This is a genomic window from Flammeovirga sp. OC4, assembly GCF_000812565.1.
Classification (GTDB): domain Bacteria; phylum Bacteroidota; class Bacteroidia; order Cytophagales; family Flammeovirgaceae; genus Flammeovirga.
On record NZ_JTAM01000040.1, the window covers coordinates 1 to 46,903 of the forward strand.

A 46,903-nucleotide genomic window follows, 5' to 3' on the forward strand; every position below is an offset into this window, starting at 1 on the left:
TTCATTCCTTGGGCCTATTGAAAGGATAACTCGATCAAAACTTCATCGTTTTGAGATGCTCAAACAGCAAAATCATTTTTAACGGCTCACTCCATGAAATTCTTAACGCTTTTCCCTTCAATGCCGAGGCAGATACTACTAAATGATTATCAGATTACATGTCAAAAGACAAAGGTTTAATAATTATCTTCTAAAATGCAGTGCTGTAGGGTCGTTGCATTGCAACGTCCTCACGAACCACAATACAATACCATTTATCCTCCATAAAAGTAATATTTATAGTAAAATCTCTTGATTTCTAAAAAACACGAGATAAAAACAAGGAGGTTTGGAAGTATAATCTTGATGCCTTCTTGAAGACAAAAAATAAAAAAACAGGACACCCAAACTCGGATGCCCTGTAATCTTTATTAGATTGATTTATTTTTCTTATTCAGCTGCAGGAACTTCGTATTCATAGAATTTAAAGTTATCAAACTCTACTTCAGTTTGTCCGCCAGCACCACTGATGATTTGTAAGTGAAGTTTAGCACTTGGCCAATCAGCAGGTGGTTGTTTGTCTGTTAAGATTTGTACTTTTTGCCAAACACCTTCATTTTCAGGTTTTAAAGCATTTGTACAGCAAACGCCCATCCACTCTTTATAGTTGTCAGCCCATCCGTCACTAGGCATTACTCTCCAACTCATTTGGAAACCGTTTCCACCTGGATTGCTCTTCACTTTCACCCAGAATTCAAAAGCATATGTTTTATCCTTGCTCAATGAAATGAAACCTTGATCCATACCCATTTGAGCGTTTGTACCCTCATCCATCACGATGTTTAATACCTTCGTACCTGATTGAGCACCTGAAGAAAGAACGTTTACATTAGCAAAACCTTTTTGGTTCCAAGGGCTTGCGAAAGGACTTATTGTACCATCTTCAAAATCAGGGTTGACTGTCAATAAGTTTTCGATGTAAACTTTCACATCTTGATCTGTAAAGGTCTCTAATTTCACGAAGTCAGAAGATTGTACAGTACCTACAGATGCATCATAAGAAACAACTGCACTTTGAGAGTTGTAGATATCGTCTGCTAATACAATTTCTACAATACTAGCATCATTTTTATTCAATTGTACTGCACTGATTGTTGCTGCTGCACCATCTACTTTTACAGTGAAGGCAGGGATTTGACTAGCATCAATCGCATCCATTTCTCTAGAGAATTGTAACTGTACTGTACCTCCGTTGCTACTTTCTTCAGCACCTGTCATCACCACTGGTAGGGTAGAAGGGATAACTTCGATATAATCAGGGATAATCAACGTATCTGCACGACCAAAAGGCTCTACTCTTGAAGAAACTAATCCAACTGAGAATTTACCTAGCTTTTTGTATTGGATATCAACAGTTTTTGTTTCTAATGTTTCCTCTTGACCATCAATTAACCACTCGTAAGTATCAGGGCTTCCTGAAGAGGTATCTGTCATCGTTACAATTGAACCTGCTTCGATTACATATCTACCGTTTTCTTCAGTGTAATTACCTTCAATGTTTGTAACAGCAATATCAGTAGTAATCGTATCAAGTACTGTCACTAAGAAAGTAGAGTCCTCCATATAGATTCCAGTAGAATCTTCGAATTCCCACTCGATTTTTAAAGGAATCTCACCTACTTCCATGAATTTTACAAAAGCGGTTTCTTCTTTTAAAACAGAGTCATCGTTATTGATAAAATAAGAAGGGAAAGGAACAGTCCATTTTCTGTCTAAAAACCCTTTTGAACCGTCAGCAATTGAGATTTGTTGGTTGATCTCAACAGTGATTTGATTGGCATAGGGAGAAAATATGGCAATATCTTGGAAGTCTCCATAAGGAACAACTTCATCTTTCTGACAGGATGTGAGAGCAATTACCAATGCCATCACTCCAAGTGATATATTTTTTAGAATTTTCATGTTCTAATTCTTTAATTAGTTGTTGATGTTAGGATTAGTAAGTGCTTCATCCACTGGAATAGGGAAGTAGTCATGTGCTAAAGGAGTATAAGCCGCAGCACCTTCTACATATTCTCTTAAAGGGACAATATCAACATCCTCATCTGTGATGTATCTAAGGTTCTTCTCTTGGATTGTAAATTCTAACTTCGCTAATCGGTCGTACTGCTCTTTTACTTTGCCCCAACGTCTTAAATCAACCCAACGTGTATCATGACCTTCAAACATTAATTCTTTAGGTCTCTCATCCCACATAATGTGCTCCATTAATGACTTAGCTGTGTAGTTTACAGGGTCAATTTGCATTACACCTGATCTCGCTCTGATTTGGTTTACTAAGTTTGCCGCTTCATTTACTGCACCATCACCATTCAACTCTAAAATACACTCAGCATACAATAAGTAAATGTCTGCTAAACGAATGATTCTCTCATTAATACCTGAACTGTAAACATCACCTAAACCATCATTTATATTTTGGTGATTTTGGAACTTTCTTAAGTAAGAAGCCTCGTTGTTGTTGAAACCTGCTTTTTCTACTTCTTGTTGGTAGTATGTTGTACCATCGTCAGCTAGTGCAATAGAAGCTTCACATCTTAAAGAATATACTCTATCGTCGTTTCTGCTGTCATCAGGATCCATAGGATCTTCTTTTAGTTGCATTGTCATCCAGTAAGAAGGCATTACAACTCTCCATCCACCTGCACCACCTGGTGCTAATGTTCTTGCTCTAGTAGTACCTTCAGACCCTGTAGGACCATCTTGTGCACCAGCTGCAGCAGAACCTGCTTTTTGAGTAGCAGAGAATACTACTTCGAAGATTGATTCTGAATTGAACTCGTGTTCTGTATCAAAGTTCCATGAAATTTCAGGAGTCAATTGATACAAGTCCGTTCTATCGATGAGTTTTTTGTATTCAACTCTTGCTTGCTCATAGTTATGTTCGTTGATGTAAACATGACCTAAGAAACCTGTTGCAGCACCCCAAGTAGCACGACCTAAATTGTTGTCGTCCCATTCTTCAGGAAGGTTCTCCTGAGCGTGTACTAAATCTTCCATAAGGAAAGCCAACACGTCTTCTTTAGGAGCAAGTGGCTTAGCGAAGTCTTCTTTTGAGGCAGGCACTGTTTTGTGAAGGATAACACTACCATGATTGTAAGTAGAGTATAACCAGTAGTAACAAACACCACGTACAAAACGTGCTTCTGCAATAAATAGTGCTTTTTCTTCTTCATCCATTTCAATGCCAGGTACTTTTTCAATGACCTGATTGGCACGAAGAATAGCAGTATACAAATCTGCCCACTTTTCTTTTACAACGTTTGTGTTATCGTTAAATGATAACTTTTGAAGTGATTGAGCACCCGCATTCCAGTTATTTGGTCTACCTGTATCAGATCTTACCGGTGTGTTAACAGCAGAAGTACCACCTGTAACACCATGACCTTGTAAACCACTGTATGTTGCCATTAATCCTTTGAAAGCATCCTCTCTATTTTGCCAGAAAGAATCTTCTGTAATTGTATTTACATTTTCTACATCGAAATAGTCTGTGCAGCTTGATAATGCAGCTGACAAAGCAAGTCCAACGAATATTTTAGATATAAATTTCATGATTGTAAGTAAGTTTAGAATTCAAGAGATAAACCACCTCTGTATACTGCTGAGATCGGATAGTTAGCTCTATCAACACCTCTTAAGAAGATACTTTGTGATCCTACTTCTGGATCGAAACCTGAGTAATCTGTGAAAGTGAATGGGTTTTGAGCACTTACATAGAATCTTAAGTTGTTCATCTTCATTCTTGATACTACCGCTTTTGGCAATGTGTATCCTAATGAGATATTTTGAATTCTTAAGTATGAACCATCTTCAATAAAGTAATCTGAGAATGTACGAGTGTTATAGTGCTCGATTTGATCTCTTGGCATTGGAATATTTGAAGTAGGGTTACTTGGTGACCAAGCATTTACTAACTCAGCATTTCTCTTTGTTAAGTAAGAGTAAGCTCTTGCACCGTTGTATACTTTCGCGCCCATTGAAGCGAATAATTGTACACCTAAATCAAAACCTTTGTAAGCAACATTTAAGTTAAGACCTGCTTCCCACTCAGGAGTACCAGAACCCATGTACTGACGATCCTCTTGGTCAAGTAGACCGTCACCGTTTGTATCGATATATTTTAAGTCACCCAATTGAGCAGAAGGAATCATTTCTTGGTAGGCAGCTAACTCTTCAGCTGTTTGGATTGTTCCGTCTGTAGGAATCAAGAAGAATGCACCCGCTGTGTAACCTGGTCTTAAGAAGGTTGTAGGCTCACTATCTCTACCAATGATTGGCTTACCACCTGAGATTGATTCAACTGATGGAGCAAGTGAAATAACTTTGTTGATGTTTCTTGTAAATGTACCGTTTACTGAGAATTTTACATCACCAAAACGATCATTATAGCCTAAAGCAATTTCAATACCTTCGTTCGATAAGTTACCCACGTTTTGCCATACTCTGTCATAACTGTTGGTAGAAGTTGCACCAGTTGATGGAGGAATCTGAACCGCTAACAACATGTCTCTTTTATCATTCTTATAAACATCTACTGATAAAGTGATACGACCTTCTAAGAACTCACTATCTATACCAATGTTTTGAGATACGTTTGTTTCCCAACGAATAGCTCTGTCTACGAACGTTGGAGCGATAGCACCAAATTGTAAGTTGTCACTTCCTTCTCTACCTAAAGCGTAATCTACTTGTGGAGTTACGATCGATTGGTAAGGTAAGTCAGCCATTAAGTTGTTTAGACCTTGACCTGCTTTATCACTACCCGTTTCACCATAACCATATCTAATTTTTAAAGCAGATACGTAAGGTTTAACAGGTTCCCAGAATTTCTCTTCCGATACATTCCAACCTGCAGATACTGAAGGGAACACCCCCCATCTGTTAGACTCATGGAATCTTGAAGAACCATCACGTCTTACCGAAGCACTGAATAAGTAACGGTTGTCGTAGGCATACTGAACACGACCTAACATACCGATATTCTTATTTTCAGAGTATCTTTCATCCGCTGCAATAAGTTCGTTGGCAGCACCAATTGATTGAGTATCATTACTAGGGAAGTCTCTCGCTTGTACGAAGTGTCTGCTACCTATTGAAGTTTCAAAAGTAACACCACCTACGAAACCTACTTTGTGCTTACCAAATTTTCTATTGTAAGTGGCAGTATACTCTTGGATTGTACGTTGGTATTTGTAATCTGTATATCTCAATTGAGCAACAGGATTTGAAGCATTTACTAGTAATAGTCCGTCTTCATCACGAATAGAGTAAGATGGTTCAAATAATTTCTGATTATTATAAGAAACTGATCCACCAATGTTTGCATTCAATTTGAATCCTTTGAATAATTCATAGTTGATACGTGCATTACCATTGTAACCACTGATCGCTTGTTCGTTTACTTGGTTTAATTTACCGATAAAACGACCCATGTTTTCAGGGTTAGCACCTGGTACAACTACGTCTGTTTCACCAGAATTTACACCACGTAAGATTGGAGCTTGCTTGATTGCGTCATATTGTAAACCCCAAGGTTCTTTGTTGGCCATACTGTTGTTCAAGCCCATGTTTACTTGGAACTGAAGCTTACCTTTCTTGTAAGTAGTGTTTGCTCTTACAGTTTGACGAGCATAATCTGAACCCACTAAAACACCTTGCTGATCAAAGATAGTACCTGTAATGTTGTATGTTAAGTTACTCGAACCACCTGAGATTCTTAAACTGTGGTTTTGCATTGGAGCCATATCATTTTGAAGCTCGTTCATCCAGTCCGTGTCATAATACAGACCATTTTTGTTTTGCTCCAAAGGATTAAACTTACCCGTTTCTTTCAATAAGTTCGATAACTTGTTGATGTAAAGGTGCTCGTTTGTGTTGGCTAGGTTGACACCTGAAGTAATTTTCTGAACACCGTAGTACGAATCGATGTTTACTTTCATTTGTCCCGCTTTACCTCTTTTTGTTGTAATCAAAATTACACCTGCAGAGGCTCTTGAACCGTAAATGGCAGCAGATGCACCATCTTTTAGTACTTCTAATGATTCAATCTCTTGAGGAGAAATGTTAGGGTTAGAAGTATACGTTACTCCATCCACTACATATAGCGGTTCAGAACCACCATCTTGGAAAGAGGTCACACCACGAATGGTAATCGTAGAGTTAGCACCCGGAGAACCACCAGCAGATCTAACACTCACACCGGCCATTTGACCTTGAAGTGCTGTACCGATATCTGATGTTGCTAAACGGTCAAGGTCTTCTGCCTTTACTTGAGCAATTGAACCCGTTACTTCACGTTTAGATTGTTCACCATAACCAATTACTACTACTTCCTCTAATGCTTCAGTATCATAAAGCATTGTGATGTTAAATGTAGTTCTGTCACCTACACTCAGTGTTTGAGTAGCGTAGCCAATAGAAGTGATTTCTAGAACACTTTCTTTGCTAGGGACTTTTAATTCAAACTTACCATTAAAGTCAGTTACTGTACCAATAGTAGTTCCTTTTACGATAACGTAAGCTCCAATTAGGGGAGCTTGCTCTTCATCAATCACGGCACCTTTAACAATGAGGTCTTGTGCAAAAATTTGGATTGAAGAGAGTAATACTAGCAGAAACGTTCCGCCTAAGTATTTGAATAGATTTGCTTTTGTATAATAACAATTCATAATCTCTACATACTAAGATTTAAAAATTCAATTCATTTATCATTGACAGTTCAAATCTAGATTGTTAATTTTTCATAAGTGTTAAAAAAACCATTGTAAAATCGGGGGTAAAAAATATTGTTAACCCTCTGTATTTGTATTTAAACCGCGATTTAAATTATACACCCCCTATACGTTTAAATGTTTTATCAGTGTGTTGGTATTGAGTGCAAAATGAGAAGTATTAAAGTGAAAAATCGAACGATGATAAAAGAGTGAAGAGTGTAGTTTTAACCATAATTCCGAATTTTATACTTTCACTTTCCTTTTTTGTTTATAAAAATTAAGTTAAAACTTAATAAACGGAGAGGTGAAAAATAATTTATTTTATCCCTTACGGTTTACGGGTAGACACGATTGGTCTACCCATAGCAACTTCGTGTAATAAAGTCTTAAACAATATCTTCCAAAATGTCAGATGTTTCCCCCTCAGTTGAGTTTTCTTTTAAATAGGCTGAAGGTGGAATACCAAATTCTTTCTTGAAGCAATTTCTAAAATACTTTAGGTCATTAAAGCCTACTTCATAAGTGACATCACTGACACTGTATCGTCCTAATTTTAACATTTGGGCTGCTCGTTTTAGACGAATATTTCGGATAAATCCTTTAGCGGTCTGTCCAGTAAGGGCTTTTAACTTTTGATTCAGTCGAATGGGCGTTGCACCATATTCGGAGGCTAACATATCTACTGTAAATTCAGAATCAGAAAGGTTTTCTTCTACGATATTGACTAGTTTCTTCAAGAATTTCTCATCAATGGAAGTATAAGTGATCTCACTTGGTTTTACATCCACTTTTGTTCTGAATTTCTTCTGCTGATTTTTTCTATTTTCAATTAAAGAGTGCATTCTAGCTAGTAAAACATCAGAATTGAAAGGTTTAGTGACATAAGCATCTACACCATATTCATATCCTTTTAACTTACTCTTTTCAGAATTTTTTGCTGTCAAAAGAATAATAGGAAGGTGACAAAGTTGGTCATCATCACGAATACTCTTTGCCAGTTCGTAACCGTCCATAATTGGCATCATAATGTCAGAAACCACAAGGTTAGGCATTATTTCCTTGGCAATTTGTAATCCTTTTTGACCATCTTCAGCGAGATACACATCATAGTCATCTTTCAAAATGCCTTTGAGTAATTCACGGATTGAATAGTTATCATCGACTACTAACACTTTGGCTTTGGCAGAAACTTCCAATTCATCCTCTTCTTGCTGTTGTTGCTCTAAAACAAGAGATTCATGTACTAAAGGAGTTACAGTGATTTCATCAATTTCTTCACCCTCGTAATCTTCTTTATGTAATGGAAATTCAAGATAGAAAGTAGTGCCTTTGTTCAGTTCACTTTCTACTTTAATGGTACCATGATGTAAGTCTACTAAGCTTTTGGTGAAGGCTAAACCAATACCTGTACCTCTATTTTTTGCCTTTTTAAGATTACTTACCTGATAAAAACGGTTGAAAAGGTAATCCAATTTTTCTTCAGAAATACCGATGCCAGTATCCTGTAGCTTGATTTTTACTTTATTTTCATCTTGTGTCAGTGAAAGGTTAATTTCACCATCGTAAGTAAATTTAAAAGCATTCGAAAGTAAATTATATAAGATCTTTTCAAGCTTATCCGTATCCATATAGCCATGAATATTGTTGGAGGTTACTTCATAAGTGAAGCTAATGTTCTGGTGTTCAGCAAACTCTTTGAAAGAGTGATGCACCTGATCAAGGAACGTAGACCAATTGCCCTTAGAGAGCTGCAATTTCATTTGTCCTTGTTCAACTTTTCTAAAATCTAATAGTTGATTGACCAAACGCATAAGATGTTGAACGTTTTTGAAAATCATCTGATAGCTATTTTCTCTTTCACTTGATGAAAGCTTGTTTCCTTTTTTGATGAGTTGTTCGATCGGTGTGTGGATCAAAGTCAGTGGTGTACGCAACTCATGAGAGATATTGGTGAAGAACTGTAACTTCAGTTGGCTTAAGTCCTCTAATTTTTCACGTTCAAACTTCTCCATTTCCAGCTGACTTTTCTTTCTCGCCGTGATAATTGTATAGCGAGAGAAGAAGAAAGTGATGGATAATATAAATAGAACATAAAAGATTTTAGCCCACCAACTCCACCAAAGTGGCGGAAGCACTTTCACTTTTAATGTAATTGGATTAGGGTTCCATACATTATCTCCATTTGATGCTTTTACATATAAAGTGTAATCTCCCGGAGAAAGGTTGGTGTATTTTGCCTCTCTTTGTTCCACATCAGCCACCACCCAATCTTTATCAAAACCTTCCAACTTATATTTGTAATGATTGTTTTCTGAAGCACCATAATGCAGAGAAGCAAACTTTACAGAGAAGCTATTGTGACTGTATTGTAATTCAATTTCTTCTGTGGTTTGAAGAGAAGAAGAAAGTATTTCATGTCCTTCAAACTTATCATAAGTATTGATTTTTTTGTTTAAAATTTTCAATTCAGTGAACATTAAATTCGCGATGGTATTATCATCAATGATTTCATGCGGTTTGAAAATATTGATACCATTCACTCCCCCGAAGAGTAATTCACCGTTCTTTAATTTAACAGCGGCTAACTCACTGAATTCATCATCTTGAAGACCATCTGAAACGTCGAGGTTTTTGATCGCACGAGATTCGAGGTTGATTTTACTTAAACCTTTGTTGGTCCCTACCCATAGATTTCCATATTCGTCTTCTAAAATTGATTTAATCACATTGCTTGGAAGACCTTCTCTATTGGTGATTCTTTCAAATTGCACATTTTTCAATGGCATTTTGTCGGGATGGAACACGTTCAATCCACCACCCATTGTACCAATCCAAATTTCACCATTGGAAGCTTCAAAAATTGGTAATATATAATTGTAGCTTAAACTTTTGGGATGTTCCGCCTTATTTTGGATGACTTGAAATTGAGGTTTTTCTTTTGATTTTTCTTCTTTTGAAAGAAAAGCAACCCCTTGATTAGTGCCAATCCACAAATTTCCTTTACTGTCTAGTGTTAAACTACGGATAACGTCAATAATATCATCATCCTTGTCTAGGATTTGAGGAAAAGACCATTGCATTTTACCATTTTCTTGAACGCCTTTGATTAATCCCCCGCCATAGGTTGCCATCCATAAGATAGAGTCACCATCATTGACCAGGTCAAAAGTGGCATTGCCATGACCGATAGGGTGGAAGAGACTTTTCAGTAATTTTTCTTCAAGTTGAGTGGCTTCATCAATTTTGATGGCTAATGTTTTATAAGGGTAGCCGATCCCAAAAATCATCATGTCTTTGAAATATTCAATGGCATAAACCACATTCTGAGCTTTTTTATTAGGGGCAATGTTGATCGTTTTTACCTGATGATCTTCAATCAAGTTGATACCACCACCTTCAGTACCAATCCAAAGTCTTCCTTTCTTATCTTCAAAAACAGATCTAATCTTATTGTATTTGAGGTCTGTTGAGTTATCTCCCTTTTTAAGATGTCTGAATTTTTTTCTTCTTGGATTAAACTTATTGATACCGCCACCATTTGTACCAATCCAAATTACACCAAGTTGGTCAGCATAAAGTGACGTAATGATATTGGCCGTGAAAAACTCATTGTTGTCACTGTTAAAAAAATCTACTGTTGTAAGCTTTTCACCAATAGCATCCCATTTCATACGGTACAGCCCATCTCCAGCGCCTGCCCATATTATTCCTTCTTCGTCATTATAAATATGTTCTGCTTTGATGTCAGAGATTTTTTTGAATTCTCCCTCGCTATCACCTATTCCTTTGACTTTCAGTTGGTAGATGCCGTCGAAATAGGAGATCAGTAAACAGTTTTTACCTTCTGTAACCGAAAAAACACTGTTATCAAATCCTTTATGAAACTTCTTGAAGATGCTAAACTCGCTCTTTTCTTTTGGGTTAATTAAGAGTTGCATTCCTTTTTTACTTCCTACCCATAAATTCCCTCTTTGGTCTACAAATAAGCGTGTGATGTAATTAGAAAGAATACTTTCGTGATTGTGTGGGTTATGATAGTATTTATTGACTTTAATTTTATCTCGCGTAACGTACTTACTTTCGATCTTGTTGAGCCCTTTGGTATTGCCAAACCATAAGTTACCATCATGATCTTTCACCATTGTAGAGATATTATTATCCGTCAATAGCTTAGGGCTTTTTTTGGTGTTCGCAAAAAAGGTAAATTTTTCAGTTGTAAGATTAAAACGGAACAATCCCGCATCAGCGGACCCAATCCATAAGTTACCGTGATCATCTTGAATTACGGTTGTAATAAGGTTAGAGGGCAGCGTGTGCGTGTCCATTCTGTAGTTCTTAAACTCATACCCATCAAAGCGACTTAGACCGTCATTGGTGCCGATCCATATCATGCCATTTTCGTCTTGAAAAACGCAATTAATGTCATTTTGGGAGAGCCCTTGTTTTGTAGTGTAATGTGCAAATACTGGAGTTTCATCAAAAGCTTTTGACGGAACAACAACAAATAGCAGCAAACAAGTCAGTGGCAAAATATACGTTAGAAATCGTAGATATTTTGCAGTTTTTGATAGTAAATTCATTTCAAAGTAATAATAAATCATCTAATTCTTCTGAAGTCCAAAAAATACTTATACAAAGTAAGTAAATCCCCCTTCGGTACCAATACCGAGAGGGAAAAGAATAAATATACACCCCGTATAGACTAAAATATTTTCCTTCAAATCTTCATTTCATCGATGTGAGGGATGTTTTGACTAAAAGAGAGGTCATTCAGGAGAGGGAAACACTAAAAATTCATATTTACAAAAAACACCCTCTTTAAACTTACCTAATATCTAAGGTATGAATTTAACTAATCGTAATAATTATTCATAAAAATGGTGCAAATATATCTATTCTCAAATTATGGCCCCTCTATTTGAAATGATAATTTCCATACTGTCTGAGCATTCAATTATAAATTTGAAACAATGATAAAGCACGCTTTTATCTAAACAAGACAAACAGTTTTGAGAGAAAGGTAATATCAGTTTTATAATAATCTGACATTATACAATAAGGTAGGCTTATATAATGATTACTTAAGAAAAAATTAGATAGTATGAGAAATGTAGTAATGTTAATTGTTGCTGCTTTCCTTGGGGCTTGCTCCGTACAAAAGGAAAATGCAGCAGCAAGTAAAAATGTTTTTGAACCAAACTGGGAATCCCTGCAACAGTATGAGGTGCCCGATTGGTTTCATGATGCCAAATTAGGTATCTTCATTCACTGGGGAGCGTATTCAGTGCCAGAATATGGATCAGAATGGTATCCTCGTTTGATGTATATGGACAGTGTGGAGTGGAGCCCTAAGGGTGAGGCGAAAAAAATTGGTGCTACATCCATGAACAAGTATCATGTAGAACACTTCGGGACATTGGACAAGTTTGGTTATAAGGATTTTATCCCAATGTTTAAAGGAGAACACTTCGACGCCAAAGAATGGGTGGACCTTTTCCAACAGTCAGGAGCGAAATATATTGTACCTGTAGCTGAACACCACGATGGTTTTGCAATGTACAATTCAAAGCATACGCGTTGGAACTCAGTAGACATGGGACCAAAGAAAGATATTTTAGGAGAGTTGACAAAAGAGGCGAGAAGCAGAAACATGAAAATTGGTGCTTCTTCGCATTATGCCTTCAACTGGAACTACTTCACTTACAAGGAAGGTTTTGATACAATGGACCCTCAATACAGTGATTTATACAGCAGACCACACGATCATTATGCACCAGCAGATCAGGAATTCTTGACACATTGGTGGAACAGAACAAAAGATATTATTGATAGCTATCAGCCGGATATCTTATGGTTTGATTTTTATATAGACCGTGAGGAATTTATGCCTTACCACCCGAAACTAGCAGCTTACTATTATAATAAAGGGAAGGAGTGGAATAAAGACGTAGTACTTCAAACGAAAAATTTCAAAATGGTAACATTCCCAGAAGGAACTCATGTTTTGGATATCGAAAGAGGTAAAATGGCAGACATCAACCCTAAAGTTTGGCAAACAGATACTTCTATTGGTAAGAACTCTTGGGGTTATGTAAAGAACTGGATTTCAAAAGATGCGAATACATTGATTGATGATTTAGTAGATATTGTAAGTAAAAATGGTTGCTTATTGTTGAATGTAGGTCCAAAAGCAGATGGTACTATTCCAGAAGATCAAAAAGCAATCTTATTAGAGATCGGTCAGTGGTTATCGGTGAACGGAAAAGCAATCTATGGTTCAAGACCTTGGAAAATCTATGGTGACGGCCCTACAAAAGTAGCAACTGGTCATCATACAGAATATAAAAATGAAGACTTAACAGCTGATGATTTTCGTTTCACTACTAACGAAGGTAAATTATATGCTATCTCAATGGCATGGGCTTCGAACGGAAAAGTGAAGATTCCGGTATTGAACAAAGAGTCAGAATATGTTACTTCAGGGATTAAGAAAATCAAATTATTAGGAAATGATGGTGCGCTTGATTTTACCCAAGATGAAGAAGCATTAGAAATAATGCTTCCATCTCAAAAACCTTGTGAACATGCATTTGTTTTTGAGATTGAATTCGAGGACAAAAGTCAAATCGCTTTGAAATAGATATTTTAATAAAATAATACGAAAGCTGTTCTTCTTTGAGGGACAGCTTTTTTTGATGGAATTATTTCACATACCAAGCCCAAACCATCAACAAAGGATGAATTGGGAACAACCTTAGCCAAGCCACCCACATCGGGGTACACAAACTAGACGTCCCGACACATGCTCCCTGTTGTATAAAAAACACATGTGAGGGAATAAACGCAACCAACATCAAAATAATAAGGAGGACTGCAATTCTTCTATACCTCGGAAGAATGACACCTATGGCTAATAGTACTTCGGCAACACCACTGACCCAATTGATCATTTCAGGTTTGGGTAGATAGGTAGGGATCAGTGGAAGGTAAAATTGCGGATGTACAAAATGATTGATTCCAGCAATCAGATAAAAAATGATAAGAAGCCACCTTAAGGCTATTTTTACACGTTGATGTTTAAAAAGATGCATTATTGATTTCAATTTGAATCCGTCCGACATAGCATTTTATATTCAGCATACTAACTTGCAATCAGTAAAAAAGTTTTTTAATGAGGTAATGCTCTATTTCCTCCCTTCCATCAATTCTTGTTTTGTAATACATTAAAATGTAAATTGAAACTGTCTTTCAACAATCTAACAGCAAACTATTTTTTGAAAGAAAGTTGGAAGTTTTACTAATGGATATATGCAATGGTGTTGATTCATGAAATTTAAGGGGTATACGTTATTGTTTATTTTTAATGTTACCTGCAATTAGAAGATGAAGAAAATTTATACAACTATAATCATAATAGGAATCATTGCCGAAGTAGTTCTTTTACTCTTTTTTGACAAGAAAATTGCTGCTTATGGTCCTGTAATATTTTGGGGCATTGCGCTGTTCGGAATTCTTAATTACGGAGTGAATATTTTTAAATTATCAGACTCTGTAAAAAAAACGAAACCTGAACTGTATAAAAAACATAGTTTCGGAATTATGATAACTAGAAATGCCTTGTCGGACAAAGAATTTTTAGGAGCATTGGATGATTCCGAACAGAGAATAATTAAGAATAATAAAACAATATTCAAGTTTTTATTTCTATGCTTCGGGCTGTTTGCGATTTCCGCAATACTAATTGTGTTAAAGTAAAAACCTGAATAAAATAAAAAAAGCAGGTAATAATTAGGGCTTAGTTTGGTCTTCAGACCCAAAAATTAAGCCCTAGTTGAACAAAGACAGTGGATTTCCAATACACTTAGCTGTATAGAAATTAGGAAGGACTTTTCGATTACTCGGGAAGTCTTTTTTCGTTACGAACTTAATGCCCCAAGAAGCAAGGGAATACGATGACCTTTAGAACCAATTCTTGTTTTGTAATACATTAAAATGTAAATTGAATCTGTCTTACAGCAAACTATTTTTTGAAAAGGAGTTGGAAGCTTTTACGAATGGATATATGCAATGGAGTTTATTCTTGAAATTTAAGGGGTATACGTTATTGTTTATATTTAATGTTGTGTAGGATAAGTAAATTGTAAAAAATTATGAAGAATCACTTTATAGATAAACCAAAATTAACCGATATATATATCACTAAAGAAATTTCACGTAGACAACGTAACGAATATGGAGAATTAGAATATGTGGATTTAGAAATTAGGCAAAAAAGAAAAATAAAACCTTTAAGCTTATCAATGAGATTTGTAAATGTATTTTGTGACTTATTAATATATCAAGGTTTTCTATATATTTTAAATGAACTTCCACCTTTTCCATTTGAGGCTTTCTTCATCTTGATATCAGTACCTATATACTACATATTATTTGAATTTTATTTACAAAAAACACCAGGGAAGTATTTGACTCAGTCAATTGTTGTAAATGAATATGGAGAAAGTCTTACTTTTAGAGAAGTACTTCTTAGAACTATAGTAAGATTTGTTCCTTTTGATGCTTTGTCATTTTTCTTTAGTTCAGAAGATAGAGGTTGGCATGACAAATGGAGTAAAACATATGTTATTAATGAAGAAGAACTATATGAGTTGAAGGTTTTATTAAAAGACCCTTTGAATATAGGAAAAGACCTTCAAAATAATACCCCACACAACAGCAACTAAACTCCATTCACAGATGACGCAACCGCTCACGAGTTTAGTCATCACGTAACCAATCAACCAATAAAAAATAAATGAGGATGGCTTTCCCAAAAAAAGGAAGTAGAAATATTGAAGTAGATGGAATTAGGTTTCAATATAAGATATCAAAGTTAAAACCAATATCTGATTGGAGACAAGAGGGTAATGAGCTAAACGATAATTTCAAGAAATACGCTCAGCAATATGGATTAGGCAGCGTAAGAGATGCAACAATTAATGTTGTAATTCAATCTATGGATAATTCTGTTTCCAGTATGTTTATTAAATGTCATACATTGCTGATTGACGGTTTTTTAGGCCCAGAGCAGGTTATCCAAATTAAACCCAATCAGGTTTCACAATTGATAAGAAAAGGTTTAAATGATGGATGGAACCCAAATAAAAAAGGTGATTATAGATTAGAGTTGGCTCAAAAATGGACAAATTAAAAGAAACCTGTCATTCTGCAACTTCCACAGATGAATGAAAATATTAGCGACTATGAAAATTTGGAACGCCCGAAAGAAATTAATTTAAATGATTAGAATAAACAGGCAATAACATTATATAAAAAGTAAAGTATTAAAAACACATTTTACATTAACCGTTGTGTACAATTATAGGATGAAGTCTAGAAAAATATTGACCTTTTTTTTAATTATTATTTTAGGATCATGCTTTCATTCAAATGAACCTACAGTAAATAAAATATTAGAAGCTAAAGATAATTACCCTAAGTTGGCAACTTCTTTTGAAGATTTACATAGATTAAACAGAGACTTTATAACAGAAAAGTTTGAACATGATTTTTGTGATGGTAAGTTTGAATACCTTGTAGATATTGGTAAATTTAAAAACCTTCATTTAATATTAATGCATAAAAACATATGTTGTTTATGTATCCCTTTTAGAAATTCTTTTCATATTTTAGTAAATAAAAAAGGAGAATATTTATCAGATAATAAGATTGTTAGAGATGTTAAAGAAATAAGTACTCAGATTTCAAAATATCTTATTTCAAATGGCCAAAAATATAACTTTATACAAATTCAATATGACTCAACGTGTTCAGAAAAAGTATTGGTTGAAGCGATTGAACAAGTTGGGAAAGGTTACAAGAATTATTTATTACATAGTTTAAATAGCTCAAATTCAATTGAAAATTTAAAGCGTGAAAAGCCATTAAAACTCATGATAGTAGGGAATTGAAATTTTAAAAAAAATATTTAATAATTAGGTCTTAATTTGGTCTCAAGACCCAAAAATGAAGCCCTAGTTGAACAAAGACGGTGTAGTTCTCTTGCATTTAGTTGTATGTAAATTAGCAAGGACTTTTCGATTACTCGGGAAGTCTTTTTTCGTTACAAACTTAATGCCTCAAGAAGCAAGGGAATACGATGGCATATAAAACCAAATCTTGTTTTGTAATACATTAAAATGTAAATTGAAACTGTCTTTCAACACTCTAACAGCAAACTATTTTTTAAAAGGGAGTTGGAAGTTTTTACTCATGGATATATGCAATGGTGTTTATTCTTGAAATTTATGGGGTATACGTAATTGTTTATATTTAAAGTTCTCAGCAATTATGAAAACAGAGACAATAGATTACATATTGAATTATTTTAGCGGATTAATGAATGAAAAGGAAGCATTAGCTTGGAGACATTATTCCTCAGAATATAAATTGACTCACAGTGAAAATCAAGATACAGTTGAGAAGAGAAGAAAAATATATTTAAGTAAAGGATGGTTGACAGAAGATGAGCAAACGTTGAGACTTTTAGAAAACGGAATTGACCAGTTCAGATTAAATACAGCAGAAAGAATCTTAAATGAAAACTCCGATAAAATAGAATTTAATAAATGCCCAAAATGCAGTGAATTAGCTAGGACTCCAAAGGCAAAACAATGCAGATTTTGCGGGTATGATTGGCATTAAAAAGTTATGAAATTTCCAGAGACACCAATAGATTTTAAGAATGAGATTAAAATTTCGGTTGACAAGTACGATTCAATAGGAGATTTAAGAATTCGACAGTTCATTAAATTTTTGCCAAAAGTCCCTCATGAAGTGATCGTTGAGGGAATTATCTTACTAATTGAAGATGAAAAAAGCGGTTTTCAGGAACAAGAAGTAGCCTGTAAGATATTAGCCGAAATAAAACCGAAATCGACACTTGACTTAAATAAAATAGTTCGTCGAATAATAGGGACTTGGAATAAAAGCTGTAAGGAAATTATATTTTGGCTTGTACAAAACTATGGTATCGACCAAGTGAAAACTTGTTTTGACAATTTGGAAAATGACTTGAAGAGAGAACATGAAATTGACAAACTCAAGACGATGAAATGGTGGTTAAGGATAAAAGAGAAAAATAAAAGAGAAAAATAAAAGTTGAGAACAATGTGTATAGTGCATAAGGGTTTCAGAGGTTTACGAGCGGTATCACTTGCATCAATTTTGGCTCTCAACTTGATACGTTTGAAGCCCTCAATCCCTTACGACACCATACACTCAACGTAGTGTACAATTAAGTGAGACGACAAGTAAAATAAAACAGAAATAAAGAAATCAAATGCTTAAAAGAATATTCGGAAAAAAGAAAGAAACTAAGATGAAATCAAACACTATTGATTCTGAAAGTTCAAGTAAAAGATTTAGTGTTGAATTGAAAGAAAAAATAGAGAAGTCGAGATTGCAACTAATGACTCATGAATTATTTATGCATTATTGGACTGATAATTTAAAAGAGGAGAGAGAGAATCCAGAATGGCAACATCAAGCAGTTTTCTTCTGGAAATATAAAGAGCAATTTGAAAAGAAATCTTTACCACCAAACTTTGAAGGATTAGATCATAAATATTTCATAGTAAACGAACTTCCTGAAAATGTAAATGTATCAGCAGGACAAGTAATGCCATGGTTTGGTATGCCTGGAGGAGGAACAAAATATTTCTTTCAGACCTCGAATAACCAAATTCCGATTAATGATTTGATTAAAAATAAAGCAATAAGCTATGTTGAAGTTTTGGAATTGACTGATTCAAACTCAGATATTTTGACTAATACTAACGAATATTTTTTTCTTATGGATACGACTATGATTAGTTTTGACAAAGGAAAATTTTTCTACAATCAGAATGAGATTGCATTTGTCGATGCAGTTGAAATTGGAGGATTTGTATTGATAAAAATTAATAAGTAAAATCCCCTTAAAAGGGCTCATAAAGCATGGTTTATCGTTAGCTTCAAAAAAATGACTGAATCAGAACTTTATTCAAAATATATCATTCCTTATTATGGCGTTTTGATGCGGATGAACTTTTTAAGACGAACAAACAACCAAATAACAGAATTGTTTAATTCATTAATAGCTTTAGGAAATGAATTAAGCGATGAGATATTAATCGAATTGCTTAATGATTCTTGGAGACCAAGTAAAGTTTCTGCATGGATGATAGGTTTATCAAAAAGGCATGTCCTAACATCCGAAATTGAGAAGTATTTAAATAAGCCAGGAACTAGACATGGTGAGCATGCATTAATAAATTTATTGCTTTTGAAAAAAGACAGACCATCTGAGTACTTTATCAAATTTATTAAGCAACAAATAGCTTATTTAATTGAAAATGAGAATAAATTAGTTATCGAAGATTTATCAATTGAATGGGCTATTGCAATCATCAGCTACCTAGATAAAATTTATCATACAAATTATTTGTGTTCAGTTTATAATTCGTTTGAATGGAATGAATTTATCAAATTGGATTTATATTCACCAATTAAGAATAGGTTTGAACCTTCTTACCATGAAGAAAAAATTGTGCTTCTCATGGAATATGTAAAATGAGGATAACATTAGCTTTACTACCACTGGTCGTAGTTTAGCCGTTAGGTTATGGGTAAATATTTTTTATAAATGAGATTAGAACTACAATTTGATGAACATGAGTATAGATACGTGTATCAGCAAATGCATGATATACTAATAGATCAAGAGAAAAGAACTGTTCGATCATGGAAAAATCATATCATTTTTTCATTCCTATTAATTATGATTTTTTCAGCTCTAGGATTCTTAAATAAGGGGTGGTTTAATTTTTCTATTCTTTCTTTAATATACGGTAATATCTTCTTATTGAAGATCGTCTATTTAAAGTATAATAACCGTAGAATAATTAAAAGTAATATCAAAAGTGTAGAAGTAAGTATTGATAGTTTGAAGCTTATTAAAACTGCATTTATCGATTTTGATGAAAGTGAAATTAGATACTTTGAGAATGGGAAACTTGAATTATGTAAGTCATGGAATGATATTGAAGGGTTTGTTAACCAAGAATCATTTCTAATTTTTTATTTTGATCTAAATGATGATAATGATACGCTTCTAATTCCCAAGAAAATGTCAGATGAAAAAACCTTTGAATTATTTAGAGAGCAATTTATTAAAAAAATAAGGAAATAAAGTGTTACAAAAAGGGAGGGCAGAGTTTACAATAGGTATGAGACGTAATCCGTCTGAGATACCACGCACGAGTCGTTAGAACAAATTAATAAATAAATTTTATGAAATCTAAATTTAAAATCAAGAAAGAGGACCTACTACTTTTTGGGTTAGGCGTAGTTATATCGGTATTCTCTTTTATGTTACTTTTTATTACGGAATACCGAGACAATGAATATTTGATTAATTCAGACTTAAAGTATACGAGTTTTTTCAATTCTTTATTCTACTGTTTATTTGTCGCAATAGTGGAAGAATATCTATTCAGATACTTATTTCTTCGCAAGTGGATTAAAGACCAAAATAAGTCATTAAATTTTAGATTGTTACTATTAGGATTTATAAGTTCTGTAGTTTTTGGATTTTTACATTTAGACTTATCTTTATTTCCTAGATTGCAACTATTAATTAGTTTGGCAGGGATATCACTTTTTTATGCAGCCTATCAATTTAGATCTGTTTACATCGCTATAGGTATGCATTTTTCTTGGAATTTTATACAAGGAGTAATATTTCCATTTGAGGGAAGTGGTTCAAACATAGAAAGTGTATTTGTATTAGATTCTACTATTGAGTTAATGCCTGAAGCAAATTTATTTGTGATATTTTCGATTTTACTAGAAATAATATTAGTGACCATTTTTTATCACCTTTCAAGAAAGTTTAACACCAATTTATTCAAGCAGTAAAAATTAAAATATATTGAAAAAGCATAATAAGGGACATATTATATAAGTCGGGTATGACTTACTTAACCCGTCCGCCAAACCATATTCTAGTCGTTATGATTATTTGGTATCTATTTGTAGGGTATATATTATGATTCGTAAATATTATCAAAAATGAAGTTTATTTATTTCGTATTATTACTTTTTATTTCAAATACTATCACTGCACAAAAAAGTAAATTTGAAATCATAATATCATCAACTAATCTTAGTGAGGATGTAAGTGTGCTTTCAACGAAGAATGATGAAATATTATTTTTAGTCTATGAATTAGATAGTAATGATTACCAACCTCCAGTAATTAATGAATACTTTGTTCTGGATTCATCTAAAATGGAAATTAGAATTGAAGCTGAACTAGACAGTAATAAAAACTATCAATACTATCTGTTGGAAATGGATAGCAATAGAGATTATTTACAATTAGATCCTATCATAAGAATTCACCATAAAGCGATAGTAGAATATTTTGTACAAGGAGACTACTTGGGTATAGAGAAATATCTAGGAGATGATGATATATTAAGTATTGATGAATTAACGATACCAATAAATAAAAATATCAATGGTATTTTTAAAATTGATAGATATTCTTACCAAATTAAAATGAATAAACCAATATGATATAGCCTAACACCCTTGCTATTCAGTAAGTTTGTTCAAATGTACTCTGTTTGCTGCATGTTCTCTTCAGTCGACTTGTGTAGAACAGGTGCTAAATTCAAGAAAAAAAATGAGCGACCAAAAATCTATAGCAGTACTTCCGTTTGTCAATATGAGTAATGATATTGATAATGAATACTTTTGTGATGGTGTTAGTGAGGAAATCATTAATGCGTTAACCAAAATCGATCAACTAAAAGTGATTGCTAGAACCTCTTCTTTTGCTTTTAAAAACAAGGAGATAGACATTAGAGAAATTGGAAATCAATTAGGCGTCAATACCATTCTAGAAGGTAGTATTAAGAAATCCAAGAGCAAAGTTAGAATTACAGCTCAATTAATTAATGTTGAAGATGGTATTCACTATTGGTCAAGAAAATATGACAGAGAATTGATTGATCTTTTTGAGTTAGAAGATGAAATAAGTTTGGCTATTGCAGATGAAGTGAGGAATAATTTTGGTTATTTTGAAGTACAAAGTCAATTAGTCATACAGCCGACAAATAACGTTGAAGCCTATCAAATGTTTTTGAAAGGACGTTCATTACAATTATTATGGACACGAGAAAGCCTAAATGAAGCTATTCAATACTATAACAAAGCAATCTCTTTAGATAAAAATTATGCAAAGGCTTATTATGCAAATTTACAGTGCTACGGTTTACTAGGTTTGTGGAATTATATGCCTCATGAACAAGCAATGCAATTGGCGATACAAAACTTATTAATGGCCAAAGCAATCGATACTACATTGCCTGAATATCCTTTATCTTTTGTTGGGAGATTTTTCTGGGGAGAATGGGATTTTAAGAATGCTTATACACACATAAAGCAGGTTTTGGACATTAACCCCAATCATATTGATGGGTTAGAAGCCATGGCAGAATTATTTATAGCACTTGGCTTTTTTGAAGAGGCTGATATTTTCGCCAATAGACTTTTAGAAGTAGATCCGCTTTCTGCCAACAATCATTATACTTTAGCACATCTTTATTATTATCGTGGTCAATATGAAAAAGCACTTGAAAGGGTAAATTATGCTTTAACACTAAACTCAACCTTTGAGTTAGCACATCACCTTAAGTGTTACTGTCTTATCTGGTTGAATGATAGACAAGCCTTTGATGCTTTTATTCAAAATACTTCACTTGGGCGAGAGAAAAATTTATTATTCCAACTCATAAATGGAAGTAAATTTGAAATTTCTCAGGCAGATTTAGATCAACTAAAACAAGGTTATGAAGAGGCTTTAATTGTACCTTATGATCTTTTTATTCTAAGTCAGACAACACATAGAGACCTCGCTTTTTCTCGTTTAGAGGAAATGATTTTACAGAAGCGTGGACAAATTATAAATTATAGACAAGACCCTTTTTTAAAAACACTTCATACAATTTCTGGCTTTAAAGAACTTCATGTAAGCAACTTGAGTCATGATGATATAAAGGAAATTCAAGGTGCTGAAAATAAGTCGGTAATATCTATTTTAAATCAAGATGAGATTGAGGGTTTAAAAAACGATTTGCTTATTTATTTTAAAGAAAATAAGCCTTATTTGAATCCAGAACTGAGTCTGAAATTTGTGTCTGAGGCCTTAGAATTAAACACTAATAAAACATCTTTTTTAATCAATCAGGCATTTAATAGTAACTTCAATGATTTTGTTAATCTCTATCGCTTAAAGCATTTCAAAAGTATCGCTTTAGATCCTGAAAATACGCATCTTACTATTTTAGGATTAGCTTACAACAGTGGATTTAATTCAAAAACTGTTTTTAATACTTTTTTTAAGAAAAGTGAAGGTACTACACCAAGCCGTTGGATTAAAAGTCATTCTGTAAGTACAAATCCGAAAATTAATCATAGTTAATTCTAATTTATTTTTTGTGAGTTCAACTCTAAAAAACGTATGAATAGTGGTTCTATTAAATACATTGTAAACTAAATTACCGTTAACTTTTAATCTATATTTCTACTAGATTTTATAAGGCCTACTTTCAAACTTTCTTCTTCTTCATTTTTGTCTTGAAACAAAAACGAAGCAAAAAATTCAAGGCTTAGAAGTCAAAAGCTAAATTTCATTCCATTCGCCTTTTGAAAGGATAACTCGATCAAAACTTCATCGTTTTGAGATGCTCAAACAGCAAAATCATTCTTAACGGCTCACTCCATGAAATTCTTGACGCTTTTCCCTTCAAGGCCGAGGGAAGAAGTAGCAAATGAATTGGGTAGAAAGTCCACTGGCGCGAATGTTAAGCAATAGCATCATTCGTGTCCTAAAGATCAGCAGAAATCTCCTGATTTCTAAACATCGTAAATATTCGAAAACTTAGTTTACAATGTGTTAAAAGTTTTTCAAGGAAGAAATCGCAGAACAATAAATAGAATTATTAGATAATTTTGAATTTGTACTTATAAGTTTTACTTCTTGGACCTAAAGAATGAGAAAGTTCAAAAATAAGATGCTGACAATCATGTTTGATCATGAACTGAGAGTAACTCCCAATCATTTTGAACCTTGCTTTTGAGGAGTTACGATAAAAAACAAATAATTATTTAAAATAGATTTACTGTTCGAAGATAGTAATCAATAAGGCTTAGGGTGTTTTGCTCTAGGTCTTTTTTGTTTGATGATTTTATAAAAAGTACTAGAAGATCAAAAGAGTTTCAAATCATAATTCAGAACGATTGACTTTCACTTCCACCTCATCTTTGCACTATCAAATAATTAACAAAACAAATAATTTAAAATTTATCACTATGAAAAAATTACTATTCATCGGCTTAACACTTTTTACACTAAATGTTTTTGCCCAACAAAACACCGAACTATCAAAGAAAGGTGACAACGATTTAAAATACAGAGTTAGTTTTCCGGCAATCATTCTAGGAAATTTGGGAGAAGGTGGTGAAAGAACCAACACTCAACACTTTGAGTTACACATCAAACGCGAGCTTAATGCTAAAAGTATTGTGGGTGTGAAATTAGCTACTTGGCGTTTATTTCAACCTATGGGTATACAATGGTGGGACGGACTCTTAGATAAAATAGATTCTAAGGAAGAATTTTATCCTGGCTATTTACGAGAAACAGGAGTAGGTTTTTCATACCAACACATGCTGTGGAAAGGATTATTTGCTTCCGTTGAGGTTTTACCGCTGTTCAAAACCTATTTGGACCTTGATAACAATAAAATTGCGAATGGCTTTAAACTCTACAACTCGTACCATATTGGATATCATTTCGCTTTCGGAAAAAAGAAGCAATTTTTTATAGAACCGCAATTTCATTGTAATGTTTGGCATATTGATACCAATACCCCAGAGGAGTTTAAACAACTCGATAACAGATGGGATTCTTATTTCCTTTTTGAACCAAATCTTTATATTGGTATAAAATTGTAACATTGTGTATCAATTTAAAGTTAATCTTATGAAATACTTGCTTTTTGTCCTCATCAACTTCGTTGGATTATTAGCTGTCGCTCAGCAACCAATAGAAACAACAATAGAACAACGGTTTAACACTGAATTAGAAAAGAGAATCATTAAAAGTGGCATTTTACATGTTTACTCTGCCTCTCGTGATATTCATTTTCGATTAGCCAAAAGTAAAGAAGATTCTATTTCAATACACAGTCCATTTTATACAGCTAGTATTACAAAGATGCTGACTGCTACAGCTATTGGTATTTTGAAAGAGCAACAACTATTAGATTTTGAAGACAAAATAGTGCAGTATTTACCAGATTCATTAATGAATAAACTTCATGTTTTGGATGGTAAAGACTATTCAAAGGATTTAAAAATTGCACATTTACTGCAACATACATCTGGTTTGCCTGATTATTTCACAGATATAACGAATGATGAAAGTCCAAATATCATCAATCAATTAATAATTCAACCCAATAAATCATGGTCTGCGGAAGAAATGATTCAATTCTCAAAAGATAAGATGACACCCCTTTTTATCCCTGGAGAAGGCTATCATTATACCGATACAGAATATGTGCTTTTAGCGTTGATTATCGAGAACCTAAGTGATTTATCGTTAGCCATGTTCTTTCAACAGTACATTTTTCAACCTTTAAACATGAATAGTTCATACATCAACCTAAATGAAAATAAAGCAATGGTGAATAAACGTTCTCTTGTGAAGTTCTATGCGGGTGACTATGAGTTATCATCACTTAAAAGTTTAAGTGCGGATTGGGGCGGAGGGGGATTGGTATCTTCAACTAAAGATCTTATTAAATTTTTTGAAGCACTCAATCAAGATAAAATTTTAAAGAAGGAAACCCGTTTAGCTATGCAACATTGGATTGATGAATCTGTTGGAATGGAATATGGTTTTGGAATACGCAAAGTAACTTTGGACAAACTAATAAATACAGAAACACGCTTAGAGATAATTGGTCATAATGGAAGTACAGCATCATTTTTATGGTATTGTCCACAACTCGATACTTACATTTCGGGTACCCTAAATCAGCTAGAGGCTTCTAAGGCTGCAATGATTTTGGTTTGTGATATTCTTAGAATCATAGAAACCTACTAAATGCTGTCAAACTTTAATTATTTTAAGTAGAGAAACATCATCTTTTGATGCTTTCAAGCAAATAAAGTCTTTTAATACTATTGTAAGTGTGGTGAATAAGGAGGCAAGTAATAGATATTCAAGTCTCTTTTTTACCACATTTTCAATAGTTCTTTAACTTTACGGATAGTATCATACGAACATAATCTGAGACAAACACTATTGACTCTCCACAATTCAAAAGAAATGATTTTAAAAAGTATAAATTATAATGGTTTTAAGTTTGAAGAGATAGACATTTCTAAAGAAAATTATGTCAGAATAGAAGTCGGTATTTCGATGAATCATCAATATAAAGAGATATCAAGTTTACTACGAAAAAATTATTGTTTCGGTAAAAGTGTTCACTCTATTCAAAATTCATTTAAAAACCCATTATTGAATAAATTATTCAAATCGCAGAATGTCTTTGAGTACATGTCAAACTATGGGCTAAATCAAACTCAGGTTGATGATTTTTTTACGATAACCAATAGTGTAAGCGAAGGAATAAATATAACGGATAGTTTTTATGATTTAGGAGAGCAACAACAGAGAGCAATCCAGATTTATATTATGACGATTCAATACAAAGTGATTTTTGTAGAAACTGCAGGGATGTATCTTTCAATATTGCTATTGACTTATAAGATATTAAAGGCATTTATAAATAATGGAGGTACTTGTATTGAAGTAACATATCCTCATTTTAAAAACGGTGATGATCTTGAGGTATCTATTTCTTCAAATCCAAAAGTTATAAAAGTGGGTGAAATGACAATAAATAACACTTTGTAAAAGTTCTCATTAGATAGCTAAATATTCTAACATTCTTTGTACTTTTACACCTTAAGCAAAACTATTTAAAAATAACTTTCAGATAAAGGATACCACCAAAGCGGAATGTATTACTATACTTATCTGAGGTTATAATTCATACTTAAAAACTAAACAAAAATGAAGTACGCTGAATTTAAAATTGAAAATGATAAGATAGAATTTCACAATTCCGTATTTGGAGTAGAAAGTGTTTTATTGAATGGAAAACCTGCTTCTAAAAAGTTCTCTTTCTCTGGGTTCAATCATTCATTGAACTTGAATTCTAAAAACTTGATTTTGAAGTCTAATTACAAACAGTTCAAGAATAGGCAAATTGAATTGGAATTAATCCAAGATGACAAGGTAATCGAAAAGCAGCAAGTAAAAACCAACATTTTGCAAAGATTCATTTGGGTGTTTTTAGGTATGGGCACCTTTAAACTATTGGATTACTTAATTGACAGCTTGACTTAGAAAATGCTTAGCATTGTTTGGGAATTGAAGTTTTAAAAGGAATTGATACGAAGATTGGAATTATAGATTATATTCGTTGAAAAAAATACTTATAAGCCTGAATTAGCTACAAAATGCTCGAATTAGAAAACTATAAGAAAGAAAAACTGACAATTAATTTAAGTTGGGCCAATATATTTGGTATACTCATTCTCATTCCGATTGGGTTAGTCTTCGGAGTCCCTTTTTTTATGATTTGGAAACCCCAAATTGATGTAGGTGAGTTCCTGAGTAATATGGGGCCTGAAGGATCAGAATTAGGGATGGTAGCGGTACTATTTACTTTGATTTTAGGAATTGTAGTACATGAATTGATACATGGAATTACTTGGGCAATTTTTGCTAAGAAGGGCTTCAAATCAATAAAATTTGGTGTGCTTTGGAAGGTGCTGACACCGTATTGTCATTGCAAAGAACCTTTATATGTAAGACAATATATTATTGGAGCTATAACTCCAGCGCTATTTTTAGGTATTCTTCCTTCACTTGTAGCCATTATGATTGGTGATTTTGGATTGTTACTTTTCGGAATGTTTTTTACAATGGCAGCAGGAGGAGATTTTTTAGTGATTAATTTGATTCGAAAAGAAAACAGTTCCGATTTGGTACAAGATCATCCTTCTGAAGCAGGGTGTTATATTTATCGTAAGGTAGATTAAAAAGTAAACCATGAAACTAGAAATACCTGATGATTATACAGCGTTTCTTTATTGGGTAAAAGAGCGTACAGAAAAATTTTGGAGTATCAACCCAGAACATTCAGAGGCTGATTTTGTATGTGAAAAATGGATTTATGGAGCAAAATGGATAGGGTTAAGTGATGCTGAAATTGATGCTGTTGAACATCGTTACAATATCACATTTACTCCCGATCATAGACAGTTTCTAAAGATTCTTCATACAATTGATAGAAAGGAAACAGTTGAGTATAAAAGTTCTTTTGATAAAGATGCTGAAATAAAAATTGAGCACATTCCATTTTTCTACAATTGGCTGGAGGATGAAAAGGAAATCAGAGAACGATTTGATTGGCCTTTTCGTACCATTTTTGAAGATGTAGTAGGGGCAAATAAAGTTTGGTTAAAATCATGGGGTCAAATAAGACCTCAATCGGATAAAGAAAAAGAAAGAATATTTTCAGAGTGGTTTGAACAAACTCCTAAAGTAATTCCACTTTTCGGACACCGGTTTACAGTTAGTGATGTAAAAGATACTCCGGTACTGTCCATCTATGGGTCTGATATTATTGTTTATGGATGGAACATGAGGCATTATCTGTTAGAAGAACTAAAGGATCATTTGAATCTAAATGAATTAGTTTATGATGATGAAGATGATGAATGGTACGCCGAACCAGTGAAGGAATTGCAAGAAATAAATCAGATGGAATTTAAAAATGCCAAAGACAAAACGATTCCTTTTTGGGAAGAAATGATTTTGTTTTGGAGCTCTGGTTGGTCAAGTTTTGGCAAAGAATACCCCAACCCCAACAATAAATTGATCTTACCGATTGTCAAGACATTTACTCCTGATGATGAGGAGGATAATAACACCCAAAAGACTTTTAACCCATTTTAAGTGCGAATACATTTGCTCTGATATGTTGATGTTTGAATTTAATAGTTATAAAAGTGGCATTATGAATGATTCTAAGTCATATAAAAATATTTATGGTCGAGATTATGATTTCAAAGTGAAATATCAATTATTCAGACCAGATCAAGGCGGAAGAATGTCCTCTGCATTTCAAGGTATAAAGTGGGATTTTGGATACAATGATCCAAGCTTTAAGAAAAACCAACTATTTATGATCTATCCAGAATTTGAGGATTGTGATGGAGGAAGGCTTTCAGATGAATTACCAATTCCTGAATCAGGAATAGCAAAAATGTTTGTTGCTAATTATGATTGGTTAGAATTTCATAAAGAGAAAATACAAATAGGAACTCAAGGAACCTTTAATGAAGGAAGACCTATCGGAGAATGTGAGGTGATTGATGTGAATTTTAACCAATAATATAATAAGTACATTGTAAACTAAATTATCGTTAACTTTCAAGCTTCCTTTATACAAGCATTGATAGGATCTACTTTCAAACGTCTTTCTTCTTCGTTTTTGTCTTAAAACAAAAAGAAGCAAAAAAATCAAGGCTTTGAACGCAAAAGCTAAATTTCATTCCTTTCGCCTAAATGATTTTAAACTCGCTAAAGCTCAAACAAGAAAATCATTTTTAACGGCTCGCTCCATGAAATTCTTAACGCTTTTCCTTTCAAGGCCGAGGGATTTACTACTAAACGATTGCCTGATTATAGATCAAAGACTAAAGTTTTGTACTCATCTTCTAAAAAGCAGTTCTGTAGGGTCGTTGCATTGCAACGACCTCACGAACCACAATACACTACCATTTGTCCTTCACAAAAGGAATTACATAAATTAACGAAAACGTATTTTACAGTGCAATAAATGGAAGCAGTTCATTTTTTGGATTGTTGAAGAGTTGCAATTTAAAACAAACACATTGCCGTTTTATCTGATCCTGGTGGAGCTGTATTTGCTTTTATAGAAGAGAAAAAGTTGTAGATTAGTAGATTAAACGTGACCAAAAACTACGTTAACAGTGTAATTACTATTTTACATTTGCTACCTGTATTATGACAAGAAAAGAATTTATCAAAGTATGTGGAATATTGGGAGTTTCAATTCCCTTTCAATCGGTTATAGCTTCCTGTAATAATGATAATACAGTAAAACCCTCAGGATTTTCAGGTTCAGTGTTGATTATAGGAGCTGGTGTTGCAGGCATGTCTACAGGCTATTTACTAGCACAAAATGGGATTGACTTTAAAATTATCGAAGCAAGTGCAACGTATGGAGGCAGAGTAAAACACAATACAACTTTTGCAGATTTTCCTATTCCCTTAGGGGCCGAATGGTTACATGTTGACCGTTCGGACTTAGATGCAATTGTAAATGATACTTCTACCCAAATAGCAACTCAAACGCAAGGGTATAATGGGAGTGATGACATTGGGTATTATGATGGTACTTATTCCACGTCTTCACTGGCAAAAGAGTTTGGGAATTTTGAGGATCAAAAGTTTATAAATAGTAGTTGGCTAGACTTTTTTGAAACTTATGTTGTGCCAAGTATTCAATCCAATTTCATTTTCAATACCCCAATTACAAGTATTAATTATGAGGGCGATAAAGTGGTAGTGAGTAATAATAATGGGGCAACTTACGAAGCTGATAAAGTTGTGGTGACTGTACCTTTGAAAATACTACAAATGGAAACCATTACTTTCACACCTGCATTATCGGATACAAAACAGAAAGCCATTCAAGATGCTACCGTATGGGGTGGAATTAAAGTATTTATGGAGTTTTCCGAAAAATTCTACCCTGTTTATCTCACTTTTCCTGATAGCGAAACCCAAGAGGGACAACGCTTGTATTATGATGCATCTTATGGTCAAAATTCTTCTCGACACATCATTGGTTTGTTTGCAGTAGGAGAACAAGCAAAGCAATATCAGAGCTTATCGGAAGAAGCATTACGAGACTTTATATTGAATGAATTGGATACAATTTTTGAAGGAAAAGCATCATCAAATTATATAAACCATATTGCCCAAAATTGGGATGATGAACCTTATATATCTGCAGCCTATTTAGCAGATAATGCTCCCGCTAGAATTTCAAGAGTACTGTCTACTTCTGTTCAGGATAAACTCTATTTTGCCGGAGATGCCTATACCCAAGAATATGATTGGGGAGCAGTACACAATGCCGCAAGAAGTGCAAGAGATGTAGTGGAGGAAATTGTATAAAAGCCTTATTAGGAAGAGAATCTAGCTTTAGATTTAAAAGTATAGATTTTCTTCTTTTTCATTGATGGATCACGAAACAGAAAGAAAATACCGTTAGCTAAAAACAAAAATATATATTTGTGTAATTCATTTTACGAGTAGAAGGATTATCCATGTTTAATATTAAAGCAAACTATGGTAAAAGCAACTAAAATATTATTTTTTGTAGGGATAATAACCTTGGTCACTACTCTTTATTTCTACTTTAACTACCAGTTTTGGACTCATTATAAAACGGGAAATTTTAAGGTTTTAGTCGAATATAAGGGCGAGCATATAGAAGGTTTAAGAGGAAGGCAAATTCTTATTCATAAAGACTTTGAAAAGCACTTGAAACAAATTGAGGCCTATGCGATGGAGCATGATGTTGTGCTGATTATCAATCAAAGTTACAGATCGGAACAACATTCTGTTAAAGGAGCAATTGTAAAGCCGGGTAGGCAATCGAATCATTTAGCAGGTTTTGCTATTGATTTTAATTTAATAAGCGATGGGAAAAAGTACTTATCCAATGAATTACGAAGAGGTAGCCTCAGTGAATTACCTCTAAATGTACAGCACTTTATTAATGCCATCAGAAAAGATAAGGCTTTACGATGGGGAGGAGATTTTAGAAGAGAAGATCCAGTTCATATTGATAGTCCATTGAATCTTAAAAACAGAGTACATTGGAAACAATGTAGTGAAGAGTGTGCTGTAGACTATATGGTAAGAGTACCAAAATGGAAAATATGGGGGTAAAGTATTAGTAAATTGTAAACTAAATTATCGTCAACTTTCAATAGGCCTTTCTACATGTAATTATAGGACCTACTTTAAAACTTCCTTCTTCTTCATTTTTCCATTGATAAAAAACGAAGTGAAAAATTCAAGGCCGGGGCCTACTACCAAGCTAAAATGGTAGAAAGCTCACTGGCGCGAATGTTAAGCGTTAGCGACATTCGTGTCTTACAGATCAGCAGAAATCTCCTGATTTCTAAACACTATAAATGATATAAACTTAGTTTACAATGTGGTTGGTTTTTTTATTTAAATGAACTATTTAAAATATCCGTGATTTAGAATCAAAAATAACCCCTTACCGAAGCGAATTCGACAAGGGGTATTTTATTGGTCAAGAAATAGTTAATTTGGGTCTCTTATTCAGAGTATAATTACAATTATGATAATCTTTAATATCTTATTTATTGTCCTGTATTTTTTAAGTTTCAACATCCTCACTAAGATGCCTTTTCTTTTATTACTTTCTCTTCATAAATTCCCCATTTTTCTTCAATCACTTTCTTTCTATAAGCAAAAATTTCTTTCAACTTACTTCTGATCATGATAGCATTGGCAATATCACCTAGTGGCCCAAAAGGAGGAGCATATGTCACAATATCTTTCATAGTTACTCCATGTTCAGTTGGAATTAAAATATGTTGGTGATGCCATAAATTATAAGGACCTACACGTTGTTCATCCACAAAATATTCTCCTTCTCTGACATGCGTAATCTCAGTCATCCAGTCCATTTTAAGACCTAGAAGTGGGCTCACTTTGTAAGTGATGATCATGCCTTGATACATTTTGTCCGACGCATGTTCTGATGTAATATCAAACCCCATATAGTCGGGAGTAATTTCTTTCAGGTTTTTAGGAGAAGAAATAAAGTCCCAAATTTCTTCTTTAGATGCAGGTATATTTTGAGTAGCTTTAAACTGATAAAATCCCATGATTATAATTTTTCTATTTCTTCTAAAACTTGATTGGCTTCGTACATTTTTTTATCGCTTTCCATTCTATTGATTGTGGATAAGCGGTGCGACTCTTCCAATAATTTTCTATATTTTTTTTCGAGAACTTCTTTCTTTGATTTCTTTTTAAATAATCCAAACATAGCTTTACATTTTTAGGGTTGATAAACCGCCGTCAACATGAATAACCTGACCAGTGATCCATGACGATTGGTCTGATAATAAAAAGTGTGTGATATTGGCAATGTCTTCAGCACTGCCAATTCTTTGTAATGGGTGTGTTTTTGCGTTGGCTTCAACTTTGGCTTCACTACCCAAAAACTTCGCCGCAAGGGGAGTAGCAGTCAAGGAAGGAGCAACGGCATTAAAGCGTACTTTAGGTGCATATTCTGAGGCCAAAGATTTTGTAAGCCCTTCAATTGCACCTTTTGATGAGGCTACCAAACTATGGTATTTAAAGCCCATCTGATTAGCTACTGTTGAATAAAGGACAACTGACCCTTTACCTTTTCGGAGTGCGTTAATACAAGATTGTATTACTTTTACTGCACCTACCACCTGCAAATTGAAGTCATCAATAAACGCTTGCGATGATATTTTAGAGAATGGTTGCAAATCAATTGCCCCTGGACAGTATACTAATCCATCTAATTCATTAGGGATAACAGAAAAGTCGAGTGTTTCGTCTAACACATTGAGGGGAAAGAAATGTACGTTACTGAATTCATCAAGTGGGGCAGTTTTATTGTAGGTCGCAAAGACCTCATGACCTTCATTCGAAAGCTGATTTACTACTGCTTTTCCGATTCCTGACGAACCACCAATCACTAAAAATTTTTTCATTCTTGTATTATTGTAATTTGTTAATTCATTAACACAGAAATGAAATTTTTGTTTTGAAAATATAGTATTAGGACAAAAAGATTATAAGATAAATGCAAAATTATATTACAAGTTGAAATAGGTGTTATATAATGGGTTATCAGTTCTTTAGTGGTGATAAGGTGAGGTGATTTTTAATGAAATCAAGTTCTATAGTACATGAAAAATTGGGGTGTAATTCTATAAAAGAAATGGTTTTCTGATGATCATTAACGATAATTCAGTTTACTGTATAATGATTACTAAAATCCTATTACAAAAAAACACCTAGAAGTTATAGAAACTCCTAGGTGTATGGTTTAGGAATGAAATTAAAACTATCCAGCGTAAACGAGTGAATGAATTTTAACTTCAAATAGTTGTAGAACAATTTCAAACTTTATCTTTATTCATTCATTTCAATCTTATAGATGTGAGGTCCTTGTTTCATGGCAAAAGGCCACTTTTCAAAAAATCTATTTTTAGAATTTAAAATCTTAAGTTTAAATATCTTGTTCAATTATGTTCTACTACTTTATCTCATTTTTTATTATCTAATGATGAAAAAAATCTTGTCCTAAAAAATATTAGATAGTGCTGGAATTAATTGATAACAATCCTTTTAACATACTTCTTATCGCCTACACTCACTTTAATAAGGTATAGCCCTTTAGACAAATCTTTTACTGGAACATTGATTTTGGATATGCCACTTTCCAATGTTCTATGAATAGAAGTCAAAACTTGTTGACCATTTAAATCAAATGCTTGCATAGTAAAGGGTACAGGGGTAGTAACACTCACATCCAGTGTGAATTGATTACTAACAATAGTAGGGTATAACTTTAAGTTGTCTTCTTCAAGAAGCAGACTATTTGTAGTTCTTCCGTTGGAGCCTTCAGGATTAGAGGCATACCAAGTACCGTCTTTGTACCAGCCTTCACCACTTCTATTAAGGTCGCCTGTTTGAGCACCAGCACCATTATGGAAAAGTAAGTTACTTGATGTAGCACCTTCTATGGTATAAGTATACCATCCATTTCCTTCATCTGTCATTAGTTCTCCTGGCCAGTTTGAACTCGTACCATTCGATGCTCCCCAATAATGAATACTTGTGCTGTTACCCCAAGTCGATTTGTAATGAACGACCAAACCACTTGCCGGTTGAGGTGCTTGATCTGACCATTGGCCATTTTCAAACCAACCTTCTTTATCTCTTGTCATATCATCCGTTTGGTTACCATTATTATCATGGAAAAGTAAGTTTGTTGATTGAACTCCGGCAGGGAATTCATACACATACCATCCATTTTCCATCGTCATTGTGGCACCAGGCCAAACGGCATTCGCTACACTACCACTTGGTACCGCACCCCAATGATAAATCATATTGTAACCTTTTACATGTACTTTAAAACCGCCTCCAGTATTGTTTTCATTCACTGTAAATGAAGAGCTTGCTAAAGTACTTGTATTACCAGATGCATCTTCAGCATAATATTGAATTGTAGCATCTGCTGTCAATGTAATTGTAGTGCTACCATACGCTATTTCTGATGGTGTACTTCCATCGGTAGAATAATATATTTTAGGGTTTGCATCTTCGTTATCTGATGCAGACAAAGTGACTGTTACACTACCGTCAAAGGTTCCGCCATCAGGAGTAATAGATGTAGTTGGAGCTTCAGTATCAGGAGTGATGGGTTGAGGTTCAGGAACCCATCCATTGTCATACCATACATCTCCACAAATATTCATTTCATCATCCGTAACCTTAGATCCATCGCATAATAGAATCAAATTTGTACAGCTACCTTCAATGGTATATTCATAATATCCTTCATATTTCGATGAAGCTTGCATGCTTACACCAGGCCAAGTTGTTGTTGCTGTTCCATCGACAACTCCCCAGAAATAAATACTCGGATTACTACAGTTCGCCTTAAAATAAACGGTCATTGTAGAAGCTTCATTAAAAGTATAAGCCCCTTCCACTACATCCGAAGAACCATTTTCATTGATCGCAACAGCTTTCAACGTTTTTACTTCACCTGGATTACCACAGATGTCAAACGCCCCTGTATAAACAGCACTTGCTGAAGTAGGTGTCGAACCATCAAGAGTGTAATAAATTGTACCTTCAGTTGCTGTAAGCGAAACGTTAGCACAACCTGCTGAATAATTACCACTAGGAGTATTTAAAGTCAACTCAGGAAGTGTGATTACAGTACCTTTATCCCAAATAGCGTATCCAGGTCCTGAAACTTTTAAGTTCCAACCATTTCCAGGTGACCAGTTTCCTCCACCAATTTTCATGGCTACTTTATTGTCAATAATAGCAGCATAGTAAGAATTATCGTTTTGACCTTCTACTTGCACATAACTAGTGTTCGTGATATTGTTGGCCTTACGAATAGAAATCATGTCTTTTAATGCATCCTTGATTCCATAATCAAAGTAGTGAGAATAGAATACTACAGGAATTCCAGGGTGAGTCAGGATATAAGCATACCCTTGTAAAAGTTTGGAATTGTTAGAAGGATCATTAGGAAATGAGTTATTGCCATATTCTGATCTTACGGGCTCAGTATCGTGATTTTCTAGGAAAGATACCGCTTGATTGCCATGTGTACCTAATAAACTAGGTAAGCCATTAAGATAGTTGTAGTTGCCATTCACGGCATCGTGTAACGTATATTTTAGAGGGAAGTCAAAGGCAGATGAAGTGTTTTGTGCTCCATTCAGCCAGCTTACAATCTCGTTGTAAGGCTTCCATTGTTCTCCGATAGAAATATAAGGAGAAGTGGCGTTGTTGTATTCTGCAAAGTAATAGGCATTGAATCCATGTACGAAGTCATATCTCCATCCATCATACCCTACATCATTTTTTAGCCAGTTCATCCATTTTTTAACCTCATCACGAACTGTCAAAGAGTTGTGGTTAAGGTCTCTGGCAGCTTCATATTGAGTTCCGGAGTCGTTATCACCGCAAGCAGCACCTTTTTCAGTACTGTACTCGCTCCAGTTTACCTCATCGTCAGCACAAATAGAAGAACAACCTCCTAAAGATGGTTCTGTAAAATCTGCCCATCCTGTTGAACCTACTCTATGGTTGATAACAATGTCAGCAATAGCCTGTACATTATTATTACCAAGATTAGAAATTAAGGTTCTTAATTCAGCCTCAGTACCATAATTGGAGTTGAGGTCATACCATTTACGAGGAAGATAACCTGCTCTGTCTGCCGCATCAGATGGAGGTGGTAGCCAGATGGCATCAAACCCCGCAGAAGAAATATCTCCTACTTTACTGTTCAGATTTTGCCACCAATCTTTTTTAGTAGCATCAGCAGCTTCCCAGTGGAAACCTTGTAGAATTACATCATTTCTACCGCTCTGTTGAGCGAAAAGTCCATAGTTTAAGCTTAGTAATGCCAATACCGATAGGATAACGGTACGCATAAGAAGTAATTGTGATTTCATTTTCATTTCAAAAAGTAAGTTAATTTTCAGACCTATTATAAGAGCATCTCTAACATGCGTCTTAAGGCTTTATTGCTGGTTGAGAGAGCCTTATTAGTAATAGGTTGATACAATGTTACGGAAGAATGATTTTAGAATCGTACCCCTAGCTGTTTTTTAGGTGCTGAATAATTTTGTAACGTACCGGTAAATGAAGTGGTACTATGTAATCATATGTAAATCAATAACTTGCAATTAGTTAAGTATAGAGGTGTAAAAGTTAGAAATGAAGATTGAAGCTAGTCTTACTCTATTTATTTGTCAAATTTTAATTTTAAGGATTTGATATTCAGAGGTGTTGAATTCTTGTGGCTAGAGTCCTTTTTACTTTTATCACATTGTAAGCTAAGTTTTATTGATTATTATTCATTTTTTATGAATGGTAGATGGTATGCATTATGGTTCGCGAGAGACTGTCGCAAAACCTATTATAGTGTTGAAAAACCACCATGTTTCAAGTGTTAAGCGTTAGCGTCACTTGGAACTGATCATTGGCGAAGTCTCCCGACTTCGAATATAAGTTTCACACTTTCATTCATTTCGAAGTCGGGAGACAATATTTAATCACAAGTGACGCCTATCGGCTTAACACTTGCGATATAAAAGAAGCTTGAAAGTAGGACATAAAAGCATGCAGAATAATGGATTGGAAGTTTATGGTAATTTAGTTTACAGTGGTTTATCTTCGTTCAATAAAAAATCCCATCTTCTACTTTCGTAAAAGATGGGACAAGAGTTAAGTTGGGGTGTATAATTACTTTTGACTAGATTAAACCTACAAGGTCAATGCTAGGCTTTAAAGTTTCGTTTCCTTCTTTCCATTTTGCTGGGCAAACTTCAGAAGGGTTCGCAGCAACGAACTGTAAAGCTTTTAGTTTTCTCAATAACTCTTCAGCGTTTCTTCCTACGTTACCTGCAACTACTTCGTAAGATACGATTTCGCCTTCAGGGTTCACGATGAATGTACCTCTTTCAGCTAAACCTACTTCCTCAATCATTACGTCAAAACCTCTTGAAAGAACTCCTGTAGGATCTGCTAACATTGGGTAGTTGATTTTTTTGATTGTTTCAGAAGCATCGTGCCATGCTTTGTGAACGAAGTGAGTATCAGTAGACACAGAGTATACTTCAGTACCTGTAGCTTTGAATTCTTCGTATAAGTTTGCTAAATCTTCTAATTCTGTAGGGCAAACGAAAGTGAAGTCTGCAGGGTAGAAAAAGAATACTGACCATTTACCTAAAACGTCAGCTTTAGAAACTTCTTTAAATTCGTTGTTAGCGTAAGCTTGTACGTTGAAGTCTACAATTTGTTTTCCGATTTGTGACATAGTAATATCTATATATAATTAAATAATTTTTCGTTTTCTGAATCAGTTTGTTTCTGATCACATTGCAAACATAACAGGCGAATGAAAATAAGGCAAAGTGATAAAATCTATGACTGTATAAGATAAATTTATACAGCAATATTAATTTTATTTATACCATTAACTTTCAGTAGAATACAGCTTGGGATAGGTGCCTCGTTAGCAACTAAAATGTGAAAATGAAAAATCGTTAATGGTTATGCATTATGGTTCTTTAAGACGTTTTATTAAAACGCCCCTACAGCACTGCACTTTAGAAGATCATTATCAAACCCTTTTCTTTTGACCTCTAATGAACAATCATTTTGCAGTAAACCCCTCGGCCTTGAAGGGAAAAGCGTTAAGAATTTCATTTATTGAGCCGTTAAAAATGATTTCGCTGTTTGAGCATAGCGAGTTTAAAATCATTTAGGCTCAAGGAATGAAATTTAGCTTTTGACTTCAAAGCCTTGACTTTTTTGCTTCGTTTTTGTGTTAAGACAAAAATGAAGAAGAAGTAAGCTTGAAAGTAGATCTTATGGAAGCTTGCAAAAAGATAGATTGAAAATTGAGGGTAATTTAGTTTAAAGTATGATCCATAGAATATTAGTTATCAATTTTTTCTATTGCCACTTTTAAGTTGAAATTTTTGACGATGGCATCTATACCTGATTTTAGTTCTTGATAAACTTCAGGTTGATAAACTGCTTTTTTGAAAAAATATTCACCATTCACAATGATTTGATTATTTCTCTTATCGTATCCAAAAGATAAATAAGTAGAAATATCGTCATTGTTGATATAAAAGGGGGCAGGTAAATGGTTGACACCGTAGCCATCTGGCATCTTTATTTTAATGATATATTGATTCTTTTTAGGGTAAAGCATATCTACAGGGTATTCGCGAGTAGGTTGCTTTAATAAATTACTCTTAATGGATAATCCTTGAAAAGGGTCAATGACAAGTATATTATTTAACCTTGAAAGTCCTGATTGTCCCTTAAATGAAATGGTATACGGAAGATTAATATTGTCATAATTCAAACTTTTTATTTCAGACACTTCGTCAAATAGTGATTTCTTAAAATACTCTTCAATTTTTTCAGTATCATCTTTAAACAATTTTCTATGTTTATAGCCTTGATAAAAGTTCGCGACCACTTTCACATCTGATTCAACGATGTTTTCTTCTTCATCAATAGAAATATTGATTTCCGTTCTTTTGACAGAAGGAATATTGTATCCAATTTTCAACCAACTTACCTCTTTACTTTTATCAAGTATTAATGCATACTCATTGATACATCTTGTTGGAATCATATTGACTTCAAGAAGTGGTGCTGTAGCATCTGCAAGAAAAATTGTTTCACCTACTGTTACCTTTGCAAGTAAATAATTGAACATGCTTGTAAAAGGATAAGACATTTTTAGTTTTCCATGATCTCTTGTACTTAATATAGCTGGAGAAGCTTCTATACCAGCTTCTTGTAATAGTGCTATCATTAATAAGTTAAGGGCTGCTACATCTCCAGTCTTTTTATCGATCACATCCTTGGGGGTGTCATAAGTACCAAAGCCGGTAACTTTATTCCAAATGAAATTTTTTTTCATATAATTAATGATAGCAGAAGCTTTTTGAGCATCACTTAAGCCTTCTACTTTTAAGTCTTCTTGGAGCATCTTTTTTGCCATTCTTTTACAAATTTTCAAATACTTTCCCAAGTGTTCTAAGTTGTACAATGAAGTTATCAATTTCTCCCAGGTAGTGATTATTTCTTCTACCGTTAAGTCACTATAGGTCACTTTAGAAATTTGAAAGTCAATTTTTTTGATATAATCATTGATTGAAGTGATGTATGCTTCATCTTTGAATGCTTCTACATTTTTTAATACAGAAGTATAAATCATTTCTTTGTATTCTAAGCTCCCATAGCCTTTTGTAATTGTTCCTTTTTCAACATTGTAATAATCAAACTCATCTATTCTTTGCTCTAACCTAACGTACTCAAAAAAAGGAATCATAAATACCCTATGTTGACTATGAAGAGTTGGAATTTTTGATTGAAATTTCCAATGTGGCATTTTAAAAATATAGGGTGTGATGTGTTCGTATTTGTATTCAATAATGACACCCTCCTTTACATTAGGAAAAGTAAATTTCTTAATCATGGTGAATTCACTGATTCTTTCGGTGAATATGTTCTCAGATGAAATTTCTTTTTTATCAACGATACGACCATTTTCTATCACATAAGTGTAGGCTTCGATATTTTTTACTTTTTCGAAATCCTTTCCCTTTTTAGCAAAAAAAGGAATAGAGACGCTGGCATAATGTTCCCCTTCTTCATTTAAGATTTTTATTCTTTTGTGCCTTGTTGTACGAATAGAATACCCATCTAAGTAATCGAGAAACTTAGTTTCACCGACATCAAAAAGAACTACTGCTTCTGCAGCAGAATCAAAAGAACAGTGCGTTAACTTTATTTCTTCTTCTGATATTACACCTAATTTAGGTTCGATGGTATCTTGTCCTAGAGCAAAAAATGAATATACAGTTAGTAACAGTAGTAATAATAGTTGCTTCATTAGTATTTTTAATTTGTCTTGAAAGAAGGATATGCACTATTGATAGCCCTTCATAGGTTTATATTTATTAGGCTGCAAATATTGAACATATAGAGAAAAAATAAAATTTATAGTATGCTTTTATAAAAAAATACATTGTTGGCCCTTCAAGTTATAGACCAACAATGTAGTATTGATATTAATTGATATCTAAAGGTTCAAACCCTTTGGTAGGGTATTCTACTTCATATTGAAGAATTAATTCTTTGGTTTTGGAAGCTTCTAAATAAAACTCCCATTTTACTTCACCGTCTTCCTTATTCAAACGTCCTTTGCTTAATTCCAATGGAGTCACAATCACCTGATCATTGGTAGAAACCGGAATTTGATCCAGCACTTCAATATTGATCTTCGATGATTTATTATTTTTTACAGTAAGTTTCCAAACTCTATTGGTACGTTTTTTATTACTAAATGAACGCTTCTTTTCCATCTCATAAGCTCTTTCTCTTTTGACAATAATGCTCTCATCAATGCCTAAAGAGATGTCCAATGTATCTGTAGATTGACTTGATTGCAGGAATGTTTTGCCTACAAACTGATTCTCAAAATAGATATTGGCATTACCAGGAATGAAATTGTATTTTCCCCAATCCGTAACTTTTCCTACCAAAAATACATCCGTGTTAAGCTTAGGAATAGCTCTGTAAGAGTAAAGAGCTTCAATTTTTTCATTTTTCAAAGAAATTTCCTTTTCCCTTGTGCCATCATTAATCGTGTATTTTTGAGGTATTTTGTAAGTAAACTGTGTTTGGAAAGAAGTACTTTCGATGTTCCATCCTGAATAAACTTCAACTTCCTGTATGTATTCTTCCTCTATCTCATCACTAGCTCCCCAATCATCATCATTAAACTCTTGTACTATTCTACTTTTTTGCGGAGCAATCTGTACACCGGCCACTTTACCTTGAAGCATATTGTAATTATTTCTATTGGCTGAAACTAAGTTGAGGTAAAGAGGTTCAAGATAGGGAAGTGTGTTGTCTTTTGATGGATTTCCTGATGCAATGCTGACATTAATATCTTTCCAATCAATCCCTGTATTTTGATAAATGTTGGCTTTGAAAACGACATCAAAAGGAGAATTAATATCCTTAGCCAACACGTCATACGTTGGGTTCCAACCTACATTATTCACAATATATTTTAGAAGACACTTTATATTTTGTTCTTTTTCAGATTGCACAGTAACCAAAATATCTTTAAAATAAGTCTTATGTTTCTTTCTGATCTCATTGGCTTCTTCTTGTAGCTTTTTGATCTCTTCACTTAGTGTTTTGATTTCTTTTTGGTAAATGCTTTTTTCCTTTTCTACTTGAAGTCTTTTATCATGAAAAAAAGCGAGTGCACTTTTCAATTCTGCAATATTAAGGTTATTGGAATTGATCGTTTTATTGGCCTCTAAGAGCTCTAGATCCTTATTTAAAATCTCTAAATAGGTGTCTTTTTCTTTAATTTTCTCTTTGATACCTTTGATCTGATCCATCAATTTTTGATAGGCATCATTATCTTTCAATAAGATATTATTTTGCTGGTAGTCTATGGATAAAACCCTAACACCATTCGCTTGAAATTGTATTGTATTGGTAAAAAGGTAGGAAGAAAGTCCTTTAAAAATAATGGTAGATTTTCCCTCTGGAATAGCAACAGCAGCTTTTCGTTCCACGCTTGCAGAATTGGTATAGACTGTCGCATTGCTCACATTGGTTTTTACTTCAATAGGTGTATTCGCCAACGTCAAAAAAGGAAGGCATAAAATGATAAATAGAGCATTGATATTTTTTCTCATAAGACTAAGTATAGTGATTGATATTTTTAATTTGACCGAGTATTTGTTCCTATTTATAGACATTTGAAGAATGAAATAGGAAGCAATAGAAATGGTTATTTATAGATTGATAACATTTTATATAACCATAAATACATTAAAAAATTGCTGCTTTATGCAAAAAGTAGGGGCCTTTATCTTCCTTTTTAACACAAAAAAAGGATTAAGCTTTCACCTAATCCTTTCATTTGACGATTGTTGTATCTTTTGTAATTCTCTGCTATTGAGATAAATTATTTTGCCATCATTGAGTCTTCAACAACATTGACTTTATTTTTATCAACAGGCATTGTAATTGTGATTTCATAACGACCATCCAAGGCATATGATTCACGTTGAATTTCTGTTAATTCAATTCCAAATTCTTCAATCATTGGAATTGCTGCATTTGAAGCCTCAGCTTCTGCATAAATTTCGTATTCAGGCTTACTAACCACGTGTACTTTCATAATACCTCTTTTGTGGTTGTAAGAGTAAGTGTAAACAATATCATTAAAATCGTTGTTGTTTACATCTTTACCAAACGCATTTGAGACAAAAGCTCTTCTTTCTTTAACGTAATGTAATGTTCCTTCTTCAGTTTCTATTGTTTGAGCTTGTAATGAGAATAACGTTCCGAAAAATAATAGTGATGAGATGATTAAATTTTTCATGATTTTTAATGGATTTATATTTTTGTAATAACTTATAGCTCAATTAACGGGAAAGGTTGAGATAAGGTGCTGATTATTAGGATTGATTAAGTAAATGGATGGTAACAAATTTATCTTTTCATCAACTAATTTTTTAATCATAAGTTTTTTGTTTAATACACAATACTGACTTTTTCTTTATATGCACTGTGTACTTTGGTGTTTTTGATGAGAAATGATATCCCGAAAATGAGTGTTTTTTTAAGTTGTTCTAGTCTAAAAATTTATTTGATTTATTTTCTCAAATTTATCTTGAAAGATCTCTTCAACGTATTTTAGCTCCTCTTTTGACTTAATATCAGACCTTGAAGCAAAGTATAATGTATTGTCAGTACTTACTTTTCCTTCCCATACTAATTTAATTTTACCTTCAGCGATAGCTTCTTTACATAAAAAGTCTGGAACTAATGCTACTCCTTCAGCATGATAAAGGCAACGAATGATAGAAGTAATATTTGGTAGAATATAATTTGGTTTAAAAGCAGGCTTTTTCCCTAGGTTCTCAAACCAAAACCTTCTGAAGTGTTCCATTTCATTTGAAGCACTATACCAAGTCTTTTCTTGAAGTACGTCCTCCAAAGCTTTCCATTTTTTTGTTTCAATCAATTTTTCAATCTCGGTCGTATCCACATTATTTCCTGCGATCAAAATGATTCTCTCTTTCGAAAATGGGGTGTATGTCACATGTTGATTTTTGGTGTCAGGAGTTTTTGGAGTAATCACCAAATCCAAAAGGCCATTACTAAGGTCTTTGATCAAATCAATATGACTTCCGAATTTTGCAATAAGGTCAAATTCTAGTTGAGGTACTTTAGGCTCTAAAATTAATTGAAACATCTCCGAACACATTCCTATATGTAATGAAGGTTTTCGCTCTTTAGAAGTTCTTCTAAAATGCTGTTCGGCTTTCTCCAATTTCTCAATGGACCCAATGATATATTCATATAGAAACTTTCCTTCTTCTGTAGGGATCATCTTTCGAGAAGTTCTTTCAAATAGCTTTTTACCAATATAAGCTTCCAAAGCATTGAGGTGCACGCTCACTCCGGGTTGTGAGGAATACAAAGCATTGGCTGCTTTTGTCAACGTTCCATTTTCATAAACTTCTTTAAAAGTTCTGTACCATTCTAAATTGACCATAATCTTATCTATTAAAATTTTTATACAAAGGTATAAAATGTATTATTTTTATGATAGTAATTCGTGTTTTACTTTTGTAATTGTCAAGTCAAACGGATTGATAATCCAATACTTGGCTTGGTACTTATTATCATCAAAAAACGAAAACATGAAAAATATACTAATTATCAACGCTGCACATCCATTTGCTCATTCAGGAGGAAGATTTAATAAAACACTAGCTGAATTTACAGCCAATTATTATGCAGATAGAGAAGATATAAACGTTAGAACAGTTCAGATTGGAGACGAATATGATCCAGTAGCTGAGGTTGAAAATTTCCAATGGGCTGATGTAATCATCTATCATGTACCGATTTGGTGGTTTCAAGTTCCTTTTGGTTTTAAAGAATACATTGATCAAGTATTTACAGCAGGTCATCAAAATGGAATCTATAGGAGTGACGGTAGAAGCCGTAAAAATCCTGCTATCAATTATGGAACAGGTGGAATGTTGCATGGTAAAAAATATGTATTGACTACAAGTTGGAATGCTCCTAGTACTGCATTTACCATGAAAGGGGAGTTTTTCCAAGAAAGAAGTGTAGACGATGGTGTGATGTTCGGTTTCCACAGAATGAATGCCTTTACAGGGATGGAATTAATAGATACCCATCATTTTTATGATATGGAAAAAAATGCAGATGTGCCTAAAGAGTTAGATAAATACAATGACTTCTTAAAGCAGTTAGCACTTTAAAAAATATTGAATCAGCTCGTAATGGGCTGATTTTTTTTGTCTCATAAATTATTGAATTCCATCTTTACTACTGCAATGCTACTTCAAACCTCTTCATTTTTTTGATCCAGTAGAAAAATGCTACAAATTGAATAGAATTTGATATAAAATTGATAGTGTCTTCGGCGTTATGGATTCTATTTTTATCAAATGAAAAATAACAGAAGAACATTTCTAAAACTTTTAACGCAATCCACTTTTGGCCTGACATTTTTTCCAACTACTCTTTATGCAATGAATGATCAAACTTCTTACGTTGATAACTTAGGTATTCAACTTTGGACTTTAAGAAATGAAATAGAAAAAGACCCTTTGGGGACATTGACAAAAGTAAAAGACTTTGGCTATAAGCAATTGGAAGGCATGGGACTACCACAAGTTCAATCCTTACAACCAATAGCATCAGAAGTAGGTTTATCCATCACAAGTTCTTTTTTTCAATGGACCTATTTAACTGAAAACTGGAGTTTGGCGAAACAGAAAGGGATACAAAAAATTGAGAATGTTGATACTTTCGAACATTTGGTGGAAATGGCTCACCGATTAGGATTAACACATCTTACTTTCGGTTATATCTTTGAAGAAGAAAGGGGAGTAGAAAATTATAAAAAATGGGCAGATGCTTTAAATAAAGCTGGCGAACTATGCAATGAGGCGGGAATAATTTTATCCTACCATCATCATGGTTTTGAGTTTCAAAAAGAAAACAATACTTCTATTTTTGAAATCCTAACTCATCGCTTAGAAAGTGATTTAGTAAAATTTGAATTGGATACCTTCTGGTTGGAGATTGCGGGTTTAAATGCTACCGAGGTACTTCAAAGTTTAAATGGAAGAGTTAGCACTCTACATCTCAAAGACTTGAGGAGTAAGGATGAAGTCTATTTCAATGATCAGATTGTTCCCCATGATTTTTTTGTTCCTGTCGGGAAAGGAGTAATTGATTTTCCCATTTTACTTGAAGAAGCAAAACGTCAAAATATCAAGTCTTGTTTTGTAGAACAGGACTATTCAGAAGATACTTATCTGAGTATCAAAGAAAGTATGGAGGGGTTAAAGAAGATGGAGTTGAGATAAGGGTGAGTAGATGTTGTAATGGTAACTAGAAGGTTATTATAAAACCTTTGTCTTTTTGATTTGTAATCAGGCATTCATTTAGTAGTAACTCCCCCGGCCTTGAAGGGAAAAGCGTTAATAAT

38 protein-coding genes are annotated in these 46,903 nt (G+C 33.7%); 24 read left to right on the forward strand and 14 right to left on the reverse strand.

Annotated elements, in window-relative coordinates; translation table 11 throughout:
- Positions 1 to 429 precede the first annotated feature (429 nt).
- The 4 genes from PL77_RS18505 to PL77_RS18520 all read right to left on the reverse strand — a co-directional run bounded on the left by PL77_RS18505 (position 430) and on the right by PL77_RS18520 (position 11,335).
- Complete coding sequence (locus PL77_RS18505; RefSeq protein WP_082026622.1) at positions 430 to 1,941, reverse strand: carbohydrate binding domain-containing protein; 1,512 nt, start codon at positions 1,939 to 1,941, stop codon at positions 430 to 432.
- A 15-nt stretch (positions 1,942 to 1,956) separates the two neighbouring features.
- Positions 1,957 to 3,594 carry a RagB/SusD family nutrient uptake outer membrane protein gene (locus PL77_RS18510; protein ID WP_044208680.1) on the reverse strand — a complete coding sequence of 546 codons (1,638 nt, stop codon included), beginning with the start codon at positions 3,592 to 3,594 and terminating at the stop codon, positions 1,957 to 1,959.
- A gap of 14 nt (positions 3,595 to 3,608) precedes the next feature.
- Complete coding sequence (locus PL77_RS18515) at positions 3,609 to 6,710, reverse strand: TonB-dependent receptor (protein WP_044208683.1); 3,102 nt, start codon at positions 6,708 to 6,710, stop codon at positions 3,609 to 3,611.
- Positions 6,711 to 7,141: 431 nt separating this feature from the next.
- Complete coding sequence (locus PL77_RS18520) at positions 7,142 to 11,335, reverse strand: two-component regulator propeller domain-containing protein (RefSeq protein ID WP_172665898.1); 4,194 nt, start codon at positions 11,333 to 11,335, stop codon at positions 7,142 to 7,144.
- A 521-nt stretch (positions 11,336 to 11,856) separates the two neighbouring features.
- Here PL77_RS18520 and PL77_RS18525 point away from each other — a divergent pair.
- Positions 11,857 to 13,395: an alpha-L-fucosidase gene (locus tag PL77_RS18525; RefSeq protein ID WP_044208687.1), complete on the forward strand. Its 1,539-nt coding sequence runs from the start codon at positions 11,857 to 11,859 to the stop codon at positions 13,393 to 13,395.
- 61 nt (positions 13,396 to 13,456) lie between these two features.
- Here the strand turns inward: PL77_RS18525 and PL77_RS18530 are convergent, their stop codons facing one another.
- Complete coding sequence (locus PL77_RS18530; RefSeq protein WP_044208744.1) at positions 13,457 to 13,846, reverse strand: MauE/DoxX family redox-associated membrane protein; 390 nt, start codon at positions 13,844 to 13,846, stop codon at positions 13,457 to 13,459.
- 292 nt (positions 13,847 to 14,138) lie between these two features.
- Between PL77_RS18530 and PL77_RS18535 the strand changes: the two genes are divergently transcribed.
- From PL77_RS18535 to PL77_RS18635, 21 genes are all read left to right on the forward strand, one after another.
- Positions 14,139 to 14,510: a hypothetical protein gene (locus PL77_RS18535; RefSeq protein WP_044208690.1), complete on the forward strand. Its 372-nt coding sequence runs from the start codon at positions 14,139 to 14,141 to the stop codon at positions 14,508 to 14,510.
- 395 nt (positions 14,511 to 14,905) lie between these two features.
- Positions 14,906 to 15,478 carry an RDD family protein gene (locus tag PL77_RS30800; RefSeq protein WP_052444546.1) on the forward strand — a complete coding sequence of 191 codons (573 nt, stop codon included), beginning with the start codon at positions 14,906 to 14,908 and terminating at the stop codon, positions 15,476 to 15,478.
- A gap of 77 nt (positions 15,479 to 15,555) precedes the next feature.
- Positions 15,556 to 15,945 carry a hypothetical protein gene (locus tag PL77_RS18545; protein ID WP_044208691.1) on the forward strand — a complete coding sequence of 130 codons (390 nt, stop codon included), beginning with the start codon at positions 15,556 to 15,558 and terminating at the stop codon, positions 15,943 to 15,945.
- Between the two features lie 175 nt (positions 15,946 to 16,120).
- Positions 16,121 to 16,705: a hypothetical protein gene (locus tag PL77_RS18550; protein WP_044208694.1), complete on the forward strand. Its 585-nt coding sequence runs from the start codon at positions 16,121 to 16,123 to the stop codon at positions 16,703 to 16,705.
- A 379-nt stretch (positions 16,706 to 17,084) separates the two neighbouring features.
- Entirely contained in the window at positions 17,085 to 17,438 is a 354-nt protein-coding gene (locus tag PL77_RS18555) for a hypothetical protein (RefSeq protein ID WP_044208697.1), read from the forward strand.
- A 6-nt stretch (positions 17,439 to 17,444) separates the two neighbouring features.
- Positions 17,445 to 17,891, forward strand: coding sequence for a hypothetical protein (locus PL77_RS18560; RefSeq protein WP_044208700.1), 447 nt, complete (start codon positions 17,445 to 17,447; stop codon positions 17,889 to 17,891).
- A 184-nt stretch (positions 17,892 to 18,075) separates the two neighbouring features.
- Complete coding sequence (locus tag PL77_RS18565; protein WP_082026623.1) at positions 18,076 to 18,705, forward strand: glycohydrolase toxin TNT-related protein; 630 nt, start codon at positions 18,076 to 18,078, stop codon at positions 18,703 to 18,705.
- Positions 18,706 to 18,756: 51 nt separating this feature from the next.
- The gene (locus tag PL77_RS18570) at positions 18,757 to 19,350 is read left to right on the forward strand and encodes a DUF6000 family protein (protein ID WP_044208703.1); all 594 of its coding nucleotides are present in this window, start codon (positions 18,757 to 18,759) and stop codon (positions 19,348 to 19,350) included.
- 69 nt (positions 19,351 to 19,419) lie between these two features.
- Positions 19,420 to 19,965 carry a hypothetical protein gene (locus tag PL77_RS18575; protein WP_044208706.1) on the forward strand — a complete coding sequence of 182 codons (546 nt, stop codon included), beginning with the start codon at positions 19,420 to 19,422 and terminating at the stop codon, positions 19,963 to 19,965.
- A gap of 101 nt (positions 19,966 to 20,066) precedes the next feature.
- Positions 20,067 to 20,693, forward strand: coding sequence for a CPBP family intramembrane glutamic endopeptidase (locus PL77_RS18580; RefSeq protein WP_044208709.1), 627 nt, complete (start codon positions 20,067 to 20,069; stop codon positions 20,691 to 20,693).
- Positions 20,694 to 20,846: 153 nt separating this feature from the next.
- Positions 20,847 to 21,356 carry a hypothetical protein gene (locus PL77_RS18585; protein ID WP_044208712.1) on the forward strand — a complete coding sequence of 170 codons (510 nt, stop codon included), beginning with the start codon at positions 20,847 to 20,849 and terminating at the stop codon, positions 21,354 to 21,356.
- Between the two features lie 109 nt (positions 21,357 to 21,465).
- Positions 21,466 to 23,265 carry a helix-turn-helix domain-containing protein gene (locus tag PL77_RS18590; protein WP_044208716.1) on the forward strand — a complete coding sequence of 600 codons (1,800 nt, stop codon included), beginning with the start codon at positions 21,466 to 21,468 and terminating at the stop codon, positions 23,263 to 23,265.
- Positions 23,266 to 24,155: 890 nt separating this feature from the next.
- On the forward strand, positions 24,156 to 24,800 hold the full coding sequence (locus PL77_RS18595) for a hypothetical protein (RefSeq protein WP_044208718.1): 645 nt from the start codon (positions 24,156 to 24,158) through the stop codon (positions 24,798 to 24,800).
- Between the two features lie 28 nt (positions 24,801 to 24,828).
- Positions 24,829 to 25,956, forward strand: a complete 1,128-nt coding sequence (locus PL77_RS18600; RefSeq protein ID WP_044208720.1) for a serine hydrolase — start codon at positions 24,829 to 24,831, stop codon at positions 25,954 to 25,956.
- 225 nt (positions 25,957 to 26,181) lie between these two features.
- On the forward strand, positions 26,182 to 26,772 hold the full coding sequence (locus tag PL77_RS18605) for a hypothetical protein (RefSeq protein ID WP_044208722.1): 591 nt from the start codon (positions 26,182 to 26,184) through the stop codon (positions 26,770 to 26,772).
- Positions 26,773 to 26,931: 159 nt separating this feature from the next.
- The gene (locus PL77_RS18610; RefSeq protein ID WP_044208724.1) at positions 26,932 to 27,267 is read left to right on the forward strand and encodes a hypothetical protein; all 336 of its coding nucleotides are present in this window, start codon (positions 26,932 to 26,934) and stop codon (positions 27,265 to 27,267) included.
- 113 nt (positions 27,268 to 27,380) lie between these two features.
- Positions 27,381 to 27,965 carry a DUF3267 domain-containing protein gene (locus tag PL77_RS18615; protein ID WP_044208726.1) on the forward strand — a complete coding sequence of 195 codons (585 nt, stop codon included), beginning with the start codon at positions 27,381 to 27,383 and terminating at the stop codon, positions 27,963 to 27,965.
- Positions 27,966 to 27,975: 10 nt separating this feature from the next.
- Positions 27,976 to 28,884, forward strand: a complete 909-nt coding sequence (locus PL77_RS18620; RefSeq protein ID WP_044208727.1) for a hypothetical protein — start codon at positions 27,976 to 27,978, stop codon at positions 28,882 to 28,884.
- Positions 28,885 to 28,945: 61 nt separating this feature from the next.
- On the forward strand, positions 28,946 to 29,323 hold the full coding sequence (locus tag PL77_RS30805; RefSeq protein WP_156152426.1) for a hypothetical protein: 378 nt from the start codon (positions 28,946 to 28,948) through the stop codon (positions 29,321 to 29,323).
- A gap of 635 nt (positions 29,324 to 29,958) precedes the next feature.
- The gene (locus PL77_RS18630) at positions 29,959 to 31,137 is read left to right on the forward strand and encodes an NAD(P)/FAD-dependent oxidoreductase (RefSeq protein WP_044208729.1); all 1,179 of its coding nucleotides are present in this window, start codon (positions 29,959 to 29,961) and stop codon (positions 31,135 to 31,137) included.
- Positions 31,138 to 31,311: 174 nt separating this feature from the next.
- The gene (locus PL77_RS18635) at positions 31,312 to 31,917 is read left to right on the forward strand and encodes a M15 family metallopeptidase (protein ID WP_052444549.1); all 606 of its coding nucleotides are present in this window, start codon (positions 31,312 to 31,314) and stop codon (positions 31,915 to 31,917) included.
- A 479-nt stretch (positions 31,918 to 32,396) separates the two neighbouring features.
- On the opposite strand, the gene PL77_RS18640 is transcribed toward PL77_RS18635, so the two are convergent.
- From PL77_RS18640 to PL77_RS18680, 9 genes are all read right to left on the reverse strand, one after another.
- Positions 32,397 to 32,891, reverse strand: a complete 495-nt coding sequence (locus PL77_RS18640) for an SRPBCC family protein (protein ID WP_044208731.1) — start codon at positions 32,889 to 32,891, stop codon at positions 32,397 to 32,399.
- Positions 32,892 to 32,893: 2 nt separating this feature from the next.
- A complete protein-coding gene (locus tag PL77_RS31820; RefSeq protein ID WP_044208733.1) occupies positions 32,894 to 33,055 on the reverse strand; it encodes a Lacal_2735 family protein in 162 nt (53 codons plus the stop codon).
- A gap of 4 nt (positions 33,056 to 33,059) precedes the next feature.
- Positions 33,060 to 33,755 carry an SDR family NAD(P)-dependent oxidoreductase gene (locus tag PL77_RS18650; RefSeq protein ID WP_044208734.1) on the reverse strand — a complete coding sequence of 232 codons (696 nt, stop codon included), beginning with the start codon at positions 33,753 to 33,755 and terminating at the stop codon, positions 33,060 to 33,062.
- Between the two features lie 621 nt (positions 33,756 to 34,376).
- Positions 34,377 to 37,256: a starch-binding protein gene (locus tag PL77_RS30810; protein ID WP_172665899.1), complete on the reverse strand. Its 2,880-nt coding sequence runs from the start codon at positions 37,254 to 37,256 to the stop codon at positions 34,377 to 34,379.
- An 803-nt stretch (positions 37,257 to 38,059) separates the two neighbouring features.
- Positions 38,060 to 38,623, reverse strand: coding sequence for an alkyl hydroperoxide reductase subunit C (ahpC, locus tag PL77_RS18660; RefSeq protein ID WP_044208735.1), 564 nt, complete (start codon positions 38,621 to 38,623; stop codon positions 38,060 to 38,062).
- Positions 38,624 to 39,247: 624 nt separating this feature from the next.
- Positions 39,248 to 41,227 carry a DUF3857 domain-containing protein gene (locus tag PL77_RS18665; RefSeq protein WP_044208736.1) on the reverse strand — a complete coding sequence of 660 codons (1,980 nt, stop codon included), beginning with the start codon at positions 41,225 to 41,227 and terminating at the stop codon, positions 39,248 to 39,250.
- A 178-nt stretch (positions 41,228 to 41,405) separates the two neighbouring features.
- Positions 41,406 to 43,055 (reverse strand): mucoidy inhibitor MuiA family protein, encoded by a 1,650-nt coding sequence (locus PL77_RS18670; RefSeq protein ID WP_044208737.1) that lies wholly within the window; start codon positions 43,053 to 43,055, stop codon positions 41,406 to 41,408.
- Between the two features lie 272 nt (positions 43,056 to 43,327).
- Positions 43,328 to 43,747, reverse strand: a complete 420-nt coding sequence (locus PL77_RS18675) for a hypothetical protein (RefSeq protein ID WP_044208738.1) — start codon at positions 43,745 to 43,747, stop codon at positions 43,328 to 43,330.
- A gap of 255 nt (positions 43,748 to 44,002) precedes the next feature.
- On the reverse strand, positions 44,003 to 44,926 hold the full coding sequence (locus tag PL77_RS18680; RefSeq protein WP_044208739.1) for a LysR family transcriptional regulator: 924 nt from the start codon (positions 44,924 to 44,926) through the stop codon (positions 44,003 to 44,005).
- Positions 44,927 to 45,074: 148 nt separating this feature from the next.
- Between PL77_RS18680 and PL77_RS18685 the strand changes: the two genes are divergently transcribed.
- Positions 45,075 to 45,665 (forward strand): NAD(P)H-dependent oxidoreductase, encoded by a 591-nt coding sequence (locus tag PL77_RS18685; protein ID WP_044208751.1) that lies wholly within the window; start codon positions 45,075 to 45,077, stop codon positions 45,663 to 45,665.
- Positions 45,666 to 45,854: 189 nt separating this feature from the next.
- On the forward strand, positions 45,855 to 46,781 hold the full coding sequence (locus tag PL77_RS18695) for a sugar phosphate isomerase/epimerase (RefSeq protein ID WP_082026625.1): 927 nt from the start codon (positions 45,855 to 45,857) through the stop codon (positions 46,779 to 46,781).
- Positions 46,782 to 46,903 lie beyond the last annotated feature (122 nt).

Bases quoted from the DNA above. Each gene is read 5' to 3' on its own strand.
- PL77_RS18680 (WP_044208739.1), bottom strand. From the start codon at position 44,926: ATGGTCAATTTAGAATGGTACAGAACTTTTAAAGAAGTTTATGAAAAT.
- PL77_RS18580 (WP_044208709.1), top strand. From the start codon at position 20,067: ATGAAATCTAAATTTAAAATCAAGAAAGAGGACCTACTACTTTTTGGG.
- PL77_RS18510 (WP_044208680.1), bottom strand. From the start codon at position 3,594: ATGAAATTTATATCTAAAATATTCGTTGGACTTGCTTTGTCAGCTGCA.
- PL77_RS18600 (WP_044208720.1), top strand. From the start codon at position 24,829: ATGAAATACTTGCTTTTTGTCCTCATCAACTTCGTTGGATTATTAGCT.
- PL77_RS18570 (WP_044208703.1), top strand. From the start codon at position 18,757: ATGACTGAATCAGAACTTTATTCAAAATATATCATTCCTTATTATGGC.
- PL77_RS18560 (WP_044208700.1), top strand. From the start codon at position 17,445: ATGAAATTTCCAGAGACACCAATAGATTTTAAGAATGAGATTAAAATT.
- PL77_RS18605 (WP_044208722.1), top strand. From the start codon at position 26,182: ATGATTTTAAAAAGTATAAATTATAATGGTTTTAAGTTTGAAGAGATA.
- PL77_RS18555 (WP_044208697.1), top strand. From the start codon at position 17,085: ATGAAAACAGAGACAATAGATTACATATTGAATTATTTTAGCGGATTA.
- PL77_RS18585 (WP_044208712.1), top strand. From the start codon at position 20,847: ATGAAGTTTATTTATTTCGTATTATTACTTTTTATTTCAAATACTATC.
- PL77_RS30805 (WP_156152426.1), top strand. From the start codon at position 28,946: ATGAATGATTCTAAGTCATATAAAAATATTTATGGTCGAGATTATGAT.
- PL77_RS18670 (WP_044208737.1), bottom strand. From the start codon at position 43,055: ATGAGAAAAAATATCAATGCTCTATTTATCATTTTATGCCTTCCTTTT.
- PL77_RS18620 (WP_044208727.1), top strand. From the start codon at position 27,976: ATGAAACTAGAAATACCTGATGATTATACAGCGTTTCTTTATTGGGTA.
- PL77_RS30810 (WP_172665899.1), bottom strand. From the start codon at position 37,256: ATGAAATCACAATTACTTCTTATGCGTACCGTTATCCTATCGGTATTG.
- PL77_RS18525 (WP_044208687.1), top strand. From the start codon at position 11,857: ATGAGAAATGTAGTAATGTTAATTGTTGCTGCTTTCCTTGGGGCTTGC.
- PL77_RS18610 (WP_044208724.1), top strand. From the start codon at position 26,932: ATGAAGTACGCTGAATTTAAAATTGAAAATGATAAGATAGAATTTCAC.
- PL77_RS18665 (WP_044208736.1), bottom strand. From the start codon at position 41,227: ATGAAGCAACTATTATTACTACTGTTACTAACTGTATATTCATTTTTT.
- PL77_RS18695 (WP_082026625.1), top strand. From the start codon at position 45,855: ATGAAAAATAACAGAAGAACATTTCTAAAACTTTTAACGCAATCCACT.
- PL77_RS18565 (WP_082026623.1), top strand. From the start codon at position 18,076: ATGCTTAAAAGAATATTCGGAAAAAAGAAAGAAACTAAGATGAAATCA.
- PL77_RS18575 (WP_044208706.1), top strand. From the start codon at position 19,420: ATGAGATTAGAACTACAATTTGATGAACATGAGTATAGATACGTGTAT.
- PL77_RS18675 (WP_044208738.1), bottom strand. From the start codon at position 43,747: ATGAAAAATTTAATCATCTCATCACTATTATTTTTCGGAACGTTATTC.
- PL77_RS18515 (WP_044208683.1), bottom strand. From the start codon at position 6,710: ATGAATTGTTATTATACAAAAGCAAATCTATTCAAATACTTAGGCGGA.
- PL77_RS18615 (WP_044208726.1), top strand. From the start codon at position 27,381: ATGCTCGAATTAGAAAACTATAAGAAAGAAAAACTGACAATTAATTTA.
- ahpC (WP_044208735.1), bottom strand. From the start codon at position 38,623: ATGTCACAAATCGGAAAACAAATTGTAGACTTCAACGTACAAGCTTAC.
- PL77_RS18630 (WP_044208729.1), top strand. From the start codon at position 29,959: ATGACAAGAAAAGAATTTATCAAAGTATGTGGAATATTGGGAGTTTCA.
- PL77_RS31820 (WP_044208733.1), bottom strand. From the start codon at position 33,055: ATGTTTGGATTATTTAAAAAGAAATCAAAGAAAGAAGTTCTCGAAAAA.
- PL77_RS18595 (WP_044208718.1), top strand. From the start codon at position 24,156: ATGAAAAAATTACTATTCATCGGCTTAACACTTTTTACACTAAATGTT.
- PL77_RS18590 (WP_044208716.1), top strand. From the start codon at position 21,466: ATGAGCGACCAAAAATCTATAGCAGTACTTCCGTTTGTCAATATGAGT.
- PL77_RS18635 (WP_052444549.1), top strand. From the start codon at position 31,312: ATGGTAAAAGCAACTAAAATATTATTTTTTGTAGGGATAATAACCTTG.
- PL77_RS18505 (WP_082026622.1), bottom strand. From the start codon at position 1,941: ATGAAAATTCTAAAAAATATATCACTTGGAGTGATGGCATTGGTAATT.
- PL77_RS18685 (WP_044208751.1), top strand. From the start codon at position 45,075: ATGAAAAATATACTAATTATCAACGCTGCACATCCATTTGCTCATTCA.
- PL77_RS18640 (WP_044208731.1), bottom strand. From the start codon at position 32,891: ATGGGATTTTATCAGTTTAAAGCTACTCAAAATATACCTGCATCTAAA.
- PL77_RS18545 (WP_044208691.1), top strand. From the start codon at position 15,556: ATGGCTTTCCCAAAAAAAGGAAGTAGAAATATTGAAGTAGATGGAATT.
- PL77_RS18530 (WP_044208744.1), bottom strand. From the start codon at position 13,846: ATGCATCTTTTTAAACATCAACGTGTAAAAATAGCCTTAAGGTGGCTT.
- PL77_RS30800 (WP_052444546.1), top strand. From the start codon at position 14,906: ATGAAGAATCACTTTATAGATAAACCAAAATTAACCGATATATATATC.
- PL77_RS18550 (WP_044208694.1), top strand. From the start codon at position 16,121: ATGAAGTCTAGAAAAATATTGACCTTTTTTTTAATTATTATTTTAGGA.
- PL77_RS18535 (WP_044208690.1), top strand. From the start codon at position 14,139: ATGAAGAAAATTTATACAACTATAATCATAATAGGAATCATTGCCGAA.
- PL77_RS18520 (WP_172665898.1), bottom strand. From the start codon at position 11,335: ATGAATTTACTATCAAAAACTGCAAAATATCTACGATTTCTAACGTAT.
- PL77_RS18650 (WP_044208734.1), bottom strand. From the start codon at position 33,755: ATGAAAAAATTTTTAGTGATTGGTGGTTCGTCAGGAATCGGAAAAGCA.